Annotated in this window: 49 protein-coding genes and 3 pseudogenes (2 of these 52 only partly in view); 35 read left to right on the forward strand and 17 right to left on the reverse strand. The window is 48.6% G+C overall.

Translation table 11 applies throughout. The annotated features are described in order from the left end of the window. The 14 genes from UNDKW_RS12510 to UNDKW_RS12575 form a co-directional block, all read left to right on the forward strand. A protein-coding gene (locus UNDKW_RS12510; protein WP_162058950.1) for an isoprenyl transferase crosses the window boundary here: on the forward strand, positions 1-139 show its 3' portion. Its footprint begins 641 nt before the window's first position; 139 of the gene's 780 nt are visible here — the last part of the coding sequence; the start codon falls outside the window, past its left edge; it ends in the stop codon at positions 137-139. Then, positions 139-957, forward strand: a complete 819-nt coding sequence (locus tag UNDKW_RS12515; protein WP_162058951.1) for a phosphatidate cytidylyltransferase — start codon at positions 139-141, stop codon at positions 955-957. The genes UNDKW_RS12510 and UNDKW_RS12515 overlap by 1 nt, the downstream gene beginning before the upstream one ends. Positions 958-962: 5 nt before the next feature. Next, positions 963-2147 carry a 1-deoxy-D-xylulose-5-phosphate reductoisomerase gene (ispC, locus tag UNDKW_RS12520; RefSeq protein WP_162058952.1) on the forward strand — a complete coding sequence of 395 codons (1185 nt, stop codon included), beginning with the start codon at positions 963-965 and terminating at the stop codon, positions 2145-2147. Beyond that, entirely contained in the window at positions 2144-3517 is a 1374-nt protein-coding gene (gene rseP / locus UNDKW_RS12525) for an RIP metalloprotease RseP (protein ID WP_162058953.1), read from the forward strand. The genes ispC and rseP overlap by 4 nt, the downstream gene beginning before the upstream one ends. Positions 3518-3586: 69 nt before the next feature. Further along, positions 3587-5935, forward strand: a complete 2349-nt coding sequence (gene bamA / locus UNDKW_RS12530; protein WP_162058954.1) for an outer membrane protein assembly factor BamA — start codon at positions 3587-3589, stop codon at positions 5933-5935. A 92-nt stretch (positions 5936-6027) separates the two neighbouring features. Then, complete coding sequence (locus UNDKW_RS12535; RefSeq protein WP_162044600.1) at positions 6028-6504, forward strand: OmpH family outer membrane protein; 477 nt, start codon at positions 6028-6030, stop codon at positions 6502-6504. 5 nt (positions 6505-6509) lie between these two features. Continuing rightward, positions 6510-7571, forward strand: a complete 1062-nt coding sequence (gene lpxD, locus UNDKW_RS12540) for a UDP-3-O-(3-hydroxymyristoyl)glucosamine N-acyltransferase (protein ID WP_162058955.1) — start codon at positions 6510-6512, stop codon at positions 7569-7571. Next, positions 7564-8016 (forward strand): 3-hydroxyacyl-ACP dehydratase FabZ, encoded by a 453-nt coding sequence (fabZ, locus tag UNDKW_RS12545; protein WP_162041362.1) that lies wholly within the window; start codon positions 7564-7566, stop codon positions 8014-8016. The genes lpxD and fabZ overlap by 8 nt, the downstream gene beginning before the upstream one ends. An 11-nt stretch (positions 8017-8027) precedes the next feature. Beyond that, positions 8028-8816: an acyl-ACP--UDP-N-acetylglucosamine O-acyltransferase gene (gene lpxA, locus UNDKW_RS12550; protein WP_162058956.1), complete on the forward strand. Its 789-nt coding sequence runs from the start codon at positions 8028-8030 to the stop codon at positions 8814-8816. Between the two features lie 8 nt (positions 8817-8824). Next, a complete protein-coding gene (gene lpxB / locus UNDKW_RS12555; protein ID WP_255431539.1) occupies positions 8825-9985 on the forward strand; it encodes a lipid-A-disaccharide synthase in 1161 nt (386 codons plus the stop codon). A 59-nt stretch (positions 9986-10044) separates the two neighbouring features. Next, positions 10045-10824: a TatD family hydrolase gene (locus UNDKW_RS12560; RefSeq protein ID WP_162058957.1), complete on the forward strand. Its 780-nt coding sequence runs from the start codon at positions 10045-10047 to the stop codon at positions 10822-10824. A gap of 8 nt (positions 10825-10832) precedes the next feature. Beyond that, positions 10833-11501, forward strand: a complete 669-nt coding sequence (locus tag UNDKW_RS12565; RefSeq protein ID WP_162058958.1) for an ankyrin repeat domain-containing protein — start codon at positions 10833-10835, stop codon at positions 11499-11501. 352 nt (positions 11502-11853) lie between these two features. Further along, positions 11854-13587: an ABC transporter permease subunit gene (locus tag UNDKW_RS12570; protein ID WP_162058959.1), complete on the forward strand. Its 1734-nt coding sequence runs from the start codon at positions 11854-11856 to the stop codon at positions 13585-13587. Positions 13588-13629: 42 nt separating this feature from the next. Further along, on the forward strand, positions 13630-14931 hold the full coding sequence (locus UNDKW_RS12575; RefSeq protein ID WP_162058960.1) for an AAA-associated domain-containing protein: 1302 nt from the start codon (positions 13630-13632) through the stop codon (positions 14929-14931). A 29-nt stretch (positions 14932-14960) separates the two neighbouring features. Here the strand turns inward: UNDKW_RS12575 and UNDKW_RS12580 are convergent, their stop codons facing one another. The 3 genes from UNDKW_RS12580 to imuA are packed head-to-tail and all read right to left on the reverse strand — an operon-like array spanning position 14961 to position 20330. Further along, positions 14961-18125, reverse strand: coding sequence for an error-prone DNA polymerase (locus tag UNDKW_RS12580; RefSeq protein WP_162058961.1), 3165 nt, complete (start codon positions 18123-18125; stop codon positions 14961-14963). 20 nt (positions 18126-18145) lie between these two features. After that, positions 18146-19657 carry a DNA polymerase Y family protein gene (locus tag UNDKW_RS12585; RefSeq protein ID WP_162058962.1) on the reverse strand — a complete coding sequence of 504 codons (1512 nt, stop codon included), beginning with the start codon at positions 19655-19657 and terminating at the stop codon, positions 18146-18148. Further along, positions 19602-20330: a translesion DNA synthesis-associated protein ImuA gene (gene imuA / locus UNDKW_RS12590; RefSeq protein ID WP_162058963.1), complete on the reverse strand. Its 729-nt coding sequence runs from the start codon at positions 20328-20330 to the stop codon at positions 19602-19604. The genes UNDKW_RS12585 and imuA overlap by 56 nt, the downstream gene beginning before the upstream one ends. Before the next feature lie 239 nt (positions 20331-20569). On the opposite strand from imuA, the gene UNDKW_RS12595 reads away from it, so the two are divergent. Beyond that, the gene (locus UNDKW_RS12595) at positions 20570-20797 is read left to right on the forward strand and encodes a hypothetical protein (RefSeq protein WP_162058964.1); all 228 of its coding nucleotides are present in this window, start codon (positions 20570-20572) and stop codon (positions 20795-20797) included. A 139-nt stretch (positions 20798-20936) separates the two neighbouring features. On the opposite strand, the gene UNDKW_RS12600 is transcribed toward UNDKW_RS12595, so the two are convergent. From UNDKW_RS12600 to UNDKW_RS12610, 4 genes are all read right to left on the reverse strand, one after another. Further along, positions 20937-21431, reverse strand: coding sequence for a nuclear transport factor 2 family protein (locus tag UNDKW_RS12600; RefSeq protein ID WP_370529130.1), 495 nt, complete (start codon positions 21429-21431; stop codon positions 20937-20939). 277 nt (positions 21432-21708) lie between these two features. Next, positions 21709-22965 (reverse strand): AI-2E family transporter, encoded by a 1257-nt coding sequence (locus UNDKW_RS12605; RefSeq protein WP_162058965.1) that lies wholly within the window; start codon positions 22963-22965, stop codon positions 21709-21711. A gap of 216 nt (positions 22966-23181) precedes the next feature. Beyond that, positions 23182-24084 carry a hypothetical protein gene (locus UNDKW_RS31145; protein WP_370529117.1) on the reverse strand — a complete coding sequence of 301 codons (903 nt, stop codon included), beginning with the start codon at positions 24082-24084 and terminating at the stop codon, positions 23182-23184. A gap of 2 nt (positions 24085-24086) precedes the next feature. Then, positions 24087-27146 (reverse strand): amino acid adenylation domain-containing protein, encoded by a 3060-nt coding sequence (locus UNDKW_RS12610; RefSeq protein ID WP_370529118.1) that lies wholly within the window; start codon positions 27144-27146, stop codon positions 24087-24089. 515 nt (positions 27147-27661) lie between these two features. Between UNDKW_RS12610 and UNDKW_RS30410 the strand changes: the two are divergent. From UNDKW_RS30410 to UNDKW_RS12630, 3 genes and pseudogenes are all read left to right on the forward strand, one after another. Further along, a pseudogene (locus tag UNDKW_RS30410) lies at positions 27662-28359 on the forward strand (IS3 family transposase); the annotation flags it as partial. 512 nt (positions 28360-28871) lie between these two features. Then, positions 28872-30113, forward strand: a complete 1242-nt coding sequence (ltrA, locus tag UNDKW_RS12625) for a group II intron reverse transcriptase/maturase (protein WP_162058968.1) — start codon at positions 28872-28874, stop codon at positions 30111-30113. 79 nt (positions 30114-30192) lie between these two features. Further along, a pseudogene (locus tag UNDKW_RS12630) lies at positions 30193-30507 on the forward strand (DDE-type integrase/transposase/recombinase); the annotation flags it as partial. 76 nt (positions 30508-30583) lie between these two features. Here the strand turns inward: UNDKW_RS12630 and UNDKW_RS31150 are convergent. After that, positions 30584-30943 (reverse strand): DUF2946 domain-containing protein, encoded by a 360-nt coding sequence (locus tag UNDKW_RS31150; protein WP_162058969.1) that lies wholly within the window; start codon positions 30941-30943, stop codon positions 30584-30586. Positions 30944-31161: 218 nt separating this feature from the next. Between UNDKW_RS31150 and UNDKW_RS12640 the strand changes: the two genes are divergently transcribed. The 10 genes from UNDKW_RS12640 (at position 31162) to UNDKW_RS12680 (ending at position 41714) form a co-directional block, all read left to right on the forward strand. Next, positions 31162-31605 carry a DUF2946 domain-containing protein gene (locus UNDKW_RS12640; protein WP_162058970.1) on the forward strand — a complete coding sequence of 148 codons (444 nt, stop codon included), beginning with the start codon at positions 31162-31164 and terminating at the stop codon, positions 31603-31605. Positions 31606-31675: 70 nt separating this feature from the next. Further along, on the forward strand, positions 31676-31966 hold the full coding sequence (locus UNDKW_RS12645; protein WP_162058971.1) for a hypothetical protein: 291 nt from the start codon (positions 31676-31678) through the stop codon (positions 31964-31966). Between the two features lie 47 nt (positions 31967-32013). Further along, positions 32014-32214, forward strand: coding sequence for a hypothetical protein (locus tag UNDKW_RS30415; protein ID WP_232063358.1), 201 nt, complete (start codon positions 32014-32016; stop codon positions 32212-32214). A 79-nt stretch (positions 32215-32293) separates the two neighbouring features. After that, positions 32294-33271, forward strand: coding sequence for a hypothetical protein (locus UNDKW_RS12650; RefSeq protein WP_162058972.1), 978 nt, complete (start codon positions 32294-32296; stop codon positions 33269-33271). A gap of 9 nt (positions 33272-33280) precedes the next feature. Next, entirely contained in the window at positions 33281-34231 is a 951-nt protein-coding gene (locus UNDKW_RS12655) for an MbnP family copper-binding protein (RefSeq protein WP_162058973.1), read from the forward strand. Further along, positions 34228-35403: a methanobactin export MATE transporter MbnM gene (locus UNDKW_RS12660; RefSeq protein ID WP_162058974.1), complete on the forward strand. Its 1176-nt coding sequence runs from the start codon at positions 34228-34230 to the stop codon at positions 35401-35403. The genes UNDKW_RS12655 and UNDKW_RS12660 overlap by 4 nt, the downstream gene beginning before the upstream one ends. A 17-nt stretch (positions 35404-35420) precedes the next feature. Then, positions 35421-35882: a copper uptake system-associated protein gene (locus UNDKW_RS12665; RefSeq protein WP_162058975.1), complete on the forward strand. Its 462-nt coding sequence runs from the start codon at positions 35421-35423 to the stop codon at positions 35880-35882. Positions 35883-35942: 60 nt separating this feature from the next. After that, on the forward strand, positions 35943-37862 hold the full coding sequence (locus UNDKW_RS12670; RefSeq protein WP_232063359.1) for a TonB-dependent receptor: 1920 nt from the start codon (positions 35943-35945) through the stop codon (positions 37860-37862). 258 nt (positions 37863-38120) lie between these two features. Further along, positions 38121-40220, forward strand: coding sequence for a TonB-dependent receptor (locus tag UNDKW_RS12675; RefSeq protein ID WP_232063360.1), 2100 nt, complete (start codon positions 38121-38123; stop codon positions 40218-40220). Between the two features lie 129 nt (positions 40221-40349). Continuing rightward, complete coding sequence (locus tag UNDKW_RS12680; RefSeq protein WP_162058976.1) at positions 40350-41714, forward strand: PepSY domain-containing protein; 1365 nt, start codon at positions 40350-40352, stop codon at positions 41712-41714. A 47-nt stretch (positions 41715-41761) separates the two neighbouring features. Here the strand turns inward: UNDKW_RS12680 and UNDKW_RS12685 are convergent, their stop codons facing one another. Then, positions 41762-41986 carry a hypothetical protein gene (locus tag UNDKW_RS12685; protein WP_162058977.1) on the reverse strand — a complete coding sequence of 75 codons (225 nt, stop codon included), beginning with the start codon at positions 41984-41986 and terminating at the stop codon, positions 41762-41764. Positions 41987-42601: 615 nt separating this feature from the next. On the opposite strand from UNDKW_RS12685, the gene tnpA (UNDKW_RS12690) reads away from it, so the two are divergent. Then, entirely contained in the window at positions 42602-43030 is a 429-nt protein-coding gene (gene tnpA, locus UNDKW_RS12690; RefSeq protein ID WP_162058978.1) for an IS200/IS605 family transposase, read from the forward strand. A gap of 349 nt (positions 43031-43379) precedes the next feature. Here tnpA (UNDKW_RS12690) and UNDKW_RS12695 read toward each other — a convergent pair whose 3' ends face one another. From UNDKW_RS12695 to UNDKW_RS12705, 3 genes are read right to left on the reverse strand one after another with little or no spacing between them, the layout of a single operon-like run. Beyond that, positions 43380-43739, reverse strand: a complete 360-nt coding sequence (locus tag UNDKW_RS12695) for a hypothetical protein (protein WP_162058979.1) — start codon at positions 43737-43739, stop codon at positions 43380-43382. A gap of 43 nt (positions 43740-43782) precedes the next feature. Then, positions 43783-43995 (reverse strand): hypothetical protein, encoded by a 213-nt coding sequence (locus UNDKW_RS12700; protein ID WP_162058980.1) that lies wholly within the window; start codon positions 43993-43995, stop codon positions 43783-43785. A 12-nt stretch (positions 43996-44007) separates the two neighbouring features. Then, positions 44008-45054 (reverse strand): DNA-binding protein, encoded by a 1047-nt coding sequence (locus UNDKW_RS12705; RefSeq protein ID WP_162058981.1) that lies wholly within the window; start codon positions 45052-45054, stop codon positions 44008-44010. Between the two features lie 369 nt (positions 45055-45423). Between UNDKW_RS12705 and UNDKW_RS30420 the strand changes: the two genes are divergently transcribed. The 3 genes from UNDKW_RS30420 to UNDKW_RS30100 are packed head-to-tail and all read left to right on the forward strand — an operon-like array spanning position 45424 to position 46872. Continuing rightward, positions 45424-45972, forward strand: a complete 549-nt coding sequence (locus tag UNDKW_RS30420) for a hypothetical protein (RefSeq protein ID WP_232063361.1) — start codon at positions 45424-45426, stop codon at positions 45970-45972. Continuing rightward, positions 45960-46241, forward strand: a complete 282-nt coding sequence (locus UNDKW_RS30425; RefSeq protein WP_232063362.1) for a tyrosine-type recombinase/integrase — start codon at positions 45960-45962, stop codon at positions 46239-46241. The genes UNDKW_RS30420 and UNDKW_RS30425 overlap by 13 nt, the downstream gene beginning before the upstream one ends. 40 nt (positions 46242-46281) lie before the next feature. Continuing rightward, a complete protein-coding gene (locus UNDKW_RS30100) occupies positions 46282-46872 on the forward strand; it encodes a DUF2726 domain-containing protein (protein WP_197893144.1) in 591 nt (196 codons plus the stop codon). 28 nt (positions 46873-46900) lie between these two features. Here the strand turns inward: UNDKW_RS30100 and UNDKW_RS12720 are convergent, their stop codons facing one another. The 3 genes and pseudogenes from UNDKW_RS12720 to tnpA (UNDKW_RS12730) form a co-directional block, all read right to left on the reverse strand. Beyond that, positions 46901-47383, reverse strand: coding sequence for a Fur family transcriptional regulator (locus UNDKW_RS12720; protein ID WP_162058982.1), 483 nt, complete (start codon positions 47381-47383; stop codon positions 46901-46903). A gap of 309 nt (positions 47384-47692) precedes the next feature. Next, positions 47693-48289 (reverse strand): annotated as a pseudogene (locus UNDKW_RS12725) (glycoside hydrolase family 47 protein); the annotation flags it as partial. An 89-nt stretch (positions 48290-48378) separates the two neighbouring features. Further along, a complete protein-coding gene (gene tnpA / locus UNDKW_RS12730; RefSeq protein WP_162058984.1) occupies positions 48379-48810 on the reverse strand; it encodes an IS200/IS605 family transposase in 432 nt (143 codons plus the stop codon). An 817-nt stretch (positions 48811-49627) separates the two neighbouring features. On the opposite strand from tnpA (UNDKW_RS12730), the gene UNDKW_RS12735 reads away from it, so the two are divergent. The 3 genes from UNDKW_RS12735 to UNDKW_RS12745 all read left to right on the forward strand — a co-directional run bounded on the left by UNDKW_RS12735 (position 49628) and on the right by UNDKW_RS12745 (position 53451). Then, positions 49628-50830, forward strand: coding sequence for a hypothetical protein (locus tag UNDKW_RS12735; protein ID WP_162058985.1), 1203 nt, complete (start codon positions 49628-49630; stop codon positions 50828-50830). Between the two features lie 422 nt (positions 50831-51252). Beyond that, entirely contained in the window at positions 51253-52998 is a 1746-nt protein-coding gene (locus tag UNDKW_RS12740) for an AAA family ATPase (protein WP_232063363.1), read from the forward strand. 63 nt (positions 52999-53061) lie between these two features. Beyond that, positions 53062-53451, forward strand: a complete 390-nt coding sequence (locus UNDKW_RS12745) for a nuclear transport factor 2 family protein (protein ID WP_162058987.1) — start codon at positions 53062-53064, stop codon at positions 53449-53451. Positions 53452-53517: 66 nt separating this feature from the next. Here the strand turns inward: UNDKW_RS12745 and UNDKW_RS12750 are convergent, their stop codons facing one another. Further along, the gene (locus UNDKW_RS12750; RefSeq protein WP_162058988.1) at positions 53518-55680 is read right to left on the reverse strand and encodes a S46 family peptidase; all 2163 of its coding nucleotides are present in this window, start codon (positions 55678-55680) and stop codon (positions 53518-53520) included. Between the two features lie 266 nt (positions 55681-55946). Further along, on the reverse strand, positions 55947-57671 hold the 3' portion of the coding sequence (locus UNDKW_RS12755; protein WP_232063420.1) for a response regulator. The gene runs 741 nt beyond the window's last position; 1725 of the gene's 2466 nt are visible here — the last part of the coding sequence; its start codon lies off the right edge, out of view; it ends in the stop codon at positions 55947-55949.

The raw sequence follows: 57671 nt of genomic DNA on the forward strand, positions 1-57671 counted from the left end.
TTTCACTGATACGTTCTGGCCTGACTTTGACGCAGCAGCTCTGGACTTGTCCATATCCTCGTATCAAAACCGCGAACGTCGCTTTGGGCGTACCAGCGCTCAGGTGTCTGAGCAATCTGCCCAGCAAGAAAGCAAGTAATGCTTAAAACCCGTGTCCTGACTGCTTTGGTTCTGCTGGCCATTTTGCTGCCAGTCCTGTATTCGGCCAATTTTTATGCTTTCTCTGTATTGGCGGTGGCTTTTTTTGCTGCTGCCATGTGGGAATGCCAACGCCTGTTCAAAAAACCTGGCCCCATCATCATGGCTGCGTTGTGGGTTGGTCTGCTGGTGTATTGCTTATTCCATCTGGCAGATTTTTCTCACCCCTTGCTGTTTGCGCTGAGCACGGCATTTTGGGCTTTAAGGTTAGTCCCCACGCTAGCCAGGGGCTTGCCGGAAACGCATAATTTTTCCAGTGGCATGCTGAGTACTTTGTATGGCATCAGTATTTTTGCCTGCTTCATCGCGATTGCGGTGTTCTTTCAGCGCTCACCGATGTATCTGTTTTCTGTTATGGCCATCGTCTGGATTGCTGATATTGGGGCCTATTTTTCTGGTAAAACTTTTGGCAAGCGCAAACTCGCACCCACAATTTCTCCGGGTAAATCGTGGGAAGGTGCTATCGGTGGTTGGATCTGCGTATTGCTATTGGCGGCAGCGACAAGCTTTATCCCTGCTTTGGAAAATACTTTCACTGCGCAATTAGTTGCCAGAAAAGGCTGGCTTATCTTTATTGGTGCCATGACTTTGATTACTGCGGCCAGCGTAGTGGGCGATCTGTTTGAATCTTCATTGAAACGCCGCGTCGGTATGAAAGACAGTAGCAACCTCTTGCCCGGGCATGGTGGTGTACTCGACAGGATAGATGCGCTGATACCAGTGCTTCCCCTGGCAGCTCTAGTCGATTTGTGGCGATAAAATACATGCAGAAAAAACAGCAGCTTTGCATACTAGGTTCTACCGGCTCCATAGGCGTATCGACTTTGGATGTTGTTGCACGCCATCCTGAGCGCTATGGCGTTTTTGCTTTGACTGCACACACCCAGGTTAAAAAACTGGCTGAGCAATGCGCGCAGTTTTTACCTCAGGTTGCCGTGGTTGGCACTGCGCAGGCGGCTGATGAGCTGGCGAGTCTGTTGAAAGAATTGCATTTGCCTCAAATCCAGATATTGTCTGGCCCAGAGGCCTTGTGTGCCGTTGCCAGCGCAGGCGAATGTGATAGTGTGATGGCAGCCATTGTTGGTGCTGCCGGTTTGCCTGCGTCTTTGGCTGCTGCAAAAGCAGGTAAAAAAGTCTTGCTGGCCAACAAAGAAGCACTGGTCATGTCTGGCCAGCTATTTATCGATGCCATCAAAGACAGTGGCGCTGCTTTACTGCCTATTGACAGCGAGCACAACGCCATTTTTCAATGCTTGCCCGGCAACTACAACCGTCAACCCGGCCAGCATGGCGTACACAAGATATTATTGACAGCCTCTGGCGGCCCCTTTCTGAACCGGGATGTCAATACCCTGGATGATGTTACGCCTGAACAAGCTGTTGCTCACCCCAACTGGGTCATGGGTCGAAAAATCTCTGTCGATTCAGCGACGATGATGAACAAGGGACTTGAGGTCATCGAGGCGCATTGGCTGTTTGCTACGCCAGCAGGTAAGATTGAGGTAGTCATCCATCCGCAGAGCGTGATTCATTCCATGGTGTCTTATACCGATGGTTCAGTGATAGCACAAATGGGCAACCCTGACATGCGCATACCCATCGCTTACGGTATGGCCTATCCTGAGCGTATAGACTCGGGAGTCGCACCACTTGATCTGTTAAAGGTCGCCAGTCTGAATTTCATCAAGCCAGACTTCCAGCGTTTCCCTTGCTTGCAACTGGCTTATGATGCCTTGAAAGAGGGCAAGTCGGCTGCAACCATATTGAACGCAAGTAATGAAATTGCTGTCCAAGCGTTTTTGGACAAGAGAATAGGCTTCCGCATGATCAATCAGGTCATAGAGCATACGCTGAACAAACTTGCTGTGAGCGAGACACCAGATCTGGAAAGCATACTTGCCTGCGATGCTGAAGCACGCCGGGTTGCAGAGGCAATGATTTCCTTATGACTTGGCTACAAAACGCACTAGCCTTTCTGGTGACCCTGGGCATACTGGTTACTATCCATGAATTTGGACACTATATTGTTGCCCGCTGGTGTGGCGTCAAAGTCCTGCGTTTTTCCCTGGGAATGGGAAGGGTTATCTACTCCAGGCGCCTGGGTAAAGACCAGACTGAATGGGCTATTTCCCTGTTGCCGCTAGGTGGCTATGTCAAAATGCTGGACGCCCGTGAGATGGGGGCAGAAAAAATCGCCCAACATGAACTGTCCCGCGAATTTTGCCAGCAATCTGTATGGAAGCGTATAGCTATAGTGGCGGCTGGCCCTATGGCCAATTTTTTATTGGCTATCTTCCTTTATACCGCCTTGTTTGTGCATGGTGTGCCAGAAGCAGTTTCCAAAGTGCGCGTAGCATCTGAATCCTCTATCGCCTATAAAGCGGGATTGCGCTACGGTGACCTAGTTACTTCTATAAATGGTGAGCCAGTACAAAGCTGGTCAGAGTTCCGCTGGAAAATGATGCAAGCCGGTGTCAGTAGGCGTAATCCGGTACTTGAAGTACAGCATGCCAATACCGGCAATATTAGTGATAACACACCAATTTCTGTCGAAATCCCACTTCAACAACTGAGTTCGAGCGAAGTTGATACCGATATTTTGCAGCACCTTGGCTTGAATCTTGCGGGAAGTACTGAAATTGTACTGGAGGATTTCTTACCGGATAGTCCCGCCAAGCAGGCCGGTTTGCAGGTTGGCGACCGTATTCTGGCGATAGGACAGAAACCCCTGCTTGATACAATAGATTTCCGGCAAATCGTCAACGCCCACCCGGATAAGCCGTTGAAGTTGATGGTGCAAAGGAATGGCAACAAATTTGAGGTGGAGGTTACGCCTGTTAGTCAAGAGGTAAGTGGGCAGACAGTGGGGTTGATGAAGGTAAAATTGCAGCCTATGGTTCCAGAAATGACGGTGGTGCAGGCTAGCCTGCCACAGGCATTTATCAAGTCTGTTGAAAAAACCTGGGATACCAGTATCTTCAGCCTGAAAATGATGGGGAAAATGTTGACGGGTAGTGTTTCTCTGAAGCATATAACCGGACCTTTGACCATTGCTGATTATGCCGGGCAAACCTCCAGAACTGGCATGATTGTCTATCTGGGCTTCATTGCGGTGATCAGTATTAGCCTTGGCGTGATGAATTTACTACCAATACCCGTTTTGGATGGGGGGCATTTGTTGTATTATTCGCTGGAAGTTTTGACAGGGAAACCTTTGCAGGACCGTTATGTCGAAATGGGACAGCGTGCCGGATTTTTTTTGTTATTGACGATGATGGCAATAGCTTTTTTTAATGACATTGCCCGACTAATGTCATAATAGCTGGCTTGATGACAGAAACTCATTTTAGATAGCAATATTGAGAGTATTGAAAGAAATTTATACCCAATGAAATTACATATTGAGCAGTTCACTTTAGCCCATTTTCGTCGTCATGCTTTATCTCTGGCTGCATTGGCACTTTGCACCGGAAATGCATTGGCGATTGAGCCCTTCACCGTCAAGGACATACGTGTAGAAGGCTTGCAACGGACGGAAGCTGGTACTGTATTTAGCTATTTGCCTGTCAAAGTCGGCGAGCAATTTGATGACGCGAAAAGTACAACTGCGATCAAATCCCTGTATGCAACGGGTTTTTTCAAGGACGTTCAGATTGAAGTGCAAGACGGTGTATTGATCGTTTTGCTGGAAGAACGTCCTACCATTGCTGGCGTAGAATTCACTGGCACTAAAGAATTTGAGAAAGATGCACTCGTCAAAGCCTTGAAAGACATAGGTGTGGGTGAATCACGTATTTTTGATAAGGCAACAGTTGATCGTGCTGAGCAAGAGCTCAAACGCCAATACCTGTCCAAGGGCTTGTATGGCATGCAAATCACGACCACCATCACGCCGATAGAGCGCAATCGTGTAAACGTTACATTTGCTGTGGATGAGGGCGAAGTAGCCAAGATCGCCCAGATTAATATCATCGGTAACAAAGATTTTTCTGACGGTGAAATCCGTGACCTGTTAACCTTGACGACACCTGGCTGGTTTACCTGGTATACCAAGGCAGATCAATATTCCAAGCAAAAACTGTCGGGTGATATCGAGACCTTGCGCTCGTTCTATCAAAACCGTGGTTATCTGGAAATGCAGATTTTATCGACGCAGATTTCCATTACACCGGACAAAAAAGACATTTACATCACCATCAATATTGATGAGGGAGATAAATATACTGTCTCCGATATCAAGCTTGAAGGCGATACTATGGGTAGGGAAGAGGAATTGGCCTCTTTGTTGTTGCTCAAAAAAGGTAATATTTATAATGCAGCTCGTCTTACTGAAAGCACCAAGCGTATTTCTGAACGCATGGGTAATTTTGGTTATGCGTTTGCCAACGTGAATGCAAATCCTAACCTGAATAAGGAAAAGAAAGAAGTTGCTTTCACCATCTTTGTTGATCCAGGCAAGCGTGTTTATGTGCGCCGCATTAACCTCGCAGGTAATACCCGCACACGTGATGAAGTTATCCGCCGCGAATTCCGCCAGTTTGAAAGCTCATGGTACGACGGCGAGAAAATCAAAACCTCACGTGACCGTGTCGAGCGTCTTGGTTATTTTAAAGATGTCACTATAGAAACACCTGAGGTGCCAACCAGTGTTGATCAGGTCGATGTCAATTTGACTGTGACTGAAAAACCTACTGGTAACCTGATGTTCGGTGCTGGCTACTCCAGTGCCGAGAGATTGACGTTAACTGGCTCCATCCAGCAAGCCAATGCCTTTGGTAGTGGTGATACGATAGGTCTGGATATCAATACCAGCCGTCAAAACCGTACAATTGCGCTGTCCCACACAGATCCTTATTTTACGGATGATGGTGTAAGCCGCAACGTGGAAGCCTATATTCGCACAACGCGTCCGATTATCGGCAGTGTCGGCGATTATAAGATTCAGACTACCGGTGGCGCCTTGCGTTTTGGTGTGCCATTCTCTGAAGTGGATACAGTCTTCTTTGGACTCGGTTTTGAGCGTACCAAGGTTGAAACTTACTATGGCAGCCCATACCGTTACCTGAAATATGTTGCTGACTACGGTACTGGCTCCAAGGATACGGTTGCTGTTGATTATGGTATAGGCGAGGCCGTGACAAACTCCTTCCCATTGACAGCCGCCTGGCAAAGGGATAGCCGCGACAGCGTATTGACCCCAACAATTGGTCGTTATCAACGTGCCAACCTGGAATTGGCAGCAGTGGGCAGCTTTAAATATTATCGTGCAATTTATAATGCGCAATTATTCCAGCCGGTTTATCGGTCTGTTGTGCTGGCATTGAACGGTGAAATTGATTATGGACATGGCCTGGGTGGCAAACCATATCCATTGTTTAAGAACTTCTATGCTGGTGGTATAGGTTCGGTGCGCGGTTATGAGCCATCGTCCTTGGGCACCAAAGATCCAAATGGTGATGCACTTGGCGGCGCAACCCGCTTGCTGGCTAATGTAGAATTACAGATTCCTTTCCCAGGCGCTGACAAATCCTTGCGCTGGTTCACTTTTGTGGATGGTGGTAATGTATTTGATGAAGGTCAAAAAATCCGAGCGAAAGATTTACGTTTTTCTGCTGGTATAGGTATAAGCTGGATATCGCCGGTTGGCCCATTGAAACTGAGTTTTGGTAAAGCTTTGAATGCCAAACCGGACGACAAAAAGCAGACATTCCAGTTCCAGATGGGTACTGGTTTCTAATTGCTTATGTTCGGCTGTGTTTTGTTTTAGTACGTGTTACGGAGATTATTTTGAGTCAACATACTACCCCGACCAAATTGTTGCAACGCTTGATGGTTTGTGCGGCTTGCGTTTTCAGCGTTGCTCAAGCTCAGGCGCAAGATACCAAAATAGCGATATTTGACTCTCAGAGAGTGATGCGCGAATCCGTTCCGGCAAAAGCGGCTGAGGCTAAACTGAAAGTTGAATTTCAAAAGCGTGGCGAAGAACTGGAAAACCTGGCAAAGAAATTGAAGGCGACGGCAGAGAAATATGAAAAAGATGCGCCTTTATTGTCAGAATCTGACCGTGTTGTCCGTCAGCGTGAAATTACCGAGTTGGACCAGGCTTTCAAGCGTAAGCAGCGTTCTTACAATGAAGATGTGAACCAGCGTCAGAATGAAGAAATTGCATCATTGGTGGAACGTGCGCAAAAAGTGATCAAACAAATCGCAGAAGCCGAAAAAATTGATCTGGTCTTGCAAGATTCTGTGTATCACAGCGCCCGCATCGACATCACTGATAAAGTTCTCAAAGCACTCTCCAAATAATTCCTATGACCGCGAGCATTCGGCTGGGTGAATTGGTCGATCGCTTCGGTGGTCAATTGACTGGTTCACCTGATATTACTGTCACTGGCATTGCCCCTCTGGATGAGGCCAGTGAACAGCATATTACCTTTCTGTCCAATCCCAAGTTCCGGCACAAGGCAGCGGCTACCCAGGCTGCTGCCTTGATTTTGACGCAAACCGATTTCGAGCAAATTGGCAAAGGCTATGCTGGCATTTGTCTCATTGTCCCGCAACCTTATGTGTATTTTGCCCGTGCGGCGCAGTACTTTGCTTCACTCAATGCAATACCGGCAACACTAGGCGTGCATCCTGCGGCATGGGTCAGTCCCCACGCAATAGTCGCTGCCACCGCCAGTATTGGGGCTAATGCCAGTATTGATTCCGAGGCAGTGATTGGTGAGCACGTTGTCATCAAGCCAGGCGTCGTGATTGGCCGTGGCGTAGTGATCGGTGACCATAGTCTGATCCATGCAAATGTCAGCATTTATGACTATTGTGTTCTGGGTCAGCGCTGCATTATCCATTCTGGTGCAGTAATAGGCGCTGATGGTTTTGGCTTTGCCAATGAAAAAGGTCAATGGATAAAAATTCCACAAACGGGCAGGGTGCTGATAGGTGATGATGTGGAAATCGGTGCAAACACCAGTATAGACCGTGGCGCTTTGGCTGACACCATCATAGAAGAAGGCGTCAAGCTGGATAACCAGATACAGATAGGGCATAACTGCCACATAGGCGCGCATACAGCAATGGCAGGTTGCGTGGGTGTGGCAGGTAGTGCCAAGATAGGCAAATATTGCACATTTGGTGGTGCGGCCATGGTGCTGGGGCACCTGACCATCGTCGATAATGTACATATTTCTTCTGCAAGCATGGTGTCGCGCTCCATACTGGAGCCGGGGCAATACACTGGCTTCTATCCCTTGGCGAAAAATGCTGATTGGGAAAAAACTGCTGCCATCGTGCGTAATTTATCGGGTATGCGCGAAAAAATGCGTTATCTCGAAAAAACAATGAAAACACTGACTGAAAAAGATCATGAATAGCCTGGACATTAATCAAATCAAAGAATACTTGCCACACCGTTACCCGATGTTGCTGGTGGATCGCGTACTGAGCTGGGAAAATGGCAAGACCATTACCGCCATCAAAAATGTCACGGCGAATGAAGAATTTTTTAACGGACATTTTCCGAATAAGCCCGTCATGCCCGGCGTATTGATGATAGAAGCGATGGCCCAGACTGCAGCCATCCTCTCATTCCTGACCATGGGGCAAAAGCCGGACGAGAATACTATTGTGTATTTCCTCGGCATTGATGGCGCGCGTTTCAAGCGTCCGGTTGAACCTGGTGACCAGTTGAAAATGGAAGTCGAAATCATCAAGGTTGCACGCGGCATCTGGAAATACAAGGCCAGGGCAACAGTCGATGGCCAATTGGCAGTAGAAGGCGAACTGATGTGCACCATGCGTACGAAAGATGAAGCCTAGGAGGGCACACTATGCATATCCACCCGACCGCGCTGATAGACCCCAAAGCCCAACTGGATAGCTCCGTTGAGGTCGGTGCCTATTCGATTATCGGCCCCAATGTGACGATAGCTGAGGGTACCAAGATCGGCCCGCATGTTGTCATTGAAGGACATACGACAGTAGGCCGTAACAATACTTTCTACCAATTTTCTTCCATAGGTGCTGCTCCGCAAGACAAGAAATATGCGGGTGAACCTACGCGCCTGGAAATTGGTGACAATAACGTCATTCGTGAATTTTGCACCTTCAATCTGGGCACGGTTCAGGACAACGGCGTCACCCGTCTGGGTAACGATAACTGGATCATGGCCTATGTGCATCTGGCACATGATTGCCAGGTAGGCAACAACGTCATATTCGCCAATAACGCCGCTTTGGCTGGTCATGTGCATGTCGGTGACTGGGTGATTTTGGGTGGTTTTACCAATGTCCACCAGTTCTGCAAGATAGGTGCACATGCCATGTGTGGCATGGGTACCTCCTTGTTGCAGGACGTGCCTCCGTTTGTCATGTTGAATGGCAATCCGGCTGGCGCCCATGGCATCAATGTCGAAGGCCTGAAGCGCCGTGGTTTTAGTCGTGAGCAAATTACAGCGATACGTCAGTCTTATAAGCTGATCTATAAATCTGGCCTGACTCTGGAAGAGGCCAAGTCAGCGATAGATGAGCAGATTGCCGGGCTGGAAACTGATGTTGCTCTTCACGTGCAGTCCATGCGTCATTTTCTCGATGCTGCTACACGTGGCATAGTCCGTTAAGTTTCGTTGTGACAAATCAAGCTAATCGTCCCATTATCGCGATGGTTGCCGGAGAAACTTCCGGCGACATGCTGGCCAACCGCCTCCTGTCAGGTCTGCGTCCGGCCTTGCCTGATGCTCACATGCACGGCATAGGTGGTCCGCGTATGGCTGAGCACGGTTTCATTAATGACTGGCCGATGGAGAAACTGTCTGTGCGTGGGCTGTTTGAAGTGCTGGCGCATTACCGTGAAATCAGTGGCATACGCAAGCAATTGCGTGAACGGTTATTGCTTGAAAAGCCGGATGTCTTCATCGGTGTGGATGCACCAGACTTCAATCTGGATCTGGAAATCCAGTTAAAGCGGGCTGGTATTTCCACCATGCACTACATCAGCCCCTCAATCTGGGCCTGGCGTGGTGGCCGCATCAAAAAGATAGCGGAAGCAGTTTCCCACATGCTGGTGGTGTTCCCGTTTGAAGAAGAGATATACGTCAATGCGGGCATACCTGTGACCTATGTTGGTCATCCGCTGGCCCAGGTCATTCCCATGGAAACGGACATGGCCGCCGCCAGGGACGAGCTGGGTCTGGACAAGAACGCCAGAGTCGTTACGATTTTGCCGGGCAGCCGTATGTCCGAGATCAAATACAATACTGAAGCTTTTATCCAAACAGCTAAAATACTATGCCAGCGTGATCCTCATCTGCAGATTGTGGTCCCCATGGCTGGTGACAAGCAACGCAGTTATTACATCAAGCTGGTGGTTGAAGCCAAGCTCGATAATGTACCGGTGTTGCTGATAGATGGCCGCTCCCATACGGCCATTGCAGCGGCGGATGCGGTACTGGTTGCCTCAGGCACTGCATCACTGGAAGTAGCGTTATTTAAAAAGCCCATGGTGATTGCCTACAAGATGATGGAAGCTTCATGGCAGATTTTGCGACACATGGGTTACCAGCCCTGGATAGGTTTGCCGAATATACTTGCGCGTGAATTCCTGGTCCCAGAATTTTTGCAGTCAGCGGCGAGGCCAGACGCGATGGCTGATGCTTTGTGGCAGCAGTTAAGTGACGAAACCTTGCAGGAACGCCTGAAACAGCGCTTCATCGACATGCATCATTCTCTTTTGCGTGACACTGCTAACGTCTCGGCGCAAGCCGTATTACAATTGATTTCAGCAAAATGAGGCTTAGTCCTTCATTTATTGACTGATCATTGCATCAAATTTCCTTATGAGTAGCAAGCATGTACGTTGATTCCCATTGTCATATTAATTTCCCTGAACTTGCCGTGCGCATGCCGGAAATACTGAGCAAGATGCAGGAAAATAGTGTGACCCATGCGCTATGCGTTTCTGTTGATTTGCCTGATTTTCCCCAGGTGCTGGCACTTGCAGAGCAGTATCCACATATCTACGCATCCGTAGGTGTGCATCCTGATTATGAAGAAACAGAAGAACCAACGGCAGAGCAATTGGTTAAGCTGGCGGATCACGACAAAATTATTGCCATCGGTGAAACCGGTCTCGATTACTTTCGCCTCAAGGGTGACCTGGAGTGGCAACGAGAGCGTTTCAGGCAACATATCCGCGCCTCACGCATCTGCCGCAAGCCACTTATCATTCATACCCGCGCTGCAGCTGAAGACACCATACGCATTATGAAAGAAGAAGGTGCAGGCACGGCGCAGGGGGGCGTGGCCGGTGTCATGCACTGTTTCACCGAATCTCTGGAAGTGGCGCAAGCTGCAGTGGACCTTGGCTTTTATATTTCATTCTCAGGCATACTGACTTTCAAAAGTGCCAAAGATTTGCAGGCTGTTGCCAAAGCCTTGCCGCTCGATCGTATTTTGATAGAAACTGATTCACCCTACCTGGCGCCAGCCCCCCATCGTGGCAAGATGAATGAACCCGGGTTTGTGCGCCATGTCGGTGAATTTCTGGCAGATTTGAAAGGCATATCTGTCAAAGAAGTGCAGGAAACCACTACCAGAAATTTCTTTCAATTGTTTCAATTCGCTCAATGAGGTCAGGCATGCAAACAAGCTTGCAAAGAAGTGTTTATTGGCGTTGCCTTGCTTGTTTTTTGTTGTGGCTAATTTCTTCCTGCGCTTTTGCTGACGACCGCGAGGATTTGATTTTTGCTGTGCGTTTTGACCAGGTAGATAGGGTTAAGGAGTTATTAGGGCGAGGTGTAAGTATAGATATTACTGAACCCATTCGCGGTGAAACCCTGCTGATGATCGCCTTGCGGGAAGATTCAAAAAAAGTCTTCCAGACCTTGCTCAATCATAAAGATATCAATCTTGAGGCCAGGGCCAGCAATGGCGATACTATCCTGATGCTGGCCAGCTACCTGGGTAATTCTCCTTTCGTTAAAACCCTGGTTGAGCATGATGCCGAGATTAATCAGGTGGGCTGGTGTGCCTTGCACTATGCCGCTGCTGGTGGCAATAAGGAGATCGTTGCCTTATTGCTGGAAAAATCGGCCTACATAGATGCCGAATCCCCCAACAAGACCACCCCGTTGATGATGGCTGCCCGTTCGGGCAAGCACCTTATTGTCAATCTTTTGCTGGAAGAGGGGGCGGACCCATTTCTCAAGAATGATCTGGGTCTAACCGCTCTTGATTTTGCAATTGAAGTAGAGCAGAGAGAAATTGCCGCTGTCTTGAAAGAACGCATGCAAGCTACAAAAAAATAAGCTTTTTGCGCTGCAACATCTTGCCTGCGAAACAAAGTCTATGTTAAAGTTCGCGCATCTCATTTTCGGAGCACATCTGTGGACAGTTATAGTTGTAGATATTCACTCAACTTGGCAATGTAAGCACAGATTTCCTCTTGCTACCTTGCCATTTGGCGGGTAGTAGTCTTTTGCAGCAAACACGCTGCTCCCTACTTTTACCCCTATCTTAAATTTCGCGTGGCGCTGGCTATCAACCAGTATGCATGTGCGTAGCTGCGCGTTTTATCTTTGTCCAGACTTTGTGTTTGTGACAGGAGGTATGGTATGTCTCATTTTTTCTTTTGCGTTTTGCATGAGTTGAGGAGCATTCATGTTTGAATTGTTCCGTTTCCAGGCACGTGATGTCGTTACCGAAAGTAAAGGGCCAAATCGCTGGGATTGGGCTTTGCTTCCTCTGGTATTGGCTGTACTAGGAATTTTTGCATTTGCGGCCATGCAGATGAGCCGTCCTTTTGCCGTAGGCGAGGCTTTGCAGATCAGTCTTGATCCTGCCTATCTGCCTTACTATTTATTGCGCACAATTTTGCGCATGTTCACGGCACTGGCTTTTTCTCTGGTTTTTAGCCTGGTATTTGCAGCCATTGCAGCCAAATATGCGGCGGCTGAAAAAGTCATGATACCGGCGCTGGATATCTTGCAATCTGTACCTATTCTTGGTTTTCAGGCGATTGCGATTGCCCCTTTTATTGCCTTGTTTCCTGGTAATTTGCTGGGTGTGGAGTGCGCCGCCATTTTTGCGATTTTCACTTCCCAGGCGTGGAATATGGCATTCAGTCTGTATCAATCGATACGCAATGTACCACCTGAATTGAAAGAAGCGGCGCAGATTTTCAGATTATCTGGCTGGCAGCGTTTCTGGCGCCTGGAATTGCCATTTGCCATGCCAGGTTTGCTCTGGAATATGATGATGTCCATGTCCGGCGGCTGGTTTTTCCTGGTGGCGGCAGAGGCTATTTCTGTGGCTGGGCAAGACATTAAATTGCCAGGTATAGGCTCCTATATTGCGGTAGCGATTGAAGCGAGGGATGGCATGGCGATCACCTGGGCAATTGCTGCCATGCTGATCGGTATTTTGCTGTACGACCAATTATTTTTCCGCCCTCTGCTGGCCTGGGCCGACAAGTTCCGTTTTGAAGAATCTCAGGGTGAAACGGCACAACAATCCTGGTTGCTGGACTGGATGCGTAGCAGCCGTTTGTTTCGTGCCTGGATTGCCAGGTTCTGGCTCTTCCTCGGGCGTGGCTTGTCATGGTTTAGCGTGCAAGGTGATGGTACTACCGTGCAGGTAAATCAGCGTTTCAACCATCCTGCCTGGCCTAAAGTCCTGGATGCAGTTTTGTTGCTGGCATCTGTTTTTGCCATGTACAGCCTGTTCATTTTCATACACAGTGTGGTGGGCTGGGCTGAAGTGGCGCATGTGCTGGGCTTGGGCTTGATTACCCTGGTGCGCGTCATGTTGTTGATTGCCCTCGCTTCATTGTTCTGGGTGCCGGTGGCAGTCTGGATAGGTTTGCGCCCACAGTATTCGCAAAAAGTGCAGGCAATGGCGCAGTTTTTGGCTGCATTCCCTGTCAATTTGATGTTCCCCCTGGTGGTGTTTGCCATGGTGACTTTCAACCTGACACCAAATATCTGGCTCAGCCCTTTGATGGTGTTTGGTACGCAGTGGTACATCCTGTTCAATGTCGTGGCTGGTGCTGCCACCATCCCCAATGAACTGCGGTTGGCAGCAGACAACCTGGGGCTGAAAGGCTGGCTGAAGTGGAAGCGCGTATATTTGCCTGCTGTTTTCCCCAGCTATATCACAGGGGCAATCACAGCCAGTGGTGGCTCATGGAATGCCAGTATCGTGGCTGAATATGTCACCTGGGGTAAAACTACGTTGGTGGCCGATGGCCTGGGTAGCTATATCAAGCAAATGACAGAAACCGGGGACTTTCACCGCATTGCTTTGGGTATAGGCGTGATGTGCGTATTCGTCATGCTGCTGAACCGCTTTTTCTGGCGCAAATTGTATCTGCTGGCAGAAGACCATCTGCGTTGAGCCAGTGAGCTTACGCCTGGATCATTCATCACGGAGTTCAAGATGACACAAAATTTATTACTCGATCTGAATCAGGTAGCCAAATCCTTTAAGGCAGCAGATGGTAAATCGCGCCTGATACTGGACAAGGTTGATTTTCAACTCAAAGATGGCGAAATCGTCGCCTTGCTCGGTAAATCTGGTTCCGGTAAATCTACTTTGCTGCGCATCATGGCTGGTTTGATACCAGCAGATGCAGGCAAAGTGGCTTATCGCGACAAGGCAATTGGCGGGCCGGTGGCAGGCATAGCCATGGTTTTCCAGTCCTTTGCCTTATTCCCCTGGCTGACTGTACAACAGAATGTGGAACTGGGTCTCGAAGCCCAGGGTGTGCCAGCGGCAGAGCGTGAACAAAGGGCTGACGCGGTTCTCGAATTGATAGGCCTGGCCGGTTTTGGTGGTGCCTTGCCTCGTGAACTTTCTGGCGGCATGAAACAACGTGTGGGTATAGCCAGGGCACTGGTCACCAATCCTGACGTGCTGCTGATGGATGAAGCTTTTTCTGCACTGGATGTGTTGACAGGTGAAACCCTGCGTAATGACATGCTGGAATTGTGGGAAGAAGACCGTATATCCACCAAGGGGATTTTGATCGTTTCTCACAATATTGAAGAAGCCGTCATGATGGCAGACCGCATCATTATCCTGTCCAGCGACCCCGGTTCAGTAAGATGTGAGATCAAGATAGATTTACCCAGACCGCGTGATGTCGATTCGCTTGAAGTTCGCGCCCTGATTGATGAAGTGTATGGTTTGATGACCATGCGCGCCACTCATGAGGCAGCCGCTGATACGCCAAATGCCCGCCACATGGGATATCGTTTACCTGAGACGGATGTCAGCCGCATCGAAGGTATTCTTGATTTGCTGGCAGAAGCCCCATTCAATGGCCGTGCCGACTTGCCGCAACTGGCAGAAGAAGCTGAACTGTCGGATGAAGAATTATTCCCGACCTATGAAGCCCTGAGCCTGTTGGGTTTTGCCGTGCTGGAAAAAGGCGACATCATGCTGACGCCACTGGGTAAAAAATATGTAGAGGTAGAGCAGGCGCAAAAGCAGGAATTGTTTGGCCAGCAATTGCTGACGCATGTTCCATTGGCAGCACATATACGCCGCAATCTGGAGTCGGAAACGAGTGGCAGCCTGTCTGAGCAACCGCTGATAGATTTGCTGGAAGAGTTTTTGAAATCTGACGAAGCAAAACGCGTACTAGAAGTCGCCATCGAATGGGGGCGCTATGGCGAGGTTTATGAATATGATTATCATACTGGTCGGCTGACTTTGCCTGAGGATAATCAAGAGTAATTATTGCGTCTTTGCAGGGCAGGGGAAGCTTAGCAAAAATTCCTGCTACCTACTTCCAATTGTCCCAGAAGATGCGACATATCCACCAGGCGTTTGGCAACCAGATGCCTGACTTCGGCTTCACATTGCCAGATACCATATACACCGAGCAGCGGCGCACTCAAGACTTCACTGCGCTGCTTTTCCAGCACATTTGGCCAGATAATCACATTTACTGGGCCGGTCTCATCTTCTATGGTGATGAAGATGACACCTTTGGCTGTCTGCGGTCTTTGCCTTACCGTGACCAGACCGCAGCCGCGGGCAAATTGCCCTTGCTGAAAGGTGTTCAGCATTTCTGCTGGCAAGAACCGCTTGGCCAATAATTGTGGCCGCAACAAAGCAACTGGATGGCGCTGCAGACTGAAGCCGGTCGCGTGATAGTCACTATAAATCTCCTGTGCCTCTGAAGGGGCTTTCAGTTGCGGCACCTGTTCCTGTATGCTAGTGACGCGCAATAAGTCCTTATCCGGCATTGCACCCACTGCCTGCCACAATGCCTGCCTTCTATGCCCAGCCAGACCAGACAAGGCATTACCTGCAGCCAGCACATGTAAATCGTGCTGGCTTAATTGAGCACGTTTTGCCAGATCTTGCACATCAACAAATGCCTGTTGCTGACGCGCCTGCATGATACGCGAGGCAGCGTCCTCGGACATGCCATACAGCAAAGAGAAGCCCATGCGAACGACAGGCTGCATGGTGCCGGTAAATCTATTATGCAGCGTCTCTGTCTCAAGCGAAGAATCCCAGTCACTGCAAGTCACATCGATGGCCCTGACTTGCACATCATGGCGACGGGCATCCTGTATCAGTTGCGAAGGCGAATAAAACCCCAAGGGCTGAGAATTCAATAGCGAACACAAAAACACCGCAGGTTCATGACGCTTGATCCAGCTACTGAAATACGCAAGGATGGCAAAGCTGGCTGAATGGCTTTCAGGAAAACCATAATCACCAAAACCTTTCATTTGTTCGTAGATACCTTGAGCAAAATCACGCTCATAACCATTCTTGACCATGGCTTCTACTATTCTGGTTTCATAGCCTTCCAGGCCACCTTTGCGCTTCCAGGCTGCCATTGCGCGGCGCAAGCCATCTGCTTCTCCTGCGGTAAAATCGGCGGCATGCATGGCGATCTGCATGACTTGTTCCTGGAAAATGGGTATTCCCAAAGTGCGTTCCAACGCCGCCCGCATACCCGGATTTTTATGAATTTCTACAGGCTGCTTGCCCTGACGCCTCTGCAAATAAGGGTGGACCATGCCACCCTGTATAGGGCCGGGCCGAACAATGGCGATCTGTATCACCAGGTCATAGAATTTTCTGGGCCTCAGGCGCGGCAACATACTCATCTGCGCCCGCGATTCTATTTGAAACACTCCTATGGTATCTGCCTTGCAGATCATGTCATAGGTCAGAGTATCTTCGCGTGGAACATCCTGCATGCACTTAGGTTTGCCTGGCAAGCTAGCCATTAAATCAAAAGCCCGCCGCAATGCCGACAGCATGCCAAGAGCCAGCACATCAACCTTGAGCAAGCCCAGAGATTCAAGGTCATCCTTATCCCATTGAATCACATTACGCTTTTCCATCGCTGCATTTTCTATAGGCACCAGCCTGGATAATTTGCCGCGTGCGATAACAAAGCCGCCACTGTGCTGCGATAAATGACGCGGGAAACGCAGTAATTTTCTTGTCAGCGAAGCCCATTGCTGGGCAACAGGAGAACTGGTATCCAGGCCGCATTCAGCAAAGCGTTTAAATAACTCCTGTTTGCTATCAAACCAGCGATGCGATTTTGCCACCGCATCGACGATCGCCAAATCTATACCCAGGGCTTTTCCGACATCGCGCAAGGCACCGCGTGGATGGTAAGTGTGCACAGCAGCAGCTATGGCAGCGCGGTCACGTCCGTATTTATCATAAATATACTGCATGACTTCTTCACGACGCTGATGCTCAAAATCGACATCGATGTCTGGGGGCTCACCTCTTTCCTTGGACAGGAAACGTTCAAACAACAGGGTATGTGTTTCTGGGTTGACTTCTGTGATGTGCAGGCAATAGCAGACCACACTGTTGGCTGCCGAGCCACGCCCCTGACAAAGTATTTTTTCATTCCTTGCGAAATTAACGATATCAAATACCGTCAAAAAATATGGCTCATAAGCCAGATCATTAATCAGTGCCAGTTCATGCTCTATTTTATGTTTTACCGACGATGGCAAACCTTTTGGATAGCGTAGATCGGCTCCTTTATAGACTTGCAACTTTAAATAACTGGCAGGCGTATAGCCTTTAGGCACCAGTTCGTGCGGGTATTCGTAGCGTAACTCATTCAATGAAAAACTGCACAGGTCTGCAATCCTCACTGTTTCGGCCAGAGTATGTCGTGGATAGATCGTTGCCAGCCGCAAGCGTGAACGCAGGTGCTGTTCTGCATTCATCGCCAATGTGTAACCACATTCAGTGATGGGCTGGCATAAGCGTATGGCCGTCATCGTGTCTTGCAAGGGCTTACGAGAACGGACATGCATGGTGACCTGTCCAATGGCAACAACGGGTAATTGCACGGCTTCAGCCACAGCCTCAACTTGCTGTTTTTGATATTCATCTGCAATTTGCACCAATAAATTCAAGCCTACCCAGGCACGGCCAGGAAAGTTTTTCTTTAGCCATTTGGCCTGTTTCAGTAGTGCATCGCTTTCTGCAGGGTAGGCTGGTACCAGTATCAGCAGGCAATCTGGCAAGCCAGACAAATGTTCCAAACCCGGCGGTGGCGTGACGAAATCCTTGGGCGTCAATAAGTAACTACCCTTGGTCGCTCTGCATCTGCCAAGAGTGATCATTTCAGATAAGTTGCCATAGCCCTCACGGTTTTGTGCAAGGGCAATCAGGTGCACATTATTTTCAGGAGCCTCTGTATCTTCCAGTCTAAAGTGAGCACCAATGATGAGGTGTAAATCGGTATTTTTTGCTGCTGCATACGCTCTTGCCACGCCAGCCAGTGAACATTCATCGGTAATGGCCAGGGCGCGATAATTCAGTTTAATCGCACGCTCCACCAGTTCTTCTGAATGTGATGCCCCATGCAGGAAGCTGAAATTGCTCATGCAAAATAATTCGGCATATTCGGGCAAGAAGGTACTCATGCTGATTTATCCCAAAAATGCTATCCAAAAACACCGTGTAAAAACCAGACAGGTTCTTCACTGTCAGGATCATTGGCGCGCTCGCGATAAATCCAGTAACGCACATGGCGCTTATCAACAGCAATGTAATAATCCCGGGTTTGTATCTGCTCATGCCACCATCCGGCTTCTATGCGTTCAGCCGGAGAAACAAGTTTGAGTTCTGAGCCGTAATAAGGACGATGCTCGTGGATATCCAGCGCCAGTGGTTGGGGCAACAACCAGTTAGGGCGCAAGGCATAGCCGGCCAAAGCGGATGCCGGGCAGGGCGACGGAGCTTTCTTGATGACAGAAATCCAGTGATTGGCAACATCGGCTCTATGGTCTGCCTGTGGTGCTGGCTGCAAGACATTCTCTTCGCCCAGACGGGCGACCAGGAGTTCAAGCAAGCGCTTGTGTTCATTTGCTTGTCCACCAGGTTCGGGGAACAAGGTATAGCTTTGTGCTTCGCGCAAGATAGTCTGTTTTACTTCCAGCAACATACCGATGACGGCACTATGTAGCTTGAGCTGGCTGAGTTTCTCTTTGAATAAACTCAGCAGATGCGATTCTTGCCAACATGCTTGTGCCAGTTGCAGATCAAACATAGTTGGTGGAATGGCCTGGCGACCACGTTCATGCAATAACTCCATGTGTATATGCGTAACCGCCAGTTGCTGCGCAGCCAGCCATCCCAATAATTGGGCCAGCAGGCTGCGAGCAAAGATGAGCAGGGACTCTGCCTGCTCTATGCGGTCTGGTAATTCCATTTTGACTTTGAATTCTGGCGCTGCCAGATACCATTCGTGTACTTCTGCCTGCTCACCATAGGCTTGATCCAGCTCTATGAGTAAAGCTTTGCCACAACGTCTCTGCAAGCCAGGGCGTGGTAATTGACGTAAATCTCTGAGTCTATAACAGGCTATGCCTTGCAGTAATTCAGTCAAAGGTTCAGCTGCGGTGAGTAATTTGACCGGTAGCCTGTCCAGGCGCTGGCTTAATCTTTGCAGTTTAAAGACATGCTGCCCTCTGGGGAGTTTGCGCGATGCCTGCTTGGCAAATAGCCAGGCAGCCCTGGCAATGGGAGCAATGCCTGTCGTTGCTGTATAACCCAGAATGCGCATGCTTTCCTGCACGCGTTTACGCAAAGCGCGTATGCCACCAAACAAACTCAGGCTGGCACTGATATCAACCAGTATGCAATCATCTTCTGCCAGGCAGACTTGTGGTGAGTATTGCAGCAATGCAGTTGCTATCGCCTGTAATGCCAGCTTCTCTTTATTGTGATCGCGCTGATAATAATCTGCATCAGCAGACAGCATCTGCACACTCCCTGCGCGCATGCCCAGACGTATGCCTGCCTGATCGGCTGATGCAGACATGGATGTCACACGGCCTTGATGGAGTATCACACTGACTTGTGTCTCTTGCTGAGCAAACAAGGGAGTGACAAAGACCTCAAGCTGGAGTAAAGGCAGGTGAACGGCTATCCACAGTGGTGGGCAAGTTGCCATAGTTTGTCGCAATTTTTTCTTTGCCTGGATGAGCATAGGCATACAAATAAGGATGATCGGGCACATGCAATGTCAGCGGCGCATCACGCTGGCTGCCACGGCGTTTGAGTATGCCCAGCTCCAGTCCATATTGGCTGGTTTGCACGCTCAATCGCAAGGGGGCAGGAGAGGCTTGCTGTGCCGCCCGCATGTCACGCATCAAAAAAAATAAAGTCTCCGAACTTTGTGCTGCCAGATGCAAACGACGCAAAGCTTCACTACGGATGCTGGATGTCCAGAACAACAGCGCGCCACAACTGCTATTGCGCAACACCTGCTCAGCCGCCCACAAGGCATCGACATGCTTCTGGCAGCGTATCCATATCAATTGCGATGCCTGCAAGCCAGTGCATGAAAAAGCCAATGCCTGCGGTACATAAGGTGGCGTCAACAAAACAATGGGACGCCCATCAAGTTGGCTTAAGGCGGGTTTGAGCAAGCTGAGTTCGGCAGTGCCAACCTGTGGCAGCAAAATTTCGGTTAATTGCCCCTGTGGCCAGCCATTGCCAGGTAGCTCATTATTGAGTTCTGCATAACCACTGGGCAAATAGCCGCCCTGACCACGCGCCAGTTGCGATGCACGCCACAGTGCGGGGTGTATGCGTTCAGGAGGAAGTGAGGAAACGTGGGTCATATTACATATACTGATTAAATATACAGTATATGTAATATGGTGAAAGACTTCAAAGTTTATTTTATGTGTCAGTACTATGAGACTGGAGCAAGAAATCACAGGAAGACGAGAAAACCACAGTTTACAATATACTGATTGCGCATACAGTAGTTTGTGTTAAAGTTCGACCTATGGATGAACGCATGGCTGTTTTGATGAAGTTCCTCTATCACATACCAACCGATATGGAGATTGAAATTATGGCAAACCTCGAACAGTCCTTTGATACGCGTTTCAGCCTGCAATTTGCACCAACATCATTTTTGATGCGCCTTGGTCGTCGCGAAATATTCGTCTGCCGCGACTTCAGGCAGCGTTCTTACCATGTTAATCCGATACTGGACTGCAGTACAGGCATACAAGCCGGACATCTGGAAGTACTGGTACTACGTAAGTGGTTGATTATTTTGTCTAAAGCCAACTGGTAAGTTCAGGCTATGATGTTAATCAGGCTACCAATTTATCCTTTAGCAGAATGAGCAAACTTCTACCGCAACAAAACCCAGTTATGTGCTGTAGAGTTTGCTCCCATCAGGATAAGTTTTCTGTCGATCTGGATATTCAGATCTAAGCCCGCAAGAAAGGACCAGGGTCTGGCCAGGCTTGATCGGCAATAGGCGGAGCCAGTGCCTCATCACATCCCTGGCTCACACTCCACGCCAGATAGCGGCTGCAGCGCTGAGTGTCTTCCAGTGTGTGGATGTAGGTGATTTTGCCCCAGCGCATACGCATGAATTGCATCACGACATTCTTGTAGGGGCCATCTGGCTGGTGTGGCACGATAAAATCCAGTACAGCATGGATGCGGGTATCCCACGGTGGCCCGATGACAGCAACTTCTTTTACTTCAAAGTGCAGTCCTGGAAACAGACGATATAAGCGTTCCCACCATAAAGCCATAGATCCGCGTGAATTACGCAATCCAGAAATAGGAGAATCTCCTTCAAAGCGATAAGTGAAATCAGCAGCCAGACTATCCAGCATCAGGCCGACGTCGCCTGCGTTGATGGCGGCAAAGGTCTTACGAAGTTTGTTCTCAACGATATAAGCATACTCGAAGATATACGATTTGAAGCAGGCCCAGGTGGTAAGGAAACACCTGGTACCGCATTAATGGGACAAGTGCTGGGGCACCCCAAAGAACTTGATAGTAACCCAAAGAAATACAAATAATGCAGTATCAAGTCGAAGTTTATCAATTCGTACCAGCTTAAGAGGCTGTTACAAAATTAAGATGGCTAGGCGCCCCCGGCTAGGCGTCGCCGACGCAGGCAGTACTTTAGTACCGGGTTTTACATTCTGGAGGCGCAACAACGCTAATTTAATTTTGCAACAGCCTCTAAGTATTCTCTACAGAATGCTCTACCGGGGTCAAATCTTTTATTGCCTTGTCTTCTTCGCTGAATTTTCTATCACCCGAAATTTCGAGTGCGATTCCAGCGGCGGCTTCTGCTGGCATGCCATCAGTACGCCTTAGATATTCGGCCTCCCCAACAATATCATCTCTCTGCACGGCCAAATCCCTGGGTTGCGGGCTTTCACCTGGTAATTCAACTTTCAACTCATCTATCAGCATGAGCAAGGTCGCCGCAACGGGCAATGCGAGCAGCGCACCTCCTATACCATATAGCGAACCTCCTGCGATCAATGCAAACAGTACTATGGAAGAGGGTAAGCGTAGCGCGCGCCCATAAACGACAGGGATTAATATCCGGCTTTCAAACTCTTCATAGCAAAGTAATAGCACAAATACTACGGTCGCAGCAACGCCACCAACAGCCATGGCTGCCAGCACAGCAGGTATCATGGTCAAAAAAATCCCGACAAAGGGAAGCACATCCACAATCCCGCCAAAAGCCGCAATTGCTATTGCATTAGGCACCCCACATGCTGTGAGCAAAATAAACAGAAAAACTGCCATCATCGCGCAAGTGAGAACCTGGCCACGCACATAGCCACCAACAATAGTCTCAAGGTTGAGCATGATACGCGCCAGTTTGATATGGTGAGCGCGCGGAATCACAGCAAACAATGCGCCGCGCAACCGGTCACGGTCTATCATGATGTACAAGGCAAGAAAGAAGGCACCTGCACCATACGCGATAATCTCGAAGAAACCTCTTGAAAAAGCCATTGCTTCGCTGCTGTAGGATTTGAAGAGTGCGGCATATTGAATATGCCGCAAACCATCTGCCAGAGATTCAGTAACGGGATAAGCAGCAAGAAATTTAATCAGGCGTCCGCGCAATTCTGGCTCTTGCTGAATCAGGCTAACCACTTGTGCAATAAACGGTGGCACGGTAAAAACAGCCAATACAACCAAAACGATCAGCAGCACCGTAAACACCGTCGCAATACTGGTAAAGCGACGGATTTTACGACGCTCCAGCCAGTCAACAGCCGGATTCAGAGTGCCAACCAGCATCAGCGCAGTGATCAATACGAGAATGACGGGAACCAATTGCGAAAGCAGTGCGAAGCCAAGCACTACGGCAACAATCGCTACAATGGTAGATTTCGCTAATTCAACGCGGATAGTTTTCTTAGCCATTGGGGTGGCGGGTTTTGGCGCAAATTTTTCTGGATTTTTTGTCATATCATCGCTTGTATTCTGTGCCACTTCTGCACAAATTCAGTGAATCTGTATAAAGTCTGTTTCATCATGACAGACTACCCTGACAGCAACTGTGCGTTATCCCGCACCCAGCTTTCACATTCGCCAACATGAATAGCGGAATCGGGTTAGTCACTTAAATTAACACGCTCAAACCTGGCCGAACGCGACTGCGCAAGGCCAGTTCACATGTACAAATCAAGCACCCGTCATGGCAGCAGGGCACCCACGCCAACTGGAATTAGCGGGAATATATTCCCCCTTCATGACCAGCGTCAACGCACCAAGACTGGCACCATCTGCCACCACGGCACTATATAAAACCGAGCTGCGCGGGCCCATGTAAACACGCTCACCGATACTGACATGGTCAATTTTCATGATCCTGTCTTCAAACAAATGTGTTTGTGGGCAGGCCAAAGCATTGATTTCGCTATATTCACCTATGCTCACGCAGTCAAACTCGGTAATGTCAGTGGTGTCCATGTACACGCCTCGTCCAATTTTGCAGCCCAACAAGTTGAATACCAGGGGCAGCCAGGGTGTACCACGCAAGTAACGCATGAAATTTGGTACGGCAATACCTTCATACAGATTGGTGATGCCTTCTGATATCCAGACAAAAGGTGTCCACATAGGCACGCTGCTTTTCTTGTAGCGGAAAATCAGTATCCATTTCAACACCAGCACAAAGGCAAAACTGCCTACCCCATATAGCAGACCAGCAACCACCAGGTAATACACAACCTCACTCCAGCGATCATCCCCGGCCAAAGGCATCAAATCCAGAACAATAGTATAGCCAACAGCGATCACCATTGCATGCGGCGCAATGATGCGGAAAGCCTCAATCAAACCACGTCCCAGACGGCGAATAAGAGACGGCCGGAAAGTCAGGTTCTCAGGGAAGCCCTTGGTTTCCTCACGGGCAGGCAAATGGATAGCTGGCGAACCCAGCCAGGTATCACCCTCACGCATTTGTTCATTGTCTGGCGCACTGGAATGTACACCTATCAATACATTCTCAGGCAAGATCGTGCCATCAGGCACGTATGCACCATTGCCCACAAAACTGCGGCGAGAAATGACGGTAGGGTGCATGCTCATCCAGCCGCAATCAATTTGCTCATCCCCAGCAACACTGCATCAGCGATAAAGGTTTCATCACCTAGAGTCAGCATGTCTGGCACGACACCCAAAGCGGTAGAAATTTCAGCGCCACGCCCGACATTGGCACCCAGCAAGCGATACCAGAAGGGTGCATATACCGTTGCATATACCCCGTGCAAGACATTCAGGCTGGATTCCTGGATCTGATTAACCAGCCATTTACCGCAATAAGTATTGCCATGAACCGGATATTGCCCCTCCTTCAAGGTCGGCAAAATACTCCAGCGTATGCCAGCAGAGAGCAAGGCCGTACATACAATCAGTACCGCAGTGGCAGGGAAAGCCAGCAAGAAATATTTCATGAGCTGGAAAATCACGGAATTACTTTGCAGACCAGGGAAAAGCTCAGAATTATCAAACCAGTCTATTGTCACAAAGCTGGGGAAGACCGGCATGAAAAACAGGGCGCTGATCAACAGCGAACCAAATACAAAAAAAACAGTTTCACCAATCAGACGCAAACGTGAAACCTGTGGCCGGGGTGGAAAAATCGAAGCATCAAATGCACCCACATCTCTTGCCGGAGAACCCTTCCAGATTCGGGATTTTGGTATACGCTGCCCTTCACTTAAAGCAGATTGCCCTTCAAGATGGCCACCAGCTTCAATATGTACATTACCTTCCAGCACAGCATACGAACCGGCATAGGCATCGTCTTCCAGCGTAATTGTCCCCAGAATTAACTCGCCATGCTGCACTCTGGCATTTTCAAAATTGCTGGCATTACCTATGCTGCAACGGTCACCGATGCGTAGCAAATCAGGCGTCCTCAAAGTCATGGAGCCTATCACGACGTCAGACCCTACTTTTGCACCCAGTGCACGCAACCACCAATTGTATAAGGAGGAGCCGCTCAACATGTAAGTAGGCGCAGCTTCTACCAGCCTGTCAGCCAGCCACCAGCGATAATAGGTCAAACCCCACAAGGGGTAGCGTCCGGCCTTCAACCGCCCGGCAATGACCCATTTTCCGAGAATGGCAACGGCAAATTCAGCCAGTGTCAACAACAAGAAAACACCAACAGACAAGAACACAGCTCTGGCAATGGAATCTTCAGGGTCGCCCGTAAAGAAGTGATAGGCAAAAAACGGTGCCAACCATTGCACCATGCGCATGGCTACTAACCAGGGTATCGCTGCTGCTTGCCCTATGCCGCAAAACCAGCGCTTCCATTCAGGTGCAGTGCTCCATTGTTGCTTGCTTGATGCTGCTGATGCATCCTGCGTTACACCAGTGGATTCCAGTACTTGCAGCATCCTGGCAATCACCCTGTGTGTATAAATGTCGCTTATTCTGAAATACGCAAAACGTGGGTGTTTGCGCAAAATCGACACCAGTTTTGCTGCCATCAAAGAATGGCCGCCCAGATCAATAAAAAAATCAGATCCACGTTGTATCGCCTGCCCAGGAAACAGACTGGCCAAGGCATCAAACAGCACGGCCTCAGTTTCATTTTCCGGCGTATCTGACGCATCGTTTGCAGCCTGCTTTGCCAGAGTCAGCTTTTTGAGCGTATTGCGGTCAATTTTGCCCGAGGTCAGCCTGGGCATTTCAGGCAGGTATTCAAAGCGGGCAGGCACCATATAAATAGGCAAGACCCTGCTTAACTCGGTGCGCAAGACAACCGCATGCTGCGCAAACACGCTGGCATCAGTATCGGCGGGAAGCTGATCATTGACGATGAAAGCCACGATCTGATCAATGTCTTCATCTTTACGCAAGACAACAGCAACCGCACCCACGCCAGCTTGTTTGGCCAAAACAGATTCAATTTCGCCCAGCTCAACCCTGAATCCACGGATTTTTACCTGATCATCAGCCCGCCCCAGGCACTGCACACTGCCATCTGGGTTAAAACAGGCCAGATCACCTGTGCGATACAATCTGGCCTCATGCGCATTCCTGGCCCAAGGATTGGCAAGGAATTTTTCAGCCGTCAGATCTGGGCGCCCAAGATAACCAATCGCCACACCGGGACCAGAGATACAAAGCTCTCCGGTTTCGCCCGCAGGCAAAAGACGCAAACCGTTTTCAACATCGGTAGCAATGACAAGTAAAGAATAATTAGGTAAAGGCTTGCCTATGTTCACAGCCCGTTCCGGCTGCAATTGCGCTAGGCTGGCAGAAACGCTGGCTTCAGTTGGCCCATAAGTGTTGAACATCTGCCGTCCAGGGCGCGACCAACGCTTGACCAACACCTCGGGACACATCTCACCACCAAGATTGATCAAGCGCAGACTGTCAACCTCATGGCTGAATAAAGCGAGGAGGGTGGGGACCGCGTGTAAAACACTGATGTGGTTTTCATTCAAGGCCAGCGGCAGGGCATCTGGATCAGCCGTAATTTCTTTTGGCGCCAGCCACAAGGTCGCACCAACCAGGTAACTGATCCAGATTTCTTCAAATGACATATCAAATGCCAATGAAAATCCCTGATATACACGGTCATCATGCCGTATGCCCAGCACATGGTTTTCACTACGCAAAAAATGACATATGCTGGCCTGGTTTACCAATATTCCCTTGGGCTTGCCGGTTGATCCCGAGGTATAAATCACATAAGCAGGGTCACTGCCTTTAACGGCTCCACGCTTTAAGATGGTGTGCCCAATATCGACCAATGCATCTTCAGCTAGCCATTTCTGGCAGTCCAGCACAGTCAGTTGCGCTTCAAAAGCCTGACAGCTCAATATGCCAAAAGCACTTGCATCATTAAGGCAAACAGCAATCCTGTCTATCGGAGTATCTGCGTCAAACGGCAACCAGGCAGCACCAGTTTTGGCAATGGCCACCTGCATGATCAACAAATGTATGCCTCGCGGAAGCCACAAGCCAACAATATGTCCGGGCCGCACACCGGCAGCGATCAGAACAGAGGCAACACGATCTGCATCAGCATTCAATTGCCCATAACTGACAGACAGTTCACCTGAGATTAATGCGTTCTTGTCAGGGAAAGCGACCGCGCTTGCCTCCAGCAAATCAGCCAGCACTTCCTCTCGTAAAAAATCGTGCCTTTCCTCACCGTACAAAATTTCTGGGTTTGTTATTGTATTTGTGCTGCTAAACGATTGCATAAAAAATCTGAAAGAGAAAGGTCACTTAATATAGGCTAAATTTTGGCGCCAAAAGCCAAATACTTCCTCATGTTGAGAAATCACAACTAAAGTGCCAGTTTACCATTTTGATAAATCCATCTTTGGGAAATATGCGTAACGAATTATTTTGTTTCAATTGGTCTCCCTTAAGCTTTAATGCATAACGGGCTATATAGAAAAACAAAGAACATTTCAATGAAAGCTGTGTAGTAATGCAGGGCAGGGGTATTGATCACCAACAAGCGCCCCTCATAATACAAATCAGTCAGTTGTTTAAATTCTTGTATAATCTGCAATTTATTTGCCAGTCGTCAAGATGGAGATGTCCACGATGGCGGCCCCAAAGCCAATGAGGTATCCTGACTTTTACGGACACTCCTGTTTGTTAAAATAAACGATCAGGAGAAATAATGAAACAGAAAAAGAGATATACACCGGAATTGCGGGAAGAAGCAGTGAAACTTGTGTTGGCACAAGGATTGACACTAGAGGAAGCGGCATCTCGTATCGCCATTCCGAAAGGGACTTTGGTTGGTTGGGTGAATGCGGCCAAGAGTGGGCAGATACAGAAGACTGCCCCAGGAAGTCGGACGGTGCCGGAACTCGAAGCGGAAGTCGCCAAACTACGCAAGGAGCTGGCCCAGGCAAAGATGGAGCGCGATATCGTAAAAAAGGCGGCAGCGTACTTTGCGCAGGAGTCGCTGCCAAATACGCGTTCATGAAGACCATGCGACTCGATTATCCCATTGCCAGCTTGTGTCGCAGCTTTGGCGTCTCCCGTAGCGGCTTCTATGCCTGGCTAAACAGCATTCCGTCGGAACGTGCCAAGGTGGATGAACGCCTCAAGCTGGCCATCACAGCGGTTCACAAGCAAAGCCGGGAGACTTATGGTCCCCTGCGTATGCAACCGGAGCTGGCAGCGCAAGGGTTTAAAGCGGGTCGTGACCGTATTATCCGGTTGCGCCGGGTACTGGCCTTGCGTTGCAAACAGAAGCAGAAATTTAAGGCGACAACCAACTCGAATCACCAGCTTCCTGTAGCAGAAAACTTGTTGAACCAGACATTTTCCCCAAGCAGCCCAAATGAAGTATGGGTGACCGATATCAGTGTGCCGCAGCAAGCGGCGTAAGAGATGAGGGTATGGCCCCTCGCAATCGGCTTGCAGGAGCGGGTTGCAAACCACCATAAGCGGCACTGGTCAAAAGCCTTTGTCGTGAGCGTTATGGAGAAGGCGCCTCAAGGCGTCAGGTATGGAACAGGAAGACGAACAACCGTGAACTGCCGTTCAAGTGTCGAAAGTACTCAGATGACATCAAAACCGGGGAGTGATGTTGCCCCGCGATCAGTCTGGCCGTTACCTGCTTACGGGCCAGGCGGTGTCCGGCATAGAGGCAGCGTGATCCTGCTCCGGGCTCTTACGTTGAACTGCGGGAACCTTCGGTGGCGATGCGAAGCGAAAGGCACAAGTCCGAAAGGCGAGGCCGATAGTAGCGATGCGCCACCAAGGGACGGAGCAGCTCGTAGTAGCGTCGAAACCGCTGTAATGACGGTGGAGCGAAGGAGCTGCGTCATCCCGGCATTGTGTTGCGTCAACCGCGTAAGCGGGAGGAGCGTAGCCTAATGACCAAGCCTTATGACATTCCCAAGGCGCTTGTCTGGGAAGCTTATCAATGTGTGAAAGCGAACGGAGGATCAGCAGGTATAGACAGTGAATCACTGGAACAATTCGAGAGCCATCTCAGTGGCAACCTGTATAAGCTCTGGAACCGTATGTGTTCGGGAAGTTATTTGCCACCTCCGGTCAAAGGTGTGCCCATTCCGAAGAAGTCTGGCGGAGTGCGCATGCTAGGTGTACCGACCGTGGCGGATAGAGTGGCGCAAACGGTAGTCAAGCGGCTGCTGGAGCCAGTCATTGATCCCATGTTCCACACTAATTCCTATGGCTATCGTCCCGGGCGCTCGGCGCACGACGCGATTGCCATGGTGAGGCGGCGAAGCTGGGAATATGACTGGGTGATCGAGTTCGATATCAAGGGACTCTTTGATAACATCGATCATGAACTGCTCATGCGAGCAGTTAGAAAACACTGCCAGATTCCATGGGTACTGCTGTATGTCGAGCGTTGGCTTAAAGCGCCAATGCAAGCGCCAGATGGCACTCTTGTGGAGAGGACTCGGGGCGCGCCTCAAGGTGGTGTCGTCAGTCCTTTGCTAGCCAACTTGTTTATGCACTATGCGTTTGACAAATGGGTAGGCCGCCATCTCCCAAGCGTGCGGTTCTGCCGATACGCCGATGACGGCGTCGTCCACTGTCGAAGTCTAGCGCAGGCCGAGTTTGCATTGGCAAAAATTGACGCCCGCTTCCGAGAATGCGGGCTTGAGCTGCATCCAGAGAAAACACGAATCGTATACTGCAAAGACATCAATCGGCAGGGAGAATTCCCGTGCGTGCAATTCACCTTCCTTGGCTACACGTTTCGACCGCGTAAAGCGATGGATAAGTATGGTCGCGCTTATGTGAACTTCGCTCCCGCCGTTAGCCGTAATGCCCTCAAGACAATGCGGCAGACGATACGAGGGTGGCACCTGCAGCTGAAATGTGACAAGAATGTGGCCGATCTGTCGGCCATGTTCAATCCGATACTTCGTGGCTGGCATCAATATTACGGTCGGTTCTATGAATCGGCCATGTCTGCCGTGTGGAAACACTTGAATGACTACCTGACGCGTTGGATGATGCGCAAGTACAAGCACGTGGTCCGGCATAAGACCCGGGCACGTCACGCCCTTGGGCAGCTTGCGCGCAAGTATCCCGAGGCCTTCTGGCATTGGAAACTGGGATGTTTGCCTAATGCTGGATGATGGGAGCCGGATGAGCTGAGAGGTTCACGTCCGGTTCTGAGAGGGGCCGCGGGTGCAATTCCCGCGGTCTACTCACCCCTATATCAGCACTGGAGAAGGCTGGCTTTATCTGGCAGGAATCAAGGATGTTTATACCTGCGAGATTGTTGGCTATGTCATGGGAGAACGCATGACGCAGGCCTTGACAGCAAAGGCACTGTGGAAGGCAGTCAGCAATAAACGACCACCACCTGGTCTGATTCATCACTCAGACCGTGGTAGCCAATACTGCGCACTGGGCTACAGAGAATTGCTAGAGCAATTTGGCATGCAGGCATCCATGTCACGCAAAGGAAACTGCTATGACAATGCGCCTATGGAGAGTTTCTGGGGAAGCCTGAAAAATGAACTCATACTGGTCTGATACGCGTCTAATGGACAGATACAGTTGTCCGATTAACACAAAATTGCGACTTGAAGAGCTGGAGTTATTAGCTAAGACGGGGCGGAGCACGTGACTGAACCGAGGCCCAGACGAACAGAGGAGAAGGAGAGGTATAGAACAGTGCAGGCATTTGCAACTGTTGGACAGTAACGGGTAAAGTCAGCAATTGTGCCGGAGGCAGAGCGAACGATGCGCCTTTCGTAAAACAATACGCGCAGTGTTTGCCGTGCATACCCTCGTTGGATAAGGGCGCACTTTTACCTGACTGTGTTGCGTCTGACTTTGTGGCTTTGCCTGAATTGGTCGTGCAAATTTTTGACCAACTGGCATCCCCACTTCTTGCAGCGAGTGCTGATGAAACCGATGGCATGAACAATGCCAGCAAGATCGCAAAGCATGCGAGCAAGGCTGTGTATCATTGTGCGCGGGAATGTGGTTTCATTTCGGCATTTTAACATTTACAAGCAGTTTTTCCAGTGAAGCCTGCACTACTTGGTTCAATTGCAAGTGTTGATAATTAACAATTTCAAGTTTTTCAATTGAGTTTTGTTGGCAGATACTTTGCAGAAAATGAGTTGAGGGATATCAAATGCAGCTCAATAAAAATTGCATAGAATTCGAAACTTGTTTTTCAATTACGAACAGTTTGGTTATAATCCGCCCATGCGAATTTCTCATAGACTCCGACACCTGACTATTTGGCTGGCATGCTTTGCAATGCTGTTCAATGGCATTGTGCCGTCTATGGCAAGCACTGTAGTTCCCACAAAGGTGAAGGCAGGGTTTATCGAAATTTGTAGTGCTGACGGTAATAAACTGTTTGAAATTGCTACCGGCAAATTTACGAAAACCAGTCCGGACGCCGACAGCCAGCAGTCCAAACATGGCAAAGTACATTGCGCCAACTGCCTGCCGCATGCCGATCACCACTTTTTGCTTCCTACAAATGACTCTGATGCGCCGAACGCTGGCTTGAGTGAAGCATTTCCACCGCTGTTCTATCATTCTCCACAAACCCTATTTTCCTGGGCAAGCGCACAACCGCGAGCCCCGCCAGCACTCTCCTGATTATCGCTCAGTTCCCTGAACACACGATCACGTGTGTCGGGGCGTGTTGTATTGCGTTCAGGAATATTCCATGCAAACCGCTTTCAAAGTCACCGTCGCATTCAATTGCGCGGCGATCTGTATTTTGTTGTACGCCTTCTCGAAAGATCGTGAGCGTATGCAGTCACAGGCATCATCTCAGGTGACTGGCGCAGCCATTTCTTATCCAGCACCAGTGTCCAACCGGTCCCATCAACCCATTTCCAAAGTGTTGGAATATCAAATTGCCCCTTCCAGCCATTCTGAACGAATGCAAACTGATGATCTGGTCATGATGCATGAATTGCATATAGGCACGATGCCGACTGAATCCAGCAAGTAGTTTTAGAAGACTTCTATTAAGCATCATTCATTGAGAGTGAGAAAAAAATGCAAGAAAAAAATAAGTTATCGATGATTTTCGCAGCATTTCGCTGCTTAAACGTCGCTGCCATTTGCGCACTGGCTGTATGGAACTCCTATGCCTTTTATCTAAATCAGGCCATGCAACAAGCGCCATCGCTACAGCCAGTTGAAATGCAATTGGTACCAGTATCTGTCGCCGACGTATCTGCCAAAAACCCGTCATAACAACAGTGCAAATGAATGTTTTCTACAGGTCTGAAACAGACTTGTAGCAAAGAAAGGATGCGGCTTCGTCGCAAAGAAAATGAAAAAAATCAATACACCATCATCGCTGCGAGTTGTAATTCTATGTGCAGTAACCGCGCAAACGATAGGCTATTCAAGCCTGGCTCTGGCTTCATGTGGAGCCAGTTTCTGCCTGGTCAATACCGACTGGGTAGTACAAGGCGCCTGGCTCGATCGCGGAAATCGTCTTGATCTGCGCTATGAGCAAGTCAGGCAAGACCAATTGATGAGCGGATCACGAAAACTTGCTGCTAATGAAGTCGATCTGCGCAATCGAGAAGTCGAAACCACTAGTCACCGCTGGTTGCTCAACGTTGATCACGGCATCAACGAACATTGGGGCATTTCAGCGTCCATCCCGTTTATTGATCGCAGTCATCTGCATACGGAAGCCGGTGCGCCAGTGACCTGGAATTTTCGCCAGATTGGCGATGCGCGCCTGTCCGCCCGCTACCAGTCTGCCTTGCAAGATACCGCGACTGGTGGTGGTACGGTCTTTGGCGCAAATGCAGGCTTGAAGTTGGCGACGGGCAAAACTGATATTGCAAACGATACTGGTACCAGGGCTGAACGCAGTTTGCAACCAGGTACGGGAACAACCGATCTGGTCGCCAGTGTTTATTACCGCCGCGTACTGGCTGACCTGGCAACGAGCTGGTTCGTCCAGGCTAATCTCGAAGCGCCATTAAATGAAAAAGACGGCTACAAGCCCGGGAAGAAATTTGGCCTTGACCTAGGCATTCGTACCGAATGGAGCAGGAATTTTTCTCCCATGCTGCAACTCAATTTCCAAAGTCGTGAACGTGATTCTGGCTTCAATGCCGAGCCAGAAAATTCAGGCGGTGACAGCTTGTCCATTAGCCCCGGACTTAGCTACAAGCTTGCCGGACAAGCGCACATCTATGGCTTTGTACAAATCCCTTTGCATCAACGCGTGAATGGCGAACAACTCAGCCCTAAATGGGCAGCCACCATCGGCATTCAATCTACATTTTAAGGACCGCACATGAACACTTTACGCCAAGCCAGCATTTCCATTTCTATTATTGCATCAGCATTAGCGCTCTCAGCTTGCGGTGGCTCTGGTAGCACAGCTGCACCGAGCGCGCCTGTCTATCCGGCAACCATGCCAGTCAGTATCAATTTTGACCTGCTAGCCAATGGCGGAGTCGCTAAATGCGGCACACCCATCAGTGGCCTGGGTAGTAGAGGTACGACCGCAGACTTGAAAGACGCACGTTTCTATGTGTCCAATATTAATTTGATCGACGCGAACGGCAAACAGGTACCAGTAACATTGACCGCGAACGACTGGCAAAATGAGCAGGTTAGTTTGATCAGCCTGATTGATGGCACGGGTACTGCCTGCGGCGGCACGACCTTGCCGACCAATGCAGTCATTGTGGGGACAGTGCCTGGTGCCGCCTACACCGGTATTTCGTATGAAATTGGTGTGCCAGAAACACTCAATCACACCGACTACGCCACTGCAGCTAAGCCATTGAATGTCGCAGCTATGGCCTGGAGCTGGACATCCGGTCGCAAGTTCCTGAAGCTGGAGCTGAACCCTCAAGGGGGTGTCAACGTAGTGCGCACCAACACCACAACCACGCCTGCTACGACGACCACAAGCAATGCCGCTACCTGGAATTTGCATCTTGGTTCTGGTGGTTGCACAACCAACGCCACCACGGGAGCCTATAGCTGTACCAATGCCAATCGCATGCAAGTCAAGCTAGCAAATTTCGACTACACCAAGCAAAAAATATCGCTGGACTTGAATGCCTTGTTTGCCGGAAGCGATTTGACGACAGACACAGCGGGTGCAGCGGGCTGTATGTCTGGCACCACCGACGATGAATGCAAGGCCATCTTTAATGCATTCAAAATCGATCTGCCTACCGGTAATCCAACGTCGGCTGGTGTACAGTCAGTCTTTGTTGCTCGCAACAAGTGATCAAGCCATTTAGCCGATATAGCGTCACCTATGCCGCATTCATTGCTACCAGCTTGCTGGTAGCAGCTTGTGGAGCTGGTGGTAGCGGCGGAGGCGGCCCCTCCGCAACACATACCCATGCCACAGCCACGACACCAGCTTTGAATGGCTTCCCTGCGTCGGTGCTATCAAGCAGCAATCCGTCTACGGATGAAAAGATTGCATTGGGCAGGCAATTGTTTTATGAGCCACGGCTATCTGGCAACGGTACACAGTCTTGCGCATCTTGCCATCAGCAAGACAAGGCATTCACCGACGGACGTGCCCTGGCGATTGGCTCTACAGGCGAAACGCATCCAAGAAATGCACAGGGTCTGGCGAATGTGGTGTATCACGCCACGCTGACCTGGGCTAATCCTGCGTTGACAGAACTTGAACGTCAGATGGAAGTGCCGATGTTTGGTGAGAATCCAGTTGAAATGGGAATCAATGACAAGAACCGGGCAGAAGTACTGAATCGCTTTAAGCAGGATGCCACTTATGTCAATTTGTTCAAGGCGGCATTTCCTAAAGACAGTGATCCTGTCAGCTTTGCCAATATCATTGCCGCTATTTCGACTTTCGAAAGAACATTGATTTCCAGTGATTCAAAATATGACCAATTCCTGCGTAAGGAGGCCAGTCTGAACGAATCTGAGTTGCGCGGCATGAATCTGTTTATGGGTGAAAAAGCCGAATGCTTCCATTGTCATGGCAGTTTTAATTTCAATGACCAGACCCGTTTTCAAGGACTGGCCCAGGTTGATACGCCTTTCCACAATACAGGTTTATACAACATCGACGGCAAAGGCGGCTTCCCTTTCCCTAACCGTGGCTTGTTTGAATTTACTTCAAAGCCAGCAGACATGGGCGCTTTCCGCGCACCAAGTTTGCGTAATGTTGCTGTGACTGGCCCTTACATGCATGACGGCTCCATCATGAGCTTAAAGGACGTGCTGGACTTCTATGCAGCAGGTGGCCGTCAGATCACTACTGGTATCTACGCCGGGGACGGCAGAACCAATCCCTACAAAAGCGACTTGATCACACGCATCAATCTGACAGAACAGGAAAAAATTGATCTGATCAATTTTCTGGGGACTTTGACGGATGAGAAGTTCCTGAAAAACCCCAAGTTTTCTAATCCACATTAATCAAGTATGGACTCGCTATGAACACTACATCATGCCGGAAGAAAATTGTCGCTTGCGCGCTGACGCTATTTGTATTGACGTCTGGCCAGGTCAAGGCCGCTGCAGAGAGCGGGGCTGAACAAAAAGCTATCCAAACGCTGATTTCCCATCAGTTCGACCAGCCTGGCAACAAGGTCGACACTGCACCAATCGCCGTTGTCAACGATGTCGCCATTGCCGACTGGATACAGGCAGACAAAGGTGGACGTGCTTTGCTACGCCGCTCCAAAGGAAAGTGGGAAATCATTGTGTGTGGTGGCGATGGCCTAAAAGATATCAATGCACTTAAAGATGCAGGAATACCAGAGAGCACTGCGAAAGCGCTGGTCAGCCAATTGAACAAAGCTGAGCAAAACGTCAGTCAGGACAAGATCAAGAAATTTAGCTTGTTTGGCAGCAATGTCCAACTTCAAAGTGGCGCCCACACTGGCAAGCATTAATAAACAAGTGACGAATTTTGGCGCTTGCCGACGTAATTTTTTAATATCTACCAGATCATCATGATGAAATTCAAACACCACACACTGGCAACAGCGATCCTGATAGCATTTAGCAACAACGCGCAGTCCCAAATTGCCAGCGTCCCAGCCGTAGTGATTACTGCCAGACCAGTGATCGAAGAAGTGAGGCTTGATGCCTATTCGAGCACCGCAGCTGTCGTTACCGAAGAACAATTACGCGATCAGAACGCAGTAGACCTTGCGTCTGCGTTGCGACGTACGCCCGGCGTGCAAATCTCCCGCTACAATCCGGTTGGTGCATTTGGTGGCGATCAGGGTGGCGCTGTATTTATACGGGGCATGGGTGTAAGTCGCCCTGGTAGTGAAATAAAGACCTACATAGATGGTATTCCGTTCTATATGGGGGTGTGGAATCATCCTTTGCTGGACTTGCTGCCTGTGAACGGGATGCAATCCATTAGCGTTTACAAGAGCCCTCAACCACAAGTCAACGGCAACAACTTTGCCTCAGTCAACTTGCAGACCAAACGTGCCAATGAAGACGGCATTCATGGCAATGTACGTTTGTCGGCCGGCTCATTTGGCACTGTCATAGAACAGGCAGATTTGACCGGGCGTCAGGGTAGTCTTGACTATAGCCTGGCACAAGGCTACGCCAAATCGAATGGTCACAGGAACAATGCCGATGGAGAGCTCAAGAACTTGATGGGGCGGGTTAATGTTCAAATTGACCAGAACTGGACAGCCAATGCCAGTTTCATTTTAGTCGACAACAAAGCCCGTGATCCGGGCGACAACCGCAGTGCACTTCCAGTCAGAGCTCCAGAATACAATACCAAAGCCAGTATGATCGCAGCAGGCGTGACGCATCAGCACGGTGACTGGCGTGGTGAGTTCCGTGTATATCGTGATAGCGGCGAAGGTAACTGGTTATCGCAGGCGGGTTTGGACGGTGACACGCTGACCAATTTTTCCATGAGTGGCTTGCGTTGGAAAGAACAGTTTTCGGCATGGACTGGCGGCACAGTAATAGCAGGGATTGATCACGACCGTATCGGCGGTGATTTGCAATTTAATCGCCTTGCTCCCGCTCCCAAGGCCGGCTATGTTGCACCCACATTTAAAATTACTTCGCCTTACATAGCCTTTAATCAGGAATTCAAGCTTAGCAACGAATGGAGTTTGCTGCCATCGGCTGGTGTGCGCTATTACCAGCATAGTGAATTTGCTTCCAAATCGTCTCCCCATGCAGGCCTGTCATTAATATCTGACAAAGTCACTTTCTTTGCAAATTTGTCACGGGGCATTAACTATCCAGGTCTGGAAACGACGGTTCTCTCATCCTTGATTGCGCCGCTGGGCGATAGCTGGAAAAAATTGTCAGCAGAAGAATTGGATCATGCTGAGGTCGGCATGAAATTTTCACCTGGCAAAGATACACAAATCGACATCAGCCTGTTTAGCGACAAAGTCAAAAACCGCTACATCTTTGGCTTCCCGCCAGATGTGCCACCGCCACCGCAATTTATCAATCTGGGCTCCTACACCAACAGGGGTGCTGAAGTTGCAGTGCGCCAAGCGATATCTTCACAATGGAGCATCTTCGCCGGACTGAGCTTCATCAACTCTAGTATTGATAATCTACCTTACACGCCCAAACAGGCAGTGACTATTGGCCTGAATGGGCAGCTTGATGCTTTCCGTATTGCCCTTGACGCGCAATATCAATCCGAAGTGTGGGCCTTGAACCGGGCGCGTACCGCTGGAGCATTGAATACAGAGAAAGTTAGCGGCTTTAGCGTTGTGAATACCCGCGTAGCCTACCCACTGCCATTTCTTGGGAAAAAAGGAGAGGTATTTGTTGCAGTCGAAAATCTGTTGAATCGTAGCTATGCCTATCGTCCAGGTTACCCAATGCCGGGTCGCAATGGGCAAATGGGTGTATCAGCTAGTTTTTGACATGAACCGCCTTTGTTAGTGGTGTAACGTCTTTAACGTCAATCATTTCTCAGACGTTTATCTGACTACCTTAACTCGATTTATTTTTTGTGCACCTTAGCGGCGCCTCGTGCAGATAGGGTGCCCGACGGACATTTTAAATTTGTCTGAGCTATTAGAAATTTCTCCAACAAGGGCAGATGATACCGATTGGAGAACCGACCAGGAAAGCTCCACCGTCGCTTGGTCAATTTCGAATGTTCATTTTTTAGGACCTTTATGTTTTTTAGCTCTTTTCTTCTTATCAGTGGTAGTGATTTCCGCGACGTCACATCAGGAAGACACTTTACTCGAACTACTATTGCAATGCTGATTGCAAGCGCATTTACTGCAGTTAACCCTATCCCAGTTTTGGCGCAAACTATGACGGACTCAGACAATTCTGCGCTTGAATTAGGCCGTGTAGAGATTACCGGCAAGCGGGTTGGTCCAGTCGCTTCAAAAAACGTGCTTAGCTCCGTGGATATCCTTGGTTCTGACCTTATTCAAACGCAACAGGTAATTAATACCTGGGAGTTATTTGCAAAGGCACCTGGCGTCATGCTTACCCAATTCAGGCAAGGCAGTGAATCAGGGAAATTGTCATTCCGTGGGTTTAATGGTGAAGGTGAAGTGAATGCCGTCAAATTACTCATCGATGGTATTCCCAGCAATGACAATGCAGGCGGTATGCCATTCTTGGACATGATATTTCCCTTGGAAATCAAATCGATAGAGGTAGTACGTGGCACCAATGATCCTCGCTATGGACTGCACAATATTGCAGGCAACGCCAACGTAGTCACACGAACGGGCGGAAACTATAGCGACGCAAGAATCACCTATGGTAGTTTTGATACCAAAGAAATTCAAGCAGCGAAAGGATTCGAGAACGACAACTGGTCTCAGAATTACTTCATTGGCTATTTGAAGTCTGGCGGATATCGTGACAATGCGACTTTTGATAAATATACGGTTGGCGGTAAATGGTTTTACACAACAAATGATGCAAAGCTGCGTTTGGGCGTTATTGCGCGACATACCGTTAGCAATGGTGATGAACCGGGGTACCTGACTGCCAGTGATGCTTATAGTAATCCAACACTCTCCTATCCGTATGCTCAGGCGCAGGGCGCAAATCGTCAAATGAACCAATTGAGTTTTCATATTGATGGCGATATGACTGAAAACCTGTCGGCATCGACCAAATTTTATCTGAATCAAGTTAGTGACCAACGCTGGTTACGATATTCAAGTACAACATCGCAGCAGGAACGCATTATCGATGAAACGCATTTCGGTGGATTGAGCTCCGTTACCTATCGCCCTAATTTGACAGGCATTAGTTGGATAAAGGATTTCGTGATTGAGGGCGGTGTTAACGTTGAGCATCAGGACGACAAAAGTCCACGCTACAACACTGTGAACAAGGTGCGCGTGACGACTACTCGTGACCAAAGTTTTAAGCTGGATAACTACGGTGCATACCTGCAAGCAATAGTAAAGCCCGTTGACACCCTGAAGATCATACCTGCATATCGAATTGATAAATTTGACGGGAGCTTCAACGACCTGTCAAAAAACCTGCATTATGAGATTCAAGACTATGGTGTGATCGGCCAGCCGAAGCTGAGTGTCGTGTATTCACCCTTGAAAACGGCCAGTGTCTATGGGAACTGGGGAAGAACGTTCCAGATTGGCGCAGGGGCCGCTTCGTATAAATCAAATAGGAACGATCTGCGTCCATCGATCAATGATGGATGGGAAGCCGGTCTTAAATTCAGTCCCGCCGGATGGGTTGACGGACGTATTGCAGCTTGGGAACAAAGCGCTTCAGACGAAGTCAAGCGCAGACTGAATGATCCAACGGGCGACTCTGAGAATGTCGGTAGAACCAGACGAAGTGGTTTCGATATTCAAGTGAACGTACGGCCTGATCAACGTAGCAATGCTTGGTTTTCGTATTCTCGTCAACGCTCAAAAATTTTAGTACCTGATCCAACGGCTCCAGCGACCGCAGGTAAAGAAATTGACCATGTGCCGGGCTATGTCTTTTCGGCAGGTTACGATCTACAAATTACGCCTGCGCTTCAGTTATCTGTATCCAGCAATGGTCAGGGAGACTACTATTTAACGACGACCAATACTGGAAGCAAATTTGGAGCGTATGCCTTGTTTAACATGAGTGCAAAATACAAGGTGTCACCGGCGTTAGAGTTGGAATTTCAAACGAAAAATATAACAAATCGCTATTACGAGTACGTCTGGATAAATGATCAGTCAAGGCACTCGCCGGGCGACGGCAGGGCATTTTATATGTCAGCAAATATGAAGTTCTGAGCACTTAGGAATTGAGATTACCTGATTGAGGAGAGTGCTTCCTGACCTTCACTCAATCAGTCTCATGTATTTTAATATCGCCAAAATTAGCACTACTATTGGTCGACAGCCACTTTAAATGAATCAAGCATGAAAGCACTTTCCCATACAGTACGACCAATTGATTTTTATCGAGCAGTATGGAGGTGGCACTTTTATGCTGGCATATTGGTTTTGCCATTTTTATTTATTCTGGCAGTGACTGGTGCAATCTATTTGTTCCATACGGAAATCGACAATTTTATTTACCGAGATATAAAAACCGTCCAAATCATTTCCAAGCCCGCACTGTCGCATGAAGCAGTGGTACAGGTCGCGCTAGCTGTCCATCCTGGCATTGCACTTCGTTATGTTCCTCCATCCAGTAATCTTAATTCTGTTGAGGTTGATATCAAATCTAGCAACGGTAACGTCATGGCAGTTTTCGTCGATCCGTTTCGCGGAACTGTTTTGGGTGCGATGCCGAACAAAGGTGGTTTTTCAGGAACAATAAGACGATTGCACAGCCTGGCGTATTTTGGTCCCGTTGCAAACGCGCTTATTGAGGTCGCTGCTGGTTGGAGTATTTTGCTGGTTTTTAGCGGTATATATTTGTGGTGGCCACGTCAAAAAACAGGATCATTAGACGGCGTATTGAGAGTCCGAGGCAAGCCAAGAGAACGCATGTTTTGGCGTGATATCCACGCAGTAACCGGTATTGTCGCGGGATTTTTCATTGTGTTTCTCGCCGCTACCGGTATGCCTTGGTCCATAGTTTGGGGTGACAAGGTGAACCAATGGGCTAACGGCAGTAATTTTGGATATCCAGCTGGTGTGCGTGTAAGTGTTCCGATGTCGGATGAGCATTTAAATCATGTTGCACCGGTCACCTGGTCATTGGAGCAAGCTAAAATTCCGGAGTCACATGCGCACACCGATGCTACTCCGGGAACTACTATGTCGCCCTTTAGTCTGGAAAAAGCAGTGTCTATATTTGATGGCTTGGGCATGGCCAAGACTTATGGAATCAGTTTGCCTAATAAACCAGGTGGTGTATTTACTGGCTCGGTGTATCCAAATGATCTTGCTCAGCAACGAGTTGTACACTTGGATCAGTTTTCTGGACGAGTCTTACTTGACATGGGCTACGCTGATTATGGCCCGCTCGGAAAGGGGCTTGAATGGGGTATCAATGTCCACTTGGGACAGGAGTTCGGACTTGCCAATCAATTGGTGATGCTAGTCGCCTGTTTTGCAATTATATTGTTGTGTGTGTCTGCCGTGATCATTTGGTGGAAACGGCGCCCCAATAGAACCTTGGGTATTCCAACATTGCCAGAAAATTCTCGATCGCTTCAAATAGTTTTCGGTTTGCTCTTTATTGGTGGTGTTATTTTTCCCTTAGTTGGGATTTCTATGCTTATCATGCTCATACTGGATTACATATTTGTGATTCGGCACGGAAAGAGCAACTGACTGGCCTCTGATTACATTGGAATAAATATTAGTGAGCGTTAATGCGCTCACTTTACGTAAATCATGACAACCGTTATTTGATTTCGAATGACTGCCTTGATCGTTGAATCCAATTCTGCAAGCCTGGTAGCGCGATCTCGCATGAAGTCATGAATCTGACTGGCGCGGGTGCGCGGACTATTTAATGCCTGCACTCTCTCACTATTTTCATTTTGGTAGTCATCCCAATCGCCGCGGATTATGTCCCAAACACGGTCGAAATAGGGAGACATCGCTTTCCCCTCTGGCCCAGTTGGCAACCAGGGCACTTTTGGATTACGGTGGTACATAATGCCGGGGCTATATCGGAGCGTCGAAGCAAAGGATATTAGGTGAAAAAAATAAACGGCTCTTCTATAACAGAATCAAATTTTGCATAAAAGTACGATTACCTTGAGGGTAGGGGGCGCAGCTAACGCCTACGCAACTTCGTTCCGAATACCTAAATTTACCGATTTTCTGATTTGTGCTTACGACACTTGCAAATGTTGTAGGCATCGAAGTAGTGCATGCATGTCACCCTTTGGGTGTTCTTTTTGGGAGAATTTCATCGTCACTAACATAACGTAGTGTGGTGAGAATAGACGAATGTCTGGCATTTGCTTTTACATTCACTAGGCCGACGCCTGCTTTGATTTGATTTGATGAGTAATCGATGTATGTCGCAACCAATATGATGAAGCTGCCCTAAGTTGGGCGATTATATCAAATTTATTAACACTTTAAAAACCACGTCCTATGGACGTGGTCATCGCCTAACTGGCTTTGCCTGTTAGAGCGAAAGGAGCCTGCTCAAAGAAGTATCTTTCGTGATGTTGTCCCCACAACAATCAAGAAAGGAAACGAAAATGAGCAGGTTTAAAAGAGCATCGCACGTAATATGGCATTGTCAATACCATTTGGTCTGGGTGCCCAAATATCGATACCGAATATTAAGAGGTCCAATTGGACGAGAAGTGCAAAAATGTTTGATGACCTATAGTCAGCAATTAGGTTGTGAGATAGTGGAACTGAACGTGCAAGTTGATCATGTGCATCTATTGGTGAAAGTGCCGCCAAAGTTATCGATATCGGAATTGATGGGTGTCCTGAAAGGGCGTACGGCAATAAGGTTGTTTAACGTATTTCCTCAAATGAGAAAGAAGCCCTATTGGGGGAATCATTTCTGGGCAAAAGGATATTGCGTAGACCCGGTAGGGCTGGATGTTGAAATGATCCGAAAGTACGTCAAATTCCAGGAGCAGGAAGAGGCACGACAGCAGCAACTACAACTTTAAGAAATAGATAGCGAGCCTTCTCAGAGGGCTCGCACGTGTGCTCCCCTCTGGGGAGCAAAAAGCAAAACCACGTTCTAAGAACGTGGTTCATTTACTTGCATATATCTGCCATTTTCGCCGCTCCACCCATTGCCGTTTTGATGATTCGGTATATCGAATCGCCGTCTAACCCCTTACCAGAAGGGTCACTTATTTTGAATAACGGCGGAATTTTTCCCCGGGGGTACGGAAGGGGCGTTAGTCCGTAGGGGATACCAATAAACCTCCGGCTTTGCCGGAGGTAACTTAATTTTTATACAAAGCTGCAAAACGTGTTTGTACCAAATGTAGTTCCAAAATTGTGCAATATTTAGTTCCGCTGACTCATTTGCAGCCTTCTTAAAAACCTTACAAATTTCGCATAATTTATATTATGTAAAATAGCCTCCAGAATGAAGGCATGGATTTTGTCAAAAAATAGATCGGCAATAAGGACAATCTTTACCCCGTTGTAGGCATTGCGTCCGTCATAGCTGAACTCTTGCTGGAACGCCTTTATTATTGCAGATAACAGATACTTGATTTCGAACAGCATCGAACCGGACTCGAGATCTCCGACCAGCAGCGTGTCGCCCACAAAAAAGAACACACGCCCGTGGTCAAAAGCCACTCCCCCAAGCACGGTGGGATCATCGCGGAACACATAACGCTCTCCCGGCACGTCGAACACGTAGCGCTCCTCGTCGACGGCATAGACGGCAATGCGCCCAGAGTTACGCAGCCCTGCAAGGTCGCCTTAGTGGCCAGTGGATCGAAAAGTCATCGGTAAGGTTGAAAGTAATGTCTTTTGCGCCATCAAACTTGGATTTGACCCCGGGTTTCCAGTCTATCTTCTCCTTGTACATCTTGATCACGTCATCCTTGTAGTTAAGTATGCTCACATCTTCGCGAAAGCCAAGACCATCCATTGTAAATGCGGCATCCAAGCTGCGTCTGCTTTACTTGCCTGTTTGTGGCTCTTTGTTCCCAGGTATCATTCTTTCGCGTATCAAGTTTTTTAGCTCCGCCATCATTGCCTCTTGCGCATTGATCTTGGCTTTCGCGGCATTCAGCTCCAATTCTATCTGACGCTGTTGCTGCTGATGCTCGCTTTCTCTAGAAGAAAAGCCTATCATGCGCGCTTTTAGTTCTTCGATTAAAACGTCCTTCTCATTCAGTTGTGGTTCCAGCAATTTGGCGCGTTGTTCGATCACGCGTAATGCTTCTACCTGGCTATTGAGTTTGCGGTAATTGGTTTGCTCTTCATAGATGGTTTTTTGTGCTTGCGCTATTTCTGCCACCCAGCGGGCACCGTCCTGGTTGAGTCGCGTTATTTCATTTTGTTTATTGATCAGGTTTTGCTGCAATTGACGTTGCTCTGCCTGCAGTTGCTGCACTTGTTGCTCATGGCGCCGGACATCCTGATCACGTTGCTCTTTCACGGATGCACGATAGTGTTCAAGCGCATCGCGGGCGTGCTGGTGTTTTTCTTCCAGTGATTGCCGGTGAATCTCATTTTCTGCCAGACGCTCCCGCAGATCAATGACTTGCTGGGCCAGAGTGTGGTGGGCCATGGACTCGGTTTGCAGGGCTTCCCTGGTTTGCTCGTGCGATGCTATTTCTTGCTTGATGGCGGCAATTGTCAGGTCGAGTTTTTCTTTTGTCTGCGCATTGCTGGCTTTGAGCTCGGCAATTTCTACTGCATGAAGACGGTCCCTTTCATTGCATTGAGCTGCCATTTCAGCAATGCGATTATCTGCTTCAGCTTCCAGTTGAGTGGCCAACTGTGCCACCAGGTTTTGCAGGGCTTCACTAACGGGCGCTTTGCTGCGTGAATTGCCGCCACCCTCCGCCTCCAGCTCTTTGAGGTATTTGTGAATTGTCGTCTTGGAGCCGGTGTTGCCAAGGACAATTCTTACCGCATCGACTGACGAATGGCGACCCTGCGCTATCAGAGTATTACGCGCTTTTTCGACTTCTGACTTGTATAACCCAGCTCTTGCCATGACTTTTCCCATGAAATATCATAATGTATTACGTACCACGTAATTACATACTAAAATATTACTTTAACTTATAGATAAAATCTACTAAATTAGCGCCGGATAAATTAATATTATCCTGTGTTAAGCTGAAAATCCGTTAAAATTCGCCCCACAACCACTGCACATCCAATTTGGACGGACTATGGCGAAAACGGCATCGGCAGGCTCATGAGCAAAATCGATCATTATTTACACGCTGGCACACGTGACAATACCCGCACCGCTTATCAGGCAGCGGTCAGGCATTACGAAATCGAATGGGGTGGCTTTTTGCCCGCGACAAGCGAAAATATCGCTCAATACCTGGTTGATCATGCAGAATCGCTGGCAATGAATACCTTGCGTCAGCGGCTTGCTGCATTGGCGCAGTGGCATATAGATCAGGGCTTTGCTGATCCAACCAAAGCACCTCTCATTAAAAAAATACTTCGCGGCATACAACGAGAGCATCCTGCCCAGGAAAAACAAGCCAAACCATTTCAGCTTGAGCAGCTTGCTCTGGTTGATCGTTGGCTGGAGAATTCAATCGCCGCTGCAAACGCATCTGGCGACCGTACTGCAGAATTAAGGCACACCAGAAACCGTGCTTTATTGCTGCTTGGGTTTTGGAGAGGTTTTCGTGGCGATGAACTAACGCGGCTGCAGATTGAATACATAGAAATCGTCCCAGGCCAAGGTATGCGTTTGTTCTTGCCGCATACAAAAAGTGATCGCCAAAATAAGGGGAGCACTTTTAAAGCACCTGCGCTAAAGCAGCTTTGCCCTGTTGCCGCTTACACGGCCTGGAAGGAATTAACGGGGCTTGCATCAGGGCCAGTATTCAGGTCTATCAATCGCTGGGGCGTATTGGGGATGATGGGTTGCATATGGATAGCCTGATCCCCCTGCTCCGCACCATCTTCAAAGATGCGGGCGTAATTAATGCAGATGATTACTCGGCTCACTCGCTCAGGCGTGGATTTGCTAATTGGGCGAGCAGCAATGGCTGGGATTTAAAAACGCTAATGGAGTATGTGGGCTGGAAAAGCGTACAAAGCGCGATGCGCTATGTAGATGCAGTTGATCCATTCTCGCAACATAGAATCGAATCAAGCTTGTCACTACAAGGCAACGCATCAAATCCAAAATCACGCATTACAACAAGTTAATTGTTTATAATTAAACATTGCCAAATATTTAATTCACATTATGCCGGGCACAATCAAACAAATCCTGGAAGCACTTCCCTTGTCAATTTTCAACGCAGTGATGATCTTGATCATCGGACTGCTATTTGTGGCGATGGCCGTTACTTACTGGCAAATACTTAAACAAAGAAAATATCCAGACAAGTACAGAACTGCAGAAGTTTTTGCGTCATTGCGCGCTGTTGGGATATCAACACGGAAAAGGCCGGTGCTCTCTATGCGGGAGCAGCCTATGTATGGGCAACTGGTAAAAGCCTTCCCTGACTACGTGGTGTTGGCGCAGGTGTCGTTCAGTGCTTTGCTTGAAACGAATGATCAGGCGGTCAGGAATAGATACTGCAGAAAATATGCAGATTTCGTCATCTGCACCAAGGCATTTGGGGCAATTGCCATCGTCGAATATGACGACTCCAGCCACAATGGACGGGAAAAAGAAGATGCAGTACGAGAATTTTTTTTGCTAGCCGCTGGATACCCTGTTTTCAGATACAGGAATATCCCTGATCTGCAAAAATTAAGGCAGGATATTACGCCGGAAGCTTTGAAATTTACTAGCCCCATGTTGCTGGCATCTCTGGCAGAACAGACATAGCAAATGCAGATGTCATTTTGGATTTACGCTATTTATGCCCGGCACTTTCCAGTTTTGTCGTTGCATTGACTCGTATCAATAGAGGTGATGACGATGTTTCCATACCATGCTGACGCGCCAGTTGATCTAATTTCCTTCGGAGTTCACTTTCATGGACAGTGATACTGCGCCCTGATTGCTCACAGACCAGGCATATTTCTTCGGCAGCGAAGCTTGCATCGGCTAATCGATATTTAGCTTTACCTTCCACATCAAAAGAGCGTTGCAAAAAATTGATCGACGTCAAATCGGCAAGTACGCGATAAATTGTTGTGATGCTACCTAGCCTGCCCTGCCTTAGCAGTTCCCTCAAAATATCTTCTGGATAATGATAGCCTTCGCCAATTTGTATAATTGCCGCCAGCATTCCTACGCGGCCAACAGTCGGGCGCAATCCTGCACGCTGTAACTGTTCGGCCAGACCCGGTATTTCTCCCGAATTCATCGAGTTGAGTCTAATTTTCTTTTCCATTTTTACCATTCAAACATGCCTGTAAGGAGTGCAATTGGCTAAGCGCGACCAGAATGGCATAAACAAATGCAACAAACAAATGATAATGATTCTCATTAATATTTGCAAGAGGCATGTTTATATTTTTATACTTTTATGCGCGTTTTTTACGTTCCACGCTTTGGTCCTGATATAAACCTTATGCTGACGATTAATTGAAAAGTATAAAATTGATGTGACGTCACAACTTAGTGAGGACGAGAGCAAGAATGAACTCATGAAATCACTAAGCGTTTTATACTTTTACAAATTTACATTTCAGAGAAAAATTTACTTTATCTGTAAAGGGTGTGCCTCAGTATTAAAAGTAATTTTATCGAAACCCAGGGCAGATTTTGGCGCAAACAAAAGGTAATAATATTTGAAGGTTTCAGCAAACAAGAAGCTTTCCATCGAATCGTCTTTTTCTTTGCTTCGCACATCTTTCAAGGCTGCATAACCAGACTCGCTGCGGCAATATTTCACGAAGTCTTCAAAAAATTCCTTACCCATGAGGCGGTATTTTGTGTCACCAGTAGTGCGATACAGGTAATATGCTGATTCAATAATTTCTGGCCGCAAATGATAATTGGCAGAAGTAACGGTCATAGTCTTATAGTCAAGCGACTCTGGCTCAATGCCATGTATTCGCCACATCTTCAAGCCAGAATCCTGTAATCGCTTGGCGCGTTCTACATCCCCACTCAACACCAATAGCGCGGGCATGAACGCATCAAGTGCGCCATAACGGCTTGCAGTGCGTGCCCCACTTTGCATGTTTGCACGCCCGTACCAGTATCCACTATCAACCTCATCTCCAAGATAGCGGTTAACGCTGTCTATACTGGTATCCCATATGGCCTTGCAATCTGCATCGCTAAACAAGCGCCAGCATTTAAGTTACCTCCGGCAAAGCCGGAGGTTTATTGCTGGGGCGCCTCAAAGGCGCTGGTAACCCTTGAGCCGCCTAAAGGCGGCTACAGTCCCAATTTCATTTGATCGTAACGTTCATCTTCTTGCTCCTGATTTCGGATGTATGCCCGAACCATTTCTTCATCCAGCCCCACTGTTGAGACAAAGTAGCCTCTTGCCCAAAATACTTCTCCTGTGAAATTTCTTTGCCTCCCACCAAAGTGTCTGGCTATCGAAATTGCACTCTTACCTTTCAGGAATCCCACAACATTCGACACTGAATACTTTGGAGGAACGCTCAAACACATATGAACATGGTCAATCATCAAATGACCTTCAACAACGCTGCATCCCCTTTGCTTCGCCAACTCTCGAAATATTTCTCCAAGATGCTTTCGCAATGCCCCATAGTTCAACTTCTTTCGGTATTTCGGGATGAACACTATATGGTATTTGCAATCCCACCTCGTATGACTCAAACTTTGATACTCTTTCATCTTGAAACTCCTTCTTTTGGTAGAGATAGAAGTTTCAAACCGACCGCCGTATAGGTCAAACCTTGAGGAGTCCCCCGGCAGAGCCGGGGGACTACCTTATTTATTGTCCACGTAGTCGCTTAAATCAATGGTAGCGCTACCAATCATGAGATTAATGGTAACGCTACCTTTGAGGGCGTGTCAACTACTTTTCCGTTATTGCGAAATTAGCAGTTAAGCCGCAGTTAAGTAACAGTGCTTGGTAAAGCATTACGCCGGGCCAATCCGACTAGTTTTAGTCTGTCAATTTGATATGAATTGCACTTATAATGCCAAATATACAATGTCATTCGTTGCCGCAAACAGGGAAGGCAGGCGATAAATAGAAACCTGACGGGCATGCATTACTAATCAAACACCCTATCGAAGTACGACAACCGTATTGCATCAAAAAAATAAAATAACCGCTTTCATATGAATGAACTCATCAAAATCACTGACCATCTGATTGCTCTATTTGCAATCTACAAAGACGAAATTTTAGTCCTCAGCCTGACATTAAACATGTGTATGTTATTGATACTGTTAATGCAGGGAACGAGAAAACATAGGCAGACACATCAAGATAAAGCCAAAGCTGCAATCTACAATCCCAAACCATTCCGCAAAAACCGAAGGCCCGGCTGACAGTATGTCAAGTTGATACGGCGACCGGCTGACAGCATCAATATCTGCACCCACACCGCACGCTGATAAAATGGCGCTCGCAAACAGGCGCATATTTAATATTGCTCACCAAAATCAATAGCCTTATTTGGCTTATTAAGACAGGCTATTCATGTTTCCAGACACCTTCTCTCATCTGCTATCGCAATACATGCGCAGGATACGTGCCAGTGCGGCCGGTGTTGCCGCAGAAATTGGACTCAGCCGGGAGTCAGTCAATAACTGGAGGAATGGCACTTCGCTCCCCAGTGCCAGATCGCGCGACAGCTTGCATGCCTGTGCGCGTTATCTCAGACTGACAGAAACTGAAACCAATCTTTTTTTTGCTGCTGCGGGTCTTGCACCTGAATTCCCATTACAAAACGAAGAAATCAATGAAACACCGTTTGCGGAATTCATGGATCAATTGTTTGTGCGATTGGCTCAATCTACGCCCTACCCTATCACCCTGTTACTGTCACAAGCGCATTGGGGACAACCCCCGTTCCGTGAAAAATTACTGTCCCGAGCACGTGTACAGTACGGTGAAAAAGCGACACTTCATATACAGCCCCCTTACAGTATCAGTGCAGACAGCAGTGAATATTTTGCGGCTATAGGACGCCAATGTGGGTTTGAAAATGTCAGTTCAGATTATGAATTTGAAGCGGCACTGGAACAGAGACTGCAAGCAGGTGAACGCGTATTTTGCCTGGTGAGCCGGTTTGAACAAGGCACTCCAGTCTTGCGCGAAGCATTGGCAGGCATCTTGCGCAGTCTGAGCGAAATGCATGGCGGTCGCCTGCACCTTTTGTTATGCGGCGGAGAGGCGCTGGCCGACTTGAAATACCGCAGCGGCGATTTGTCGCTACTGAATATTGCCCAGGTCAGCCATTGGCCAGATGCGGGCACAGAAGACTTGCATATACTCGTCAAGCAAAGCTGGCCAGACCATGTCATTGCATCTTCCAGACTGACTGCACTGGCATCCATGTGTGGCGGCCATCCGGCGCTCTTTGAAGAAGGTATGCAATGGCTGGTTGATAATCAGGCTTCGATGGAAAACGATGCGGCAGCATTGCGCACATTTTTAACTCATAGTGCTCGCTTGTGGCAGACCTTTTTGCCGCTGACACGAAATCCAGCTTCTCTGCTGCGTCTGCGCAACTTGCTTGAGACTGATGATCTGGGACGGGCTCGTCCCTATCTTCAGGATGAAGATTTGCGCCGCCTTTTTTGGGGAAACCTGATACACGTCCGTGGGCAAGGTGATCAGGCCCGGCTTTGCTGGCGTTGCGACATTATCCGTGAAGCTGGCTTGATGGTGCTTGAATGATGCAGGGAAATTTTTTGTTGCGACTGCCAAAGAAAATGTTACGCACTATTTTCATTATCGTGCTGACATTATTGCTTGGAACTGCGCTGCTTGCACCAAAGCTGAATCCCTTTACCAGGGATGGTGTGCTTGCTGCTGAAAACGTTGGCCCTATCTGGAGTGATATAAACCAGTGGCGCCTTGCTTTGTCTGAGATGCGTAACATTAACGATGAATGGCCTTCTGACATTAAAAAGTTAGAACCACAAACAATTACACCATATCTCGTAGTGACCTCACCCCGGTCAAATATATTGCAGATCAATTTAATAAAATATGCCCAGTTAGGCTCCCTGTCGGGGACACAATTGATACTTGAGTTCATTCCATCAAATCACTCATGGAAATGCCGTGCCGGCACGCCTCCCGTGCCTGCCAAATTCATGCCAATGAATTGCGAAGGTGCCACTTCAGACACTGTAACTCTGAGCCAGCTAAAGACCTTGCCCCTGGTTTGCGTATTGATTTTCATAGTCGCTGGTATTTTTGCGCTTGTAAGACACCCTTTACTGGGGCCATCACAATTGCGCCCTGACCGCCTGCGAAGAACACCCTACCGTATCTTGCCCAAACTCGATCGTTTGCTGGGTATTACCGGCAGAAGACAGGCGACGTTGCAAGCTGCGGGCATCTCCACTGCCTCCTGGCAGCGCGCCGTTGCCTATGTCAATGAAGGTGCAAACAAACAGCAGGAATACCTGGCTACCCGGCTGTCAGTGCAAAGCAAAGTCAGTACAGGTTGGTCACTTCCTGGCCAGGTTTTTGAGTGGCAGTTTGCCAGCAATCTGCCCGTGTCGCTGGACAGATGTCTGGTGTTCATCCCCTATGTTGATGTCAACGATGAGGTACTGATAGGTGCGCTAATATCCGCGCAAATTGGTTCGGATGTGATGCTGATACTTGCCAGATCCGAGAGTGAAACAGAACATATTGCGCTGCAAGCTTACTGCGAAGATAAAGCCAATATGTTTGTGATGCTCGACGGCGCGAGTCAGACTGAGTGCATGCTTAGCAGACAACCTGCAACTGTACTATTGCGTCTTCTTGCTGAGCAATTACGTGTAACGCGCATATCGCCCTATCAGACCAGAGGGGCGGTTACCAGTGCGGGTGCATTTTTTGGGCGGGAAAAATTGCTGTCACGCGTCATCGGTCGCGATCCCTCCAATTACCTTGTCGTGGGTGGGCGCCAACTTGGCAAAAGCAGCCTCTTGAAAGCTGTCCAGCGTAGCCTGCAGGGGCATCCACACATAGTCTGTCATTACATTTCTTTGCGCGATCATCGTCTGGCTCCTCGCATGGCACTTCAGTTTGGCCTTGATGCAACAACGCCTATCGAAGATATTATTTCTCATTTGGAAGCCAACTTCTCAGGTAAACGATTATTCCTGTTGATCGACGAAGCTGATCTCTTTTTCCGTGATGAGTCCATCAATAATTACCCACAATTATCTGCCCTGCGCTCCTTGAGTGATGAAGGCCGTTGCTGGTTCATGCTGGCGGGTTTTTGGGACTTATATGCAACTGCGGTGCTTGATTATCAATCCCCACTGCGCAATTTTGGTGAGGTATTGACGATCGGTGGGCTGGAGCAAGATGCCTGTAAAGAATTGGTCACCGTACCTCTATCGCGCTTGCGCTTCGGGTTTTCCAGCAACCAGTTAGTCGATCAACTGGTGGAAGCCAGTGGCCAGCGCGCCAATTTGCTCGCCATTCTTTGTCAAGAATGCCTGGAAGCCTTGCAGCCAGGAGAGCGTGCCATAGAAGTCCGCCATGTCACGCACGCGCTAACTTCGCAAGCTGTGCAGGATGCTTTGGCTGGCTGGGGTAAATTAAGCAACGATGAAGCCTCTTGCCGCCTTGACCGCATCGTTGTCTATCACACGGCGCTCAAAGGCAAAACGAGTTTATCTGCACTTGCCGCCCTGCTTGCTTACAATGGTCTGACTGTAGAACCAGAACCCATGCGTCATGCTCTGTCCCGCCTGCAATTAGCGTATGTACTCAAGCGCGATGGATCCGAGTTTGTATTTGCTGTTCCTTTACTGATAAAACAATTCGAGCAAAGTGAGCTCATGCTTTTGCTTAGCCAGGAACTGTCATCAATGAAAACCGTAGATTTGGCCTGAGCAAACCTGGCGATTGCACAAAAAGTGATACATTTGTGAGGCATTAATCAAAAGTAGACATCAATGTCAGAGTACATTTCTGTTTTGCAAATCTATATGAGGGCGCTTGGTGATGCCGACTACGGCACCATCAAGAGCTTGTTTGCAGAAGATGGAAAGGTTCTTTCGCCGTTTCTTGGAGAAATGGCAGCTGGCCCTTTCTTTGACAGACTGGCAGAAGCGTCCAGCCGCAATGTGATTACCCCTATCGACATCTTTGTCAGCACAACAAAGAAACATCATGCAACAGCTTATTTCCAATATGACTGGACAGTTCGTGACGGGACTTTAATCACCTTCAAAGTCATGGACCTGTTTACGTTTGATGCTGATAGCAACAAGATAAAGTATCTGGATTTGATTTATGACACGCACTCTATCCGTTCCACTGCAGGCAATAAATACGAGCTTTAACATCATCAGATAAAAAAGCCCTGCAATGTGACTTGCAGGGCTTTTTACTTTGAGGCAGTTGCTTGATTACTCTGCGCCCATTTCCTTCAACAGACGATCAGCCTTATCTACATGCTTCATCTGCCATAACATATAACGCAGATCAACTTGTATGGAACGAGAGTTGGCCTTGTTGTAATCCCAGTCAGAAATAATGGAATCCAAAGTGCCGTCAAATGCCAGACCAATGAATTCGCCTTTGGCATTCAGAGCAGCGGAACCAGAATTACCGCCGGTGATATCCAAAGTCGCCAGATAGTTCACAGGAACTGTCTTCAGTTGCGGATCAACATATTTGCCGAAGTCTTTGGCCTTGATCGCAGCCAATTGTGCAGCTGGTGCATTAAATTCGCCAGTGCCGGTTGCTTTTGGCGGGATACCATTGACTGTCGTGAAGGCGCTCCATGCCAAGCCATCAGCAGTACCGTGATCACGCCCAGTCACTTTGCCGAAGGTAACGCGCAAGGTGCTGTTGGCATCTGGATATACTGCCTGCCCTTTGCTCTTCATGTAGGCGATTTTTGCCTTCATGTAATTGCCGTAGGCTTGCTGGATTTTGCCCATCAATTCTTCATCTTCAGCTTCACGCTTCAAACCACCTTCATACATCGCCACGGCTGCTTTGATAAAGCTGTCATTGCTGGCTTTGAAGTCTTCTGGTTTTGCAGTCAACCACGCGCTGCGTGCTGTCTTGTCACCCAGTTTGCTACCAGCATACAAGGTGTCAAGCAGGGATTTCAAATCAGCTTCAGACATGCCATCCTTGATACCCAATGCAGCATCGAAATTGGCATTACGGTCCGCCTTGGCTTGTGCGGCGTATTTGCTCAGGTTGTACAAGACCAGAGCCTTATCGACTTTTTCATCATAACTGCGTTCGACCGCATCTACTGACGCTTTGAAGCGAGGCAGGTCGCGTACCTGGAAGCCTGCTTTGCGTTCCGCATCCGCTTTTGTTGATTCATTCGACAAACGGTACAAAGTGCGCGCTGTAGACAAGAAGCGTGGAGAAGAACTGGCCAGATAAAAATCGCGCTTACCCAGAGCATCGCGCTCTGCGATCAATTTCTCTACCAGATCAATATCGCTGGCAAATTCTTTGGCGCGTGCAGGATTGCTGTTGATCCAGGCTTTCAGCTCTTCATGCTCTTTGGTTTTGCGTGCCAGGATATCGCTGCCTGCATAGCTGTCGAGCATACCCTGACGGTTTTTGTAGTAGTTGTTGATGCCTGCAACCTGACCGGCGTATTTGAGTTTCGCATCTGGATTGCTGCTGGTTTCTTTGGCGATGATGGCCAGCATGTCACCTGAACTCTTCACAAACGTCGGATAATTCCAGTCAAATGTGTAAGCGACTTCTGATGGCAGGCGATGACGGTTGGTGCGGCCTGGGTAACCCAGCACCATGATAAAGTCACCTTCCTTGAGATTGTCTTTGGCCAGTTTCAGGAAATGTTTTGGTACGTACGGTACATTGTCTTTGCTGTAGTCGGCAGATTTGCCGTCTTTACTGACATACGCGCGGTAAAAACCGTAGTCACCGGTGTGGCGCGGCCACATCCAGTTATCGGTATCGCCACCAAATTTGCCTACACCTTCAGGCGGTGCGTGAACCAGGCGTACGTCTTTGATTTCCAGTTGCTTGATAAGGTAATACTCAAGGCCACCATAGTAAGGATAGACATTGCAGCGATGACCGGCGTCTTTTTCGCATTCAGCGATGATGGCTTTGGAATTTTTTTCAATGGCATCGACACGTGCCTTGCCATTCAATTTGGCAGTATTTTTGTCGATGATCTTGTTACTGACATTGTTGACTTCTTTCGTCACGAAAATACGAGAGCCAGGAGAAGCAGGCAATTCTTCCTCAAGGCTATTTGCCAGAAAACCATTTGCCAGCAAGTTGCGCTCTGGCTTTGAATTGTGGGCAACACTGTTATAGACGCAGTGATGGTTGGTTGCGACTAAGCCCTGTGGGGATACAAAGGAAGCTGAGCAACCGCCGAGACTGACAATTGCTCCCATAGGAAACTCAGTCAATTTGGTCAATGTTGCAGGATCCAGTTTTAAACCGTCTGCCTTAAGTTGCTTGGCAACCTGTGGCAACTGCTGAGGCATCCACATGCCTTCATCTGCGCTAGCTATCTGGCATAGGCTCATGACCGCCAGCGTGGTAAGTGTTTTTTTCATCATATTGTTATAAAAAGATGTGAAAATTATGAGTAATTCCCTCTTGGTACCTTGGAGCAAGTCCAAGGCGCGACAGTTTAGTCTTAAAAACAGGGGAAAGTTCACTATTTTGTACGAACTTTGATGAATTACGTGGATTTTGGCAGTTGGAGGCTTAGAAACTGATATTAAATGTCAGTAAATTGCAATTCAGATATTTTTTTGTTTTCGCGAGCAAGCAGGCATTAAAAGCAAGTCATGACAGTATTGGCTTGAATATCAAAAGATCACAGTATCTTCCTCAACGCCTCACGCAACTCTGATAGTTTGGGGGGTTTACTCAGCACGCAATCCACATGCGAGGGTGAGTCACCGTCATCGACCAGGCGCTGTCCCCAACCTGTCAACATGATGATGGGAGTCGTGGGTGACACTTCCTTGATGGAGCTGGCCAACTTGCGGCCATCGATATATGGCATACCAAGATCGGTGATGACAACGGCAAAAGTATCCCCTCTTTCATGTGCCTCATTAAACGCATTTATCCCAGCCTGACCACCATCAGCCGAGAGTACGCTATGGCCGTCAATTTCCAATATGTCGCGCAAGGACTTTAAAACCATGGGATCATCATCAACCACCAGTATGCGCCTGTGCGTAGGCACAGATTCTGCAGCCGGTGTTCTGGCAATCGGACTGACCGTAGTGGGCACAAGAAAACTCATGCGCATGGTAGTACCCTTGCCAACTTCAGTCAGGATGTCGATATGGGCACTATGTCTTTCTATCATGCCATAGACCATGGCCAGGCCCAGCCCGGTTCCGCGCTCACCTTTGGTGGTAAAGAACGGTTCCAGACACCTGCGCCTGGTATCGTCAGACATGCCTACACCTGAATCGCTGACTTCGATGTGAACTTGTTTCAAGATGACTTCTTTAGTCGATTCCAGCAAATCCTGAACGACACTGGTGCGTAAAGTGAGTACCCCGCCCTCCGGCATGGCATCCACCGCATTGAAGATCAAATTAGTTAATGCTTCCCTTATTTCACCGTGCACACCCATGATATCCGGCAAATCTTGTGCAAGCTCGGTATGCACATTGATGACAATGCCGCGCTGCTGTGGCATGTCGCTCCATCTGGCACGGGTAAGGTCTATGACTTGTTGAACCAGGCTGTTTACATTGACAGCTGACAGAGATAATTGTGGCGCACGCTGGCGATAAAATTCCCTCATCCTGGCGACAGTTGCGGCAACATCATCTATTGCGCGCGAAATAACTTCCAGATAATTTCTGCCTTTAACACTCAGGTTTTTTTCTGTTTCGAGTAAGGATTCAGTATAAAGTGCAACAGGCGAGATTGCGTTGTTGATGTCGTGAGCTATACCGCTGGCCATTTGTCCCAGGGCCCGCAGACGTTCTTGTTGCATGATAGATTGTTGGGTCTGGCGCAAATCATCATAAGCTTGCTGTAGCGCGGTATAGAGTTGCGCCTGATTGGCAGCCAGGGCCACATGCTCGCTCAACTGTCTTAAAAACTCACATTCACCGCTATTAAAGCTATGAGCTTCACGTTTGGCGACGACCAGCACGCCAAACACGGTACTTTCTGCCCTCAGCGGTGCCATCACCAGGGCATTGAGTCCGCCAGCAGCCAGTCTTTGTGGAAAAGGAAAATCGACTATACTGATGTCCGCTTCATAGACCAGTTGACCACGCACACAGCGCGACAGGCCGTTCTCATCTATAGAGACCTGGGTATTCTGGGTCATGGATAATTGTTGCGCCAAAGACTCACTGTGCAAGCCAACGCTGGTGACCTGCAACTGGTTTTTACCTTGGTCATAAAGGCAAACGCAACTGAAATCCACAGGAAGATGGTCTTCGAGGCTACGGATGACAACCTGGAAGATACTCCGTAAATCTTGCCGCTCTCCTATCGAACGGGTAATCTGATGCAGTAAATTCAAGCGGGCAAGCTGTGCCTGTGCTTTTTTCTCGATTTGCTG

This window comes from Undibacterium sp. KW1, assembly GCF_009937955.1.
GTDB lineage: Bacteria > Pseudomonadota > Gammaproteobacteria > Burkholderiales > Burkholderiaceae_D > Undibacterium.

Bases quoted from the DNA above. Each gene is read 5' to 3' on its own strand.
- lpxA (WP_162058956.1), top strand. From the start codon at position 8,028: ATGCATATCCACCCGACCGCGCTGATAGACCCCAAAGCCCAACTGGAT.
- imuA (WP_162058963.1), bottom strand. From the start codon at position 20,330: ATGACCCACGTTTCCTCACTTCCTCCTGAACGCATACACCCCGCACTG.
- UNDKW_RS12605 (WP_162058965.1), bottom strand. From the start codon at position 22,965: ATGACAAAAAATCCAGAAAAATTTGCGCCAAAACCCGCCACCCCAATG.
- UNDKW_RS12655 (WP_162058973.1), top strand. From the start codon at position 33,281: ATGAACACTTTACGCCAAGCCAGCATTTCCATTTCTATTATTGCATCA.
- UNDKW_RS30425 (WP_232063362.1), top strand. From the start codon at position 45,960: ATGGATAGCCTGATCCCCCTGCTCCGCACCATCTTCAAAGATGCGGGC.
- UNDKW_RS12720 (WP_162058982.1), bottom strand. From the start codon at position 47,383: ATGGAAAAGAAAATTAGACTCAACTCGATGAATTCGGGAGAAATACCG.
- UNDKW_RS12585 (WP_162058962.1), bottom strand. From the start codon at position 19,657: ATGGCAACTTGCCCACCACTGTGGATAGCCGTTCACCTGCCTTTACTC.
- ltrA (WP_162058968.1), top strand. From the start codon at position 28,872: ATGACCAAGCCTTATGACATTCCCAAGGCGCTTGTCTGGGAAGCTTAT.
- ispC (WP_162058952.1), top strand. From the start codon at position 963: ATGCAGAAAAAACAGCAGCTTTGCATACTAGGTTCTACCGGCTCCATA.
- UNDKW_RS12750 (WP_162058988.1), bottom strand. From the start codon at position 55,680: ATGAAAAAAACACTTACCACGCTGGCGGTCATGAGCCTATGCCAGATA.
- UNDKW_RS12515 (WP_162058951.1), top strand. From the start codon at position 139: ATGCTTAAAACCCGTGTCCTGACTGCTTTGGTTCTGCTGGCCATTTTG.
- rseP (WP_162058953.1), top strand. From the start codon at position 2,144: ATGACTTGGCTACAAAACGCACTAGCCTTTCTGGTGACCCTGGGCATA.
- UNDKW_RS30420 (WP_232063361.1), top strand. From the start codon at position 45,424: ATGAATACCTTGCGTCAGCGGCTTGCTGCATTGGCGCAGTGGCATATA.
- UNDKW_RS12670 (WP_232063359.1), top strand. From the start codon at position 35,943: ATGATGAAATTCAAACACCACACACTGGCAACAGCGATCCTGATAGCA.
- UNDKW_RS12740 (WP_232063363.1), top strand. From the start codon at position 51,253: ATGCCAATGAATTGCGAAGGTGCCACTTCAGACACTGTAACTCTGAGC.
- lpxD (WP_162058955.1), top strand. From the start codon at position 6,510: ATGACCGCGAGCATTCGGCTGGGTGAATTGGTCGATCGCTTCGGTGGT.
- UNDKW_RS12645 (WP_162058971.1), top strand. From the start codon at position 31,676: ATGCAAACCGCTTTCAAAGTCACCGTCGCATTCAATTGCGCGGCGATC.
- UNDKW_RS12705 (WP_162058981.1), bottom strand. From the start codon at position 45,054: ATGGCAAGAGCTGGGTTATACAAGTCAGAAGTCGAAAAAGCGCGTAAT.
- UNDKW_RS12570 (WP_162058959.1), top strand. From the start codon at position 11,854: ATGTTTGAATTGTTCCGTTTCCAGGCACGTGATGTCGTTACCGAAAGT.
- UNDKW_RS12675 (WP_232063360.1), top strand. From the start codon at position 38,121: ATGTTTTTTAGCTCTTTTCTTCTTATCAGTGGTAGTGATTTCCGCGAC.
- UNDKW_RS12650 (WP_162058972.1), top strand. From the start codon at position 32,294: ATGAAAAAAATCAATACACCATCATCGCTGCGAGTTGTAATTCTATGT.
- UNDKW_RS12665 (WP_162058975.1), top strand. From the start codon at position 35,421: ATGAACACTACATCATGCCGGAAGAAAATTGTCGCTTGCGCGCTGACG.
- UNDKW_RS30415 (WP_232063358.1), top strand. From the start codon at position 32,014: ATGCAAGAAAAAAATAAGTTATCGATGATTTTCGCAGCATTTCGCTGC.
- UNDKW_RS12535 (WP_162044600.1), top strand. From the start codon at position 6,028: ATGGTTTGTGCGGCTTGCGTTTTCAGCGTTGCTCAAGCTCAGGCGCAA.
- UNDKW_RS12685 (WP_162058977.1), bottom strand. From the start codon at position 41,986: ATGTCTCCCTATTTCGACCGTGTTTGGGACATAATCCGCGGCGATTGG.
- UNDKW_RS12595 (WP_162058964.1), top strand. From the start codon at position 20,570: ATGGCAAACCTCGAACAGTCCTTTGATACGCGTTTCAGCCTGCAATTT.
- bamA (WP_162058954.1), top strand. From the start codon at position 3,587: ATGAAATTACATATTGAGCAGTTCACTTTAGCCCATTTTCGTCGTCAT.
- tnpA (WP_162058984.1), bottom strand. From the start codon at position 48,810: ATGAAAGAGTATCAAAGTTTGAGTCATACGAGGTGGGATTGCAAATAC.
- UNDKW_RS12575 (WP_162058960.1), top strand. From the start codon at position 13,630: ATGACACAAAATTTATTACTCGATCTGAATCAGGTAGCCAAATCCTTT.
- UNDKW_RS12735 (WP_162058985.1), top strand. From the start codon at position 49,628: ATGTTTCCAGACACCTTCTCTCATCTGCTATCGCAATACATGCGCAGG.
- fabZ (WP_162041362.1), top strand. From the start codon at position 7,564: ATGAATAGCCTGGACATTAATCAAATCAAAGAATACTTGCCACACCGT.
- UNDKW_RS30100 (WP_197893144.1), top strand. From the start codon at position 46,282: ATGCCGGGCACAATCAAACAAATCCTGGAAGCACTTCCCTTGTCAATT.
- UNDKW_RS12560 (WP_162058957.1), top strand. From the start codon at position 10,045: ATGTACGTTGATTCCCATTGTCATATTAATTTCCCTGAACTTGCCGTG.
- UNDKW_RS31145 (WP_370529117.1), bottom strand. From the start codon at position 24,084: ATGCACCCTACCGTCATTTCTCGCCGCAGTTTTGTGGGCAATGGTGCA.
- UNDKW_RS12580 (WP_162058961.1), bottom strand. From the start codon at position 18,125: ATGAGTACCTTCTTGCCCGAATATGCCGAATTATTTTGCATGAGCAAT.
- UNDKW_RS12565 (WP_162058958.1), top strand. From the start codon at position 10,833: ATGCAAACAAGCTTGCAAAGAAGTGTTTATTGGCGTTGCCTTGCTTGT.
- tnpA (WP_162058978.1), top strand. From the start codon at position 42,602: ATGAGCAGGTTTAAAAGAGCATCGCACGTAATATGGCATTGTCAATAC.
- UNDKW_RS12745 (WP_162058987.1), top strand. From the start codon at position 53,062: ATGTCAGAGTACATTTCTGTTTTGCAAATCTATATGAGGGCGCTTGGT.
- UNDKW_RS12680 (WP_162058976.1), top strand. From the start codon at position 40,350: ATGAAAGCACTTTCCCATACAGTACGACCAATTGATTTTTATCGAGCA.